General features: G+C 34.7%; 61 protein-coding genes, 2 tRNA genes and 2 pseudogenes (1 of these 65 running past the window's edge). 36 read left to right on the top strand and 29 right to left on the bottom strand.

The window, feature by feature from the left end; genetic code table 11:
• Nucleotides 1-439 carry the end of a phosphatidylglycerol lysyltransferase domain-containing protein gene (locus P6N22_RS07910; protein ID WP_280332033.1) on the top strand. Its footprint begins 542 nt before the window's first position, so 439 of the gene's 981 nt are visible here — the last part of the coding sequence; its start codon lies beyond the left edge, outside the window; its stop codon occupies nucleotides 437-439.
• Complete coding sequence (gene rimI / locus P6N22_RS07905; RefSeq protein WP_280331830.1) at nucleotides 436-876, top strand: ribosomal protein S18-alanine N-acetyltransferase; 441 nt, start codon at nucleotides 436-438, stop codon at nucleotides 874-876. The genes P6N22_RS07910 and rimI overlap by 4 nt, the downstream gene beginning before the upstream one ends.
• Here the strand turns inward: rimI and P6N22_RS07900 are convergent.
• The 6 genes and pseudogenes from P6N22_RS07900 to P6N22_RS07875 form a co-directional block, all read right to left on the bottom strand.
• Nucleotides 865-2664, bottom strand: coding sequence for a DNA polymerase III subunit gamma/tau (locus tag P6N22_RS07900; RefSeq protein WP_280331828.1), 1800 nt, complete (start codon nucleotides 2662-2664; stop codon nucleotides 865-867). The genes rimI and P6N22_RS07900 overlap by 12 nt on opposite strands.
• Nucleotides 2665-2731: 67 nt before the next feature.
• Nucleotides 2732-3931: a UDP-N-acetylmuramoyl-L-alanine--D-glutamate ligase gene (murD, locus tag P6N22_RS07895; protein WP_280331826.1), complete on the bottom strand. Its 1200-nt coding sequence runs from the start codon at nucleotides 3929-3931 to the stop codon at nucleotides 2732-2734.
• Nucleotides 3928-4671, bottom strand: a complete 744-nt coding sequence (gene murI / locus P6N22_RS07890; protein ID WP_280331824.1) for a glutamate racemase — start codon at nucleotides 4669-4671, stop codon at nucleotides 3928-3930. Before murI ends, murD begins: the two co-directional genes overlap by 4 nt.
• Nucleotides 4672-4685: 14 nt before the next feature.
• Nucleotides 4686-6038, bottom strand: coding sequence for a transcription termination factor Rho (rho, locus tag P6N22_RS07885; protein WP_280331823.1), 1353 nt, complete (start codon nucleotides 6036-6038; stop codon nucleotides 4686-4688).
• A 117-nt stretch (nucleotides 6039-6155) separates the two neighbouring features.
• A pseudogene (locus P6N22_RS07880) lies at nucleotides 6156-6401 on the bottom strand (methyl-accepting chemotaxis protein); the annotation flags it as partial.
• 866 nt (nucleotides 6402-7267) lie between these two features.
• A complete protein-coding gene (locus P6N22_RS07875) occupies nucleotides 7268-8044 on the bottom strand; it encodes a TOBE domain-containing protein (protein ID WP_280331821.1) in 777 nt (258 codons plus the stop codon).
• A gap of 62 nt (nucleotides 8045-8106) precedes the next feature.
• Between P6N22_RS07875 and surE the strand changes: the two genes are divergently transcribed.
• The 15 genes from surE to P6N22_RS07800 are packed head-to-tail and all read left to right on the top strand — an operon-like array spanning nucleotide 8107 to nucleotide 20930.
• Nucleotides 8107-8895: a 5'/3'-nucleotidase SurE gene (surE, locus tag P6N22_RS07870; protein ID WP_280331819.1), complete on the top strand. Its 789-nt coding sequence runs from the start codon at nucleotides 8107-8109 to the stop codon at nucleotides 8893-8895.
• Nucleotides 8888-9529 carry a tRNA threonylcarbamoyladenosine dehydratase gene (locus tag P6N22_RS07865; RefSeq protein WP_280331818.1) on the top strand — a complete coding sequence of 214 codons (642 nt, stop codon included), beginning with the start codon at nucleotides 8888-8890 and terminating at the stop codon, nucleotides 9527-9529. The genes surE and P6N22_RS07865 overlap by 8 nt, the downstream gene beginning before the upstream one ends.
• Nucleotides 9529-9909 carry a hypothetical protein gene (locus P6N22_RS07860; RefSeq protein ID WP_280331816.1) on the top strand — a complete coding sequence of 127 codons (381 nt, stop codon included), beginning with the start codon at nucleotides 9529-9531 and terminating at the stop codon, nucleotides 9907-9909. The genes P6N22_RS07865 and P6N22_RS07860 overlap by 1 nt, the downstream gene beginning before the upstream one ends.
• Complete coding sequence (locus P6N22_RS07855; protein WP_280331814.1) at nucleotides 9893-10141, top strand: thiamine biosynthesis protein ThiF; 249 nt, start codon at nucleotides 9893-9895, stop codon at nucleotides 10139-10141. The genes P6N22_RS07860 and P6N22_RS07855 overlap by 17 nt, the downstream gene beginning before the upstream one ends.
• Before the next feature lie 55 nt (nucleotides 10142-10196).
• Nucleotides 10197-10694: a transcription elongation factor GreA gene (gene greA / locus P6N22_RS07850; protein ID WP_280331813.1), complete on the top strand. Its 498-nt coding sequence runs from the start codon at nucleotides 10197-10199 to the stop codon at nucleotides 10692-10694.
• On the top strand, nucleotides 10681-11685 hold the full coding sequence (gene argC, locus P6N22_RS07845) for an N-acetyl-gamma-glutamyl-phosphate reductase (protein WP_280331811.1): 1005 nt from the start codon (nucleotides 10681-10683) through the stop codon (nucleotides 11683-11685). Before greA ends, argC begins: the two co-directional genes overlap by 14 nt.
• The gene (locus P6N22_RS07840; protein WP_280331809.1) at nucleotides 11675-12412 is read left to right on the top strand and encodes a UDP-2,3-diacylglucosamine diphosphatase; all 738 of its coding nucleotides are present in this window, start codon (nucleotides 11675-11677) and stop codon (nucleotides 12410-12412) included. Before argC ends, P6N22_RS07840 begins: the two co-directional genes overlap by 11 nt.
• Complete coding sequence (locus P6N22_RS07835; RefSeq protein WP_280332030.1) at nucleotides 12413-13354, top strand: chemotaxis protein; 942 nt, start codon at nucleotides 12413-12415, stop codon at nucleotides 13352-13354.
• Nucleotides 13355-13365: 11 nt separating this feature from the next.
• Nucleotides 13366-15777, top strand: coding sequence for a chemotaxis protein CheW (locus P6N22_RS07830; RefSeq protein WP_280331807.1), 2412 nt, complete (start codon nucleotides 13366-13368; stop codon nucleotides 15775-15777).
• Nucleotides 15770-16261 (top strand): chemotaxis protein CheW, encoded by a 492-nt coding sequence (locus tag P6N22_RS07825; protein WP_280331806.1) that lies wholly within the window; start codon nucleotides 15770-15772, stop codon nucleotides 16259-16261. Before P6N22_RS07830 ends, P6N22_RS07825 begins: the two co-directional genes overlap by 8 nt.
• 13 nt (nucleotides 16262-16274) lie before the next feature.
• Nucleotides 16275-17393 (top strand): ABC transporter permease, encoded by a 1119-nt coding sequence (locus P6N22_RS07820; protein ID WP_280331804.1) that lies wholly within the window; start codon nucleotides 16275-16277, stop codon nucleotides 17391-17393.
• Nucleotides 17393-18124: an ATP-binding cassette domain-containing protein gene (locus P6N22_RS07815; protein ID WP_280331802.1), complete on the top strand. Its 732-nt coding sequence runs from the start codon at nucleotides 17393-17395 to the stop codon at nucleotides 18122-18124. The genes P6N22_RS07820 and P6N22_RS07815 overlap by 1 nt, the downstream gene beginning before the upstream one ends.
• A complete protein-coding gene (locus tag P6N22_RS07810) occupies nucleotides 18121-19059 on the top strand; it encodes an MlaD family protein (RefSeq protein ID WP_280331801.1) in 939 nt (312 codons plus the stop codon). The genes P6N22_RS07815 and P6N22_RS07810 overlap by 4 nt, the downstream gene beginning before the upstream one ends.
• Before the next feature lie 3 nt (nucleotides 19060-19062).
• Nucleotides 19063-19653: an ABC-type transport auxiliary lipoprotein family protein gene (locus P6N22_RS07805; protein WP_280331799.1), complete on the top strand. Its 591-nt coding sequence runs from the start codon at nucleotides 19063-19065 to the stop codon at nucleotides 19651-19653.
• Nucleotides 19650-20930, top strand: coding sequence for an aminopeptidase P N-terminal domain-containing protein (locus tag P6N22_RS07800; protein ID WP_280331798.1), 1281 nt, complete (start codon nucleotides 19650-19652; stop codon nucleotides 20928-20930). Before P6N22_RS07805 ends, P6N22_RS07800 begins: the two co-directional genes overlap by 4 nt.
• On the opposite strand, the gene P6N22_RS07795 is transcribed toward P6N22_RS07800, so the two are convergent.
• A complete protein-coding gene (locus P6N22_RS07795) occupies nucleotides 20925-21359 on the bottom strand; it encodes a hypothetical protein (protein WP_280331796.1) in 435 nt (144 codons plus the stop codon). The genes P6N22_RS07800 and P6N22_RS07795 overlap by 6 nt on opposite strands.
• An 86-nt stretch (nucleotides 21360-21445) precedes the next feature.
• Between P6N22_RS07795 and P6N22_RS07790 the strand changes: the two genes are divergently transcribed.
• On the top strand, nucleotides 21446-22687 hold the full coding sequence (locus tag P6N22_RS07790) for a diguanylate cyclase (protein WP_280331794.1): 1242 nt from the start codon (nucleotides 21446-21448) through the stop codon (nucleotides 22685-22687).
• Between the two features lie 3 nt (nucleotides 22688-22690).
• Nucleotides 22691-24361 carry a Na/Pi symporter gene (locus P6N22_RS07785; RefSeq protein ID WP_280331792.1) on the top strand — a complete coding sequence of 557 codons (1671 nt, stop codon included), beginning with the start codon at nucleotides 22691-22693 and terminating at the stop codon, nucleotides 24359-24361.
• On the opposite strand, the gene P6N22_RS07780 is transcribed toward P6N22_RS07785, so the two are convergent.
• The 4 genes from P6N22_RS07780 to P6N22_RS07765 are packed head-to-tail and all read right to left on the bottom strand — an operon-like array spanning nucleotide 24358 to nucleotide 27323.
• On the bottom strand, nucleotides 24358-24699 hold the full coding sequence (locus P6N22_RS07780) for a translation initiation factor (protein ID WP_280331790.1): 342 nt from the start codon (nucleotides 24697-24699) through the stop codon (nucleotides 24358-24360). The genes P6N22_RS07785 and P6N22_RS07780 overlap by 4 nt on opposite strands.
• A complete protein-coding gene (locus P6N22_RS07775) occupies nucleotides 24699-25556 on the bottom strand; it encodes a DUF5718 family protein (RefSeq protein ID WP_280331789.1) in 858 nt (285 codons plus the stop codon). Before P6N22_RS07775 ends, P6N22_RS07780 begins: the two co-directional genes overlap by 1 nt.
• Entirely contained in the window at nucleotides 25556-27160 is a 1605-nt protein-coding gene (locus P6N22_RS07770; protein WP_280331787.1) for an ABC-F family ATP-binding cassette domain-containing protein, read from the bottom strand. The genes P6N22_RS07775 and P6N22_RS07770 overlap by 1 nt, the downstream gene beginning before the upstream one ends.
• Nucleotides 27161-27185: 25 nt before the next feature.
• Entirely contained in the window at nucleotides 27186-27323 is a 138-nt protein-coding gene (locus P6N22_RS07765) for a hypothetical protein (RefSeq protein ID WP_280331785.1), read from the bottom strand.
• A gap of 54 nt (nucleotides 27324-27377) precedes the next feature.
• Here P6N22_RS07765 and P6N22_RS07760 point away from each other — a divergent pair, with 54 nt between their 5' ends.
• Entirely contained in the window at nucleotides 27378-27794 is a 417-nt protein-coding gene (locus P6N22_RS07760) for a GNAT family N-acetyltransferase (protein ID WP_280331784.1), read from the top strand.
• Here P6N22_RS07760 and P6N22_RS07755 read toward each other — a convergent pair.
• Nucleotides 27787-28224 carry a YchJ family protein gene (locus P6N22_RS07755; protein ID WP_280331782.1) on the bottom strand — a complete coding sequence of 146 codons (438 nt, stop codon included), beginning with the start codon at nucleotides 28222-28224 and terminating at the stop codon, nucleotides 27787-27789. The genes P6N22_RS07760 and P6N22_RS07755 overlap by 8 nt on opposite strands.
• A gap of 77 nt (nucleotides 28225-28301) precedes the next feature.
• Here P6N22_RS07755 and pta point away from each other — a divergent pair, with 77 nt between their 5' ends.
• Together pta and P6N22_RS07745 are read left to right on the top strand one after the other, a co-directional pair.
• Nucleotides 28302-30398 carry a phosphate acetyltransferase gene (gene pta / locus P6N22_RS07750; protein ID WP_280331780.1) on the top strand — a complete coding sequence of 699 codons (2097 nt, stop codon included), beginning with the start codon at nucleotides 28302-28304 and terminating at the stop codon, nucleotides 30396-30398.
• A complete protein-coding gene (locus tag P6N22_RS07745; protein WP_280331778.1) occupies nucleotides 30379-31419 on the top strand; it encodes an acetate kinase in 1041 nt (346 codons plus the stop codon). Before pta ends, P6N22_RS07745 begins: the two co-directional genes overlap by 20 nt.
• A gap of 23 nt (nucleotides 31420-31442) precedes the next feature.
• Here the strand turns inward: P6N22_RS07745 and P6N22_RS07740 are convergent, their stop codons facing one another.
• Entirely contained in the window at nucleotides 31443-31661 is a 219-nt protein-coding gene (locus P6N22_RS07740; RefSeq protein WP_280331776.1) for a cold shock domain-containing protein, read from the bottom strand.
• Between the two features lie 279 nt (nucleotides 31662-31940).
• On the opposite strand from P6N22_RS07740, the gene P6N22_RS07735 reads away from it, so the two are divergent.
• The 7 genes from P6N22_RS07735 to P6N22_RS07705 are packed head-to-tail and all read left to right on the top strand — an operon-like array spanning nucleotide 31941 to nucleotide 38141.
• A complete protein-coding gene (locus tag P6N22_RS07735) occupies nucleotides 31941-33299 on the top strand; it encodes a phosphomannomutase/phosphoglucomutase (RefSeq protein WP_280331774.1) in 1359 nt (452 codons plus the stop codon).
• Nucleotides 33296-34303: a dihydroorotase gene (pyrC, locus tag P6N22_RS07730; protein WP_280331773.1), complete on the top strand. Its 1008-nt coding sequence runs from the start codon at nucleotides 33296-33298 to the stop codon at nucleotides 34301-34303. The genes P6N22_RS07735 and pyrC overlap by 4 nt, the downstream gene beginning before the upstream one ends.
• Nucleotides 34293-34949, top strand: coding sequence for a response regulator transcription factor (locus tag P6N22_RS07725; RefSeq protein WP_280331772.1), 657 nt, complete (start codon nucleotides 34293-34295; stop codon nucleotides 34947-34949). The genes pyrC and P6N22_RS07725 overlap by 11 nt, the downstream gene beginning before the upstream one ends.
• A gap of 49 nt (nucleotides 34950-34998) precedes the next feature.
• Complete coding sequence (locus P6N22_RS07720) at nucleotides 34999-35760, top strand: HAMP domain-containing sensor histidine kinase (RefSeq protein WP_280331770.1); 762 nt, start codon at nucleotides 34999-35001, stop codon at nucleotides 35758-35760.
• Between the two features lie 15 nt (nucleotides 35761-35775).
• Complete coding sequence (exbB, locus tag P6N22_RS07715) at nucleotides 35776-36228, top strand: TonB-system energizer ExbB (protein ID WP_280331768.1); 453 nt, start codon at nucleotides 35776-35778, stop codon at nucleotides 36226-36228.
• Between the two features lies 1 nt (nucleotide 36229).
• Nucleotides 36230-36625 (top strand): TonB system transport protein ExbD, encoded by a 396-nt coding sequence (gene exbD, locus P6N22_RS07710; protein ID WP_280331767.1) that lies wholly within the window; start codon nucleotides 36230-36232, stop codon nucleotides 36623-36625.
• 13 nt (nucleotides 36626-36638) lie between these two features.
• Nucleotides 36639-38141, top strand: coding sequence for a hypothetical protein (locus P6N22_RS07705; protein ID WP_280331765.1), 1503 nt, complete (start codon nucleotides 36639-36641; stop codon nucleotides 38139-38141).
• On the opposite strand, the gene P6N22_RS07700 is transcribed toward P6N22_RS07705, so the two are convergent.
• The 3 genes from P6N22_RS07700 to P6N22_RS07690 are packed head-to-tail and all read right to left on the bottom strand — an operon-like array spanning nucleotide 38116 to nucleotide 40674.
• Nucleotides 38116-38355 (bottom strand): hypothetical protein, encoded by a 240-nt coding sequence (locus P6N22_RS07700; RefSeq protein WP_280331763.1) that lies wholly within the window; start codon nucleotides 38353-38355, stop codon nucleotides 38116-38118. The genes P6N22_RS07705 and P6N22_RS07700 overlap by 26 nt on opposite strands.
• Nucleotides 38355-38903: a YceI family protein gene (locus tag P6N22_RS07695; protein ID WP_280331761.1), complete on the bottom strand. Its 549-nt coding sequence runs from the start codon at nucleotides 38901-38903 to the stop codon at nucleotides 38355-38357. The genes P6N22_RS07700 and P6N22_RS07695 overlap by 1 nt, the downstream gene beginning before the upstream one ends.
• A 46-nt stretch (nucleotides 38904-38949) precedes the next feature.
• A complete protein-coding gene (locus P6N22_RS07690) occupies nucleotides 38950-40674 on the bottom strand; it encodes a diguanylate cyclase (protein ID WP_280331760.1) in 1725 nt (574 codons plus the stop codon).
• 104 nt (nucleotides 40675-40778) lie between these two features.
• On the opposite strand from P6N22_RS07690, the gene P6N22_RS07685 reads away from it, so the two are divergent.
• Complete coding sequence (locus P6N22_RS07685; protein WP_280331758.1) at nucleotides 40779-42068, top strand: GGDEF domain-containing protein; 1290 nt, start codon at nucleotides 40779-40781, stop codon at nucleotides 42066-42068.
• A 29-nt stretch (nucleotides 42069-42097) separates the two neighbouring features.
• On the opposite strand, the gene groL is transcribed toward P6N22_RS07685, so the two are convergent.
• Together groL and groES are read right to left on the bottom strand one after the other, a co-directional pair.
• Nucleotides 42098-43738 carry a chaperonin GroEL gene (gene groL, locus P6N22_RS07680; protein ID WP_280331756.1) on the bottom strand — a complete coding sequence of 547 codons (1641 nt, stop codon included), beginning with the start codon at nucleotides 43736-43738 and terminating at the stop codon, nucleotides 42098-42100.
• A 37-nt stretch (nucleotides 43739-43775) separates the two neighbouring features.
• Nucleotides 43776-44036 carry a co-chaperone GroES gene (gene groES, locus P6N22_RS07675; RefSeq protein WP_280331754.1) on the bottom strand — a complete coding sequence of 87 codons (261 nt, stop codon included), beginning with the start codon at nucleotides 44034-44036 and terminating at the stop codon, nucleotides 43776-43778.
• A 161-nt stretch (nucleotides 44037-44197) separates the two neighbouring features.
• Here groES and P6N22_RS07670 point away from each other — a divergent pair.
• Nucleotides 44198-44274 (top strand) — tRNA-Met (locus P6N22_RS07670).
• 24 nt (nucleotides 44275-44298) lie between these two features.
• A tRNA-Asn gene (locus tag P6N22_RS07665) sits at nucleotides 44299-44373 on the top strand.
• A 145-nt stretch (nucleotides 44374-44518) separates the two neighbouring features.
• Here P6N22_RS07665 and P6N22_RS07660 read toward each other — a convergent pair.
• Entirely contained in the window at nucleotides 44519-44923 is a 405-nt protein-coding gene (locus tag P6N22_RS07660) for a hypothetical protein (RefSeq protein ID WP_280331752.1), read from the bottom strand.
• Between the two features lie 100 nt (nucleotides 44924-45023).
• Nucleotides 45024-45458, bottom strand: a complete 435-nt coding sequence (locus P6N22_RS07655) for a hypothetical protein (protein ID WP_280331750.1) — start codon at nucleotides 45456-45458, stop codon at nucleotides 45024-45026.
• A gap of 447 nt (nucleotides 45459-45905) precedes the next feature.
• On the opposite strand from P6N22_RS07655, the gene P6N22_RS07650 reads away from it, so the two are divergent.
• A complete protein-coding gene (locus P6N22_RS07650) occupies nucleotides 45906-46637 on the top strand; it encodes an EAL domain-containing protein (protein ID WP_280331748.1) in 732 nt (243 codons plus the stop codon).
• Here P6N22_RS07650 and P6N22_RS07645 read toward each other — a convergent pair.
• Entirely contained in the window at nucleotides 46619-47500 is an 882-nt protein-coding gene (locus tag P6N22_RS07645; RefSeq protein WP_280331746.1) for a rhodanese-like domain-containing protein, read from the bottom strand. The two genes, P6N22_RS07650 and P6N22_RS07645, sit on opposite strands and share 19 nt — an antisense overlap.
• A gap of 189 nt (nucleotides 47501-47689) precedes the next feature.
• On the opposite strand from P6N22_RS07645, the gene P6N22_RS07640 reads away from it, so the two are divergent.
• Nucleotides 47690-48238, top strand: coding sequence for a hypothetical protein (locus P6N22_RS07640; protein WP_280331744.1), 549 nt, complete (start codon nucleotides 47690-47692; stop codon nucleotides 48236-48238).
• 22 nt (nucleotides 48239-48260) lie between these two features.
• Nucleotides 48261-49136, top strand: coding sequence for a PDC sensor domain-containing protein (locus P6N22_RS07635; protein ID WP_280331742.1), 876 nt, complete (start codon nucleotides 48261-48263; stop codon nucleotides 49134-49136).
• On the opposite strand, the gene P6N22_RS07630 is transcribed toward P6N22_RS07635, so the two are convergent.
• From P6N22_RS07630 to gyrA, 8 genes are read right to left on the bottom strand one after another with little or no spacing between them, the layout of a single operon-like run.
• Nucleotides 49133-50113, bottom strand: coding sequence for a radical SAM protein (locus P6N22_RS07630; protein ID WP_280331741.1), 981 nt, complete (start codon nucleotides 50111-50113; stop codon nucleotides 49133-49135). The genes P6N22_RS07635 and P6N22_RS07630 overlap by 4 nt on opposite strands.
• The gene (gene hemE, locus P6N22_RS07625; protein ID WP_280331739.1) at nucleotides 50064-51098 is read right to left on the bottom strand and encodes a uroporphyrinogen decarboxylase; all 1035 of its coding nucleotides are present in this window, start codon (nucleotides 51096-51098) and stop codon (nucleotides 50064-50066) included. The genes P6N22_RS07630 and hemE overlap by 50 nt, the downstream gene beginning before the upstream one ends.
• Before the next feature lie 39 nt (nucleotides 51099-51137).
• Nucleotides 51138-51653: a YqhA family protein gene (locus tag P6N22_RS07620; RefSeq protein WP_280331737.1), complete on the bottom strand. Its 516-nt coding sequence runs from the start codon at nucleotides 51651-51653 to the stop codon at nucleotides 51138-51140.
• 2 nt (nucleotides 51654-51655) lie between these two features.
• The gene (locus P6N22_RS07615) at nucleotides 51656-52684 is read right to left on the bottom strand and encodes an aspartate-semialdehyde dehydrogenase (RefSeq protein WP_280331735.1); all 1029 of its coding nucleotides are present in this window, start codon (nucleotides 52682-52684) and stop codon (nucleotides 51656-51658) included.
• Between the two features lie 8 nt (nucleotides 52685-52692).
• Nucleotides 52693-53835, bottom strand: a complete 1143-nt coding sequence (locus P6N22_RS07610; protein WP_280331734.1) for a sigma-54 dependent transcriptional regulator — start codon at nucleotides 53833-53835, stop codon at nucleotides 52693-52695.
• A 23-nt stretch (nucleotides 53836-53858) separates the two neighbouring features.
• Nucleotides 53859-54269 carry a hypothetical protein gene (locus P6N22_RS07605; protein ID WP_280331732.1) on the bottom strand — a complete coding sequence of 137 codons (411 nt, stop codon included), beginning with the start codon at nucleotides 54267-54269 and terminating at the stop codon, nucleotides 53859-53861.
• Nucleotides 54218-54742, bottom strand: a complete 525-nt coding sequence (locus P6N22_RS07600) for an LPP20 family lipoprotein (protein ID WP_280331730.1) — start codon at nucleotides 54740-54742, stop codon at nucleotides 54218-54220. The genes P6N22_RS07605 and P6N22_RS07600 overlap by 52 nt, the downstream gene beginning before the upstream one ends.
• Before the next feature lie 57 nt (nucleotides 54743-54799).
• Nucleotides 54800-57280, bottom strand: coding sequence for a DNA gyrase subunit A (gene gyrA, locus P6N22_RS07595; protein WP_280331728.1), 2481 nt, complete (start codon nucleotides 57278-57280; stop codon nucleotides 54800-54802).
• Between the two features lie 202 nt (nucleotides 57281-57482).
• Between gyrA and P6N22_RS07590 the strand changes: the two are divergent.
• A pseudogene (locus tag P6N22_RS07590) lies at nucleotides 57483-57671 on the top strand (ammonium transporter); the annotation flags it as partial.

Raw genomic sequence — 57671 nt, 5'->3', positions numbered from 1 at the left:
GACAAAACACAAAGAGGGGATACTCAATTTATTTAACAAATGGGTCTCTGACAGGGTGAAGTATATGCCAAAAGAGGAAGCAGAAGTTTTCTTAGAAGGGATACATCAAGAGAGACACGCAATCAAACAGATGTTGAAACATTACGAGCAATTAGGATTGATAGGGCTGGTTATCTATATAGATGATGAGATCAAAGGTTTTACTGTCGGTGAGCAAATTAATGCAGATACGGCAACGGTCATCATTGAAAAAACAGATTTTGAAATACTTGGATGCGCTCAATACATCTTTAGAGAGTTTTCAAAGAACTTGCAAGAGCATTTCGGAATTAATTATATCAACGTAGGTGATGATATGGGCTTTGAAAATCTTCGTAAAGTTAAAATGTCGTACAGACCTTATAGACTTGTACCGAAATATACAATTTATCAAAAATGATTCTCAGATATGCGCAAAGTAACGATGCAAAAGAGTTGTTTCTTTTAGAAAACAGGCTCTTTAAAGAGGAAAACTATCCTCTTTCGCTAGCATCTTTTAGATATCATATAAGACATAATTTTCTATATGTCGCAGAGGTAGAAGAAAAAATAGTCGGATATGTTTTGGTACTTATCAAACGAAAAACTGCAAAACTTTATTCCATTGGGATTGATGAAGAATTTAGAGGAAAGGGTATCTCTACAAAACTTATCATAGCAGCTTTGGATAAAGTTGCTATGTTGGGATTTGAAAAAATAGTTTTAGAGGTGCGTATAGATAACAAGAGTGCTTTAGCACTCTATAAAAAATTTGGATTTCAAACGATAAAACAAGAGGTTCACTTTTACCGTGACGGGTGTGATGCTTACATTATGTCTTTAGATTTAAATCTTTGACTGGATAGTTACTTTTTTTGCTTCAAAAAGCTCAATTGCTTTTTGTACCATTGGTTCTTTTGTAATGTCTGTGCCGTTTATTTCATCTTGATGTGAAGGCTCATCACAGTTTGTCACACAACTTGCACTTCCACCCATCTCCATATCAGCTGTTGTTGAACCACTTTGCGGTGCTTCTTGCATCTGCGGAGGAGTTTGTACTGCCTCTGGTGTAGGTTGAGGCATCTCCTCTTTTACTTTCTGTTGTTGTACAGGTTCAGGGATAATTGGTTCTGTTTGTGGCTTTTCTATTGGTTTGCTACAGGCTATCCCCTTGATTTGAGTTTCAAAACCGAAGGTTTCGCGTACAAGCTGTTTAATTACAGAGTAACCATGCTTGAGCAGCTTTTTACAGTTATCGTCTGCACAACTCTCCCAAGTCAGTACATCATCTGCAAAAGAGACAAATGTGATGTTATGTTTGAAACATTCACCGAGTTCATAATTACGATCTGCAATTGCTGCAACAAGTGTGTTGAATTTTTCTAAATTCGGATCAACAATTTGAGGCTGTGGTGCTACAATTTCCTCTTGAACTTCTTCTTGTATTTGCATCTCTTGCGGTTGCACTTCTTGAGCTTGAGGTTCTGCTTGTACAGCTACAGCTTCTTGTTTTGGTGCTGCCATCTCAGGAGTCGTACTTTGGATCTTGATTCTCGCAGCGGCTAGTTGCTCACTCGGAATCTCTTTTTCAAACGATTCGATCATCTGATCGATCTCTTTGATTTTGAGTGCTTCGATCATCTTGAAAAAGATCATTGAAAGTACAAATGAACCATCAGCATTGATGCTGAAAAGGTATTTTGAATCACTTAATATTCTAAAGAATCTGTCTAATACCAGAGTTGAAAAGAGTGCATCGTGGTTGTACATCTTCTCTTTTAAGTAGGCGATGAGTTCATCAACAACCATCTCACTGTCATAATCTTCGAGTACTTTTGTAAGCTCTACAAGTTTTGCGTAATCTTTTGCAAATACGGCATTGAAAAGCTGAGCGATAAACTGAGGATCAACAAGTCCTAGCATATCTGTAACAGTCGGTACGTCAACGTGTCCTTTAGAGTAAATAATAGCTTGGTCTAAAAGTGTTAGAGTATCACGTAATGAGCCGCTTCCGCTGCGTGCTAAAATCTCTAAAGCATCATGTTCGTAAGCAATCCCTTCAAGGTTTAAAATGTGTGCTAAATGCTCTACGATTTTATGTGTAGCAATACTTTTAAATCTAAAGTGCTGCGTACGGCTGAGTATTGTTGCAGGCAGTTTTAACGGGTCTGTAGTAGCCAAGATAAACTTTACATATTCAGGGGGCTCTTCAAGAGTTTTCAGCAGGGCATTGAAAGCCTCTTTTGTAAGCATGTGAACTTCATCTATAATGAAGATTTTAAATCTTGCTACGGCAGGGCGGTATTTTGTTTGTTCTATTAAGTCACGGATATCATCGATCTTACGGCTTGAAGCACCATCCATTTCAATAATGTCCATATGACGGTTTTCAACTGACATAACACAGTTTTCACAGTTGCCACAAGGGTGGTGAGAAACCCCTTCTTCACAAATGAGTGCTTTAGCAAAGATACGTGCCGTTGATGTTTTCCCGCTTCCTCTAAGACCTGAAAAGAGGTAAGCGTGAGAGAGTCTTTGAGAGTCTAATGCAAGCGATAGTGTTTGGGCAATAGTCTCTTGCCCGATCAACTCATCGAAATTTTTTGGACGGTATTTTCTTGCTAATACTTCAGAGCTGTTTTTCACCTTTTGGACTCCCTATTGTAATTAGAGAGATTTTAGCATTTATAGAGTTAAAAGATTATTACGTGGCTTAGAGTTGTGCCACGCTTTCTTTAAAAAGGTTTCCTCTGTGAGCGTATGATTGGAACTCATCCAAACTTGCTGCAGCAGGGGAAAGTAGGGCAACTTCACTCTCTTTGAGCGAGTGATCTATAATGTTTACGGCATCTACAAGATCTTTACATTTATGTGCAGCAACACCGTAGTTTTGCGCCAGTGTCATCAGTCTCTCTTTATTTGAACCGATTGCATAAATTTTTAAATTTTTTCTTTGTAAAAATACAAACAGTTCATTCAAATCAACTCCTTTATCATCTCCGCCCAAAATAAGATGTATAAAATGATCTTCGTAGCGTTTTACAGCCGCAATAGTTGCATCTAAATTTGTTGCTTTTGTGTCATTTACCCAAAGGCGTTTTTGTGCATCGTAAAACTCTTCCTGACGGTGAGGATCTAATACAAAGGTGTTTATCTTTTCATATTCAATGCGATCAAAAACGATTTTATCTACAGACATTGCTAAAAGAGCATCCATTAAAAATGCCCCTTTGAAATTTACTTTTTCTATGTTGATACCGAATTGTTCTGCTAAGTCCGCTTCATCTTTGTATGTAATGATATTAGCAGCACTTGTAGCATCTTTGTACGCTTCGGGGATAATTGCAGTCGAGCCTTTTTTCATAAGCTTTAGAGGCTTGAGTTTAGCATCGATATATTCTTGCATTGATCCGTGCCAAGAGAGGTGATCAGGGCTAAGAGGTAAAAGTACATAGATATTCGGGCTAGCTTCATTTGTATAGTGGATCGTAAAAGAGCTTGTCTCTAAAATCCAGATCGGAGCTTTAGCATCAAGTGCAGCCAATGGTGTCCCTATATTACCGCCTGCAATACCGCCTTTGTCCGCCAGAAGGTGTTGTGTCATCTGTGTAGTAGTAGTCTTACCGTTTGTTCCACTGATCCATATTTTGAGATTCATTACATCTTTAAAATAGTCATATTCACTGATAAGGTGTTTCGCACTTTCTATGAGTTTATGGTGCGGGGGCATGCCCGGTGAAGGAATTTCCAAATCGGAAAAGTCAGGATTGAACTCTGATGAAGGACGGACAATGAAGTTGTTTTCATCAAAATATGGTTCTTTAACGTTATCGTCATAAAATACTGCATTTTTTAGTACGTGACCAAGTGCTTTAGTGGTTACACCGTAACCAAAAAGGGAGATTCGTTTCATAGTTCAAGCCATTTGTTTGCAATACTGCGGAGTGCTTCAGGATTCTCAGAAGCAAAAAATTTAAGTGTCGGTGTCGGGTACTTTTTAGAGAGGTCAAATTGCGTATGTAAATACTCAACGATTGCATCTCCTGAGTGAACCAGTTTTGTTTCACCGCCGAAATAGTTTTGTAATTCATCTGCTATAAGAGGGAAGTGTGTGCATCCTAATATCACGGCATCAGGCTTGGAAACATTTTTAAAATAGTGTTTCATCGTTTCGTCTAAAATAGTACTGTTGTTTAATTCCTCTTCAACGATAGGTACAAAAAGAGGAGTTGCAAGGGATTTGATATTTGTATATGAATGTTGAGTGAGTCCGTTTTCATACGCTTGTGAGTTAATAGTTGCTTTTGTCCCTAAAACAAGAACATTTGCATCTTTGTTGTCAAGCATATTTGCACAAGCAAGAACTCCTGCTTCCACAACACCGATAACAGGACACGATGCAGTTTCGTTCATCTCTTTTAATGCGTAGGCACTTACTGTATTACAAGCAACAACGATCATGTCTAGATCGAAATTTTTAAACATCTCAACCGCTTCGATACCGTAACGGATGATTGTGTTTTTGTCTTTTGAACCGTAAGGGACACGCGCTGTGTCTCCGTAGTAGACTATCTCTTCAAAAAGTTGGTGCTTTAGAAGTGACTTAACAACTGTTAAGCCTCCAATACCGCTGTCAAATACACCTATGCGCATAAGTTTAGTCCGCCTTACTTATCTGTATTCATACTCTCTAAGAACTCTTCGTTCGTTGCTTTTTTACCCATTGTATTGTAGATAAATTTAAGCGCTTCTACTTCATCGTCTTGTTTATGTAACATTTGACGTAAAATAAATACTTTTTGTAATGTTTCAGTACCGATAAGAAGATCATCTTTACGAGTACCAGATTTAAGGATATCGATCGCTGGGAAGATACGTCTGTCTGCAATTTTTCTATCAAGAACAACTTCAGAGTTACCAGTCCCTTTGAACTCTTCAAAGATAACTTCATCCATTCTGCTTCCAGTGTCAATCAGTGCAGTAGCAACGATTGTTAAACTTCCGCCGTTTTCAATGTTACGTGCAGCACCGAAGAATCTTTTTGGTTTATGTAAAGCATTTGCATCCACACCACCTGAAAGTACCTTACCGCTTGAAGGTGTTACAGTATTGTATGCACGAGCAAGACGAGTGATAGAGTCAAGTAAGATAACAACATCACGTCCAAGTTCTACACGACGTTTAGCTTTCTCAATTACCATTTCAGCTACTTTTACGTGGTTTTTCGCAGGCATATCGAAAGTTGAACTGTAAACTTCACCTTTAACGCTGCGCTCCATGTCAGTAACCTCTTCAGGTCTCTCATCTACTAGAAGTACCATTAAGTCAACTTCAGGATGGTTGTTTGTAATACCGTGAGCGATCTCTTTTAAAAGCTCTGTTTTACCGCTTCTTGGAGGTGCAACAATAAGACTTCTTTGCCCTTTACCAATAGGTGCAAAAAGGTCCATCATACGACCAGTAAAACCTTTTTCTTTATATTCAAGTTTTAATTGTTCTTGTGGATATAGAGGAGTTAAGTTATCAAATAGAGGACGTTTTTTAGACTCTTCAGGTGGAAGAGAGTTTACCGCTTCTATTTTGATAAGTGCGTAGTATCTTTCTTGATCTTTTGGAGGACGAACTTGTCCTGTTACAACGTCACCGTTTCTTAATGCGAAACGACGGATTTGCGTATTTGATACATATGCATCGTTGATTGATTCGTTAAATGATTTGTCGATTGAACGGATAAAACCGTAACCGTCTTGCATGATCTCTAAAATACCGCTGAATAGGATATACCCACCTTGAGCAGTTTGTGCTTTTAAGATCTCGAAGATAACGTCTTGACGTTTTAGTTCATTTGGTTGTTCAACACCTAATTCTGTTGCCAGTTCAACTAATTCGTCAATACTTTTTATACGTAACTCTTCAACACTAGAACCGCTTACAGGAGTATGAGTTCTTTTTGAATTGTTATTATTAGTTTTACTGTTCTTGTTGTTTTTACGGGGTTGTGATTGTGTAGTTTCACTCATAAAATGTCTACCTTAGATTTTTTTTGGATTGTTAGTATGAGAAAGATTTAAGATAAGAAGCGTATCTTTTGATACCGTAATTTTACACTATTAAAGTATCGAAAGTCAAGTTTTAAGATTTGCAATGCCATCAACAACTGCTGAAATCTCTACTTTTGCCTCACTTAACGTCTTTTGTGTACGCTCTGCCAATTTACGTACTTCATCGGCAACAACGGCAAAACCGCGACCATGTTCACCGGCACGTGCAGCTTCAATTGCTGCATTAAGAGCAAGTAAATTTGTTTGTTCTGCAATATCTGCGATTGTGTCTAAAATTGAATTAATATCTTGACTTTGATGTTGTACGTTATTTAATCTTTCTTCAAATTCAAAGTTATCTTGATCTTGTAATTGGAGTTGTTCTTTACAATTTTCAAGTTCATTTTGCAGGTTTTCACTATTTGTTTGCTGCATATGTAGTTGTTCTTGGAGCTCTTTGACTTGTTCCTGCAAGTTCTCTTTTTCTCGATCGAGCATTTGTTGTAACTCTGAGAGTTTCGTTTCATATGAAGAAGTTGTGTTTTTTAACTCTGAAGTTTGCAGTTCGAAATTTTTTGAATGTACATTGTTTTGCTCTTGAAGCATTGTAATTTGTTTTTGTAATTCTTTATTCTCTTCTTCGCTGTACTTTTGCGAAGGAGTTTGTATTACACTTTTTGAAATTGCATTTTTAGGGCGAAGAAACATAGCAAGTATAAACCCTACAAAAAAAGCTGCTATTCCTGCAATCATTGTATATACCCAGGAGTGCTGCTTGAGTACTTTTTCTTTATATACAATTTTATCTTTGTAGATAACAGTTGCTTCTTGAGGTTTTTGTTCAGCGATGAGCTCTTTTGCCTCACTGTTTATTTTTTTATAAAGCTCTTTGATCTCTTGAAGTTCTTTAGTGTCAATTTTTGTATTGAGTGCATCAAGCTGTGATAAGGTTTTTGTCTGAAGAGTATCAAGAGTTTGGACTTTTGTTTCATCAAGACTCAGAGCCGATGTTATTTTGTCATGGGTAGAAAGTATGAGATAGTATAGGGCGACTTTCTCTTCTGGCGTAAGAGTAGAGGAAATAGCATCAATTTTGGTATTGAGTTCTCTATAATCAGTTTCGATTTCTGAGGAAAATAATGTTGTAATAAATAAAAGAGATAATAGTATATTTTTCATGCCTTAAACTAGCAAGATTTATACCAATACTAAAGACCTATAATGACATTTGCATAATCAATAACGGCAAATGCTTTATCCCCTTGTTTGAGTTGTTGTAATTCTTTATTTGAAGTAGAAGAGGTGAGGGAAAATTTTTCATTGATCTGTAAAGTGATTTCACTGTCTGTTTCATTGCTGATAATCGATTCAACTACACCTTCAATAACATTTGTCTTGGCAGTATCTTGAGGTTTTTGTGTAGTGATCTGAATATCACTTGATTTGATGATGCCGTAAACTTCACTGCCAACACGTAGGTTCATGCTCTCGGCAGATTTTGCCGTGATTGAAGAATGCAGTGTACCGCCGCCTGCGATCTCCATAGAGATAACGGCATTGATTTTATTGATTGTGATTTGTGAAATGGTAGCAAGGAGTTGATTTCTTGCACTTGTTGTTAAAAAAAGACGGTTTAAAATTTGTGCAAGATGTTCAGGGTTGTCTCCCGCTTCACTAAATCTATTTATAAATTGACGGTGAAGTTCATCAAGTTTTTTATAGGTATTGATGAGTTCATAAGCATAATCTGTCAGCTTTGTACCGCCTCCGCCTTTGCCACCTATCGTTCTTAAAATAATAGGTTCATCCGCAAGTTCATTCATACTGTTTATGCGTTCCCAAGCAGCTTTATAGCTCATTTTCATCTCTTTGGCAGCTGCATTGATTGAACCGGTTTGTGCAATTTTTTCTAAGAGTTCGATTCTTCCGGATCCTAAAAAACTTTTATCATTTTTTGTCAGCCAGAATCTTCCATCAATTTTCATTTACACATACCCTTCGGATTAAAGTTAGGCAAATTTTACCATATTGTTTGTAAAATATGTTTATGGAAAAAAGATATACGATACTTGTAACGAACGATGATGGATATGAAGCCAAAGGATTATTGGCTTTAAAAAATATTTTACAAACTATAGTTGATGTAGAGGTGATAGTAGTTGCACCTGCAAATGAAAAGTCTGCCTGCGGACACTCTTTGACACTTGTACGACCTTTGCGTTTTATCTCTGTAGATGATGATTTTTATAAACTTGATGACGGGACACCGACAGATTGTATATATCTCTCTTTGAGTACTATGTTTGAAGAAACAAAGCCTGATCTTGTAATTAGTGGAATTAATCGCGGCTCAAACATGGGTGAGGACATAACATATTCCGGGACTGCTGCTGGGGCCATGGAAGGTGTGTTACACGGAATTCCTTCTATTGCAATCTCTCAGGTGATGGACTTTACGAATCCTGACGGTGATTTTTCACTGGCACAAAAAACTATCAAATCTTTGGTAGAGAAAATTAAAAGCGGGACTTTTCCTTTACCTGAGAGGGAGTTTTTAAATATTAATATCCCTCCTGATGTGGAGGAAGCCGAGATAAAAGTCACATATGCAGGATACAGACACTATGAAAACGATTCTCACGTACATAGAAATCCGAGAGGGGAAGAGTATCATTGGTTAGGTCTCCATCCGCTTTCATTTTCTCCGAGAAAAGGAGTGAGTACTATGAGTGACTTTGAAGCGATTGAACAGGGACATATCTCTATTACACCTATTATGCTTGATTTGAGTGCTTATAAAAGTATAAATCAACTGCAAGAGTGGATCGATGGCTAGATATACAAGAACGAGACTACTTTTTGGCAATGATTTCGATAGGCTGCAAAATGGAAAAATTATTTTACTCGGTGTAGGAGGGGTTGGAAGTTTTTGTCTTGATTGTTTGTACAGAAATGGAATTACAGACATTACTATTGTCGATTTTGACACATATGATCAAACGAACCAAAACCGTCAAATGTGGTCGGAACTGCACGAGCATGAAGTGAAAGTGGATGCCCTGCAACAGCACTATCCGGAGATAAAAATAATTCATCAAAGAATTGATGAGGAGTGGGTGAAAAACTTTGATTTTGATGAGTATGACTTGGTTCTTGATGCAATCGATGACACAAAAGCAAAACTTGCATTGGCTCAAAAGTGTTACAAAAAACTGATTTCATCTTTTGGAAGTGCAAAAAGGCTTGACCCTACACAGGTGCAAGTAGCAGATATCTGGAAAAGTTACGGGGATAAGTTCGGCTCAAAGATCCGTTATGAACTGAGAAAAAGAAAGTTTACCAAAAAGTATAAAGTGATCTTCTCTTCTGAAGAGGCACAAATTAAAGAAAAGGGCAGTTTTATGGGTGTGACTGCCACTTTTGGTTTGACGATGTGTGCAGAAGCAATTAAAATGTTAAGGAAAAAATAGTGTTTGATTTTTTTGATAGTGACTGGTTTAACATAGCACTGGAGATTTTTTTTGTAATATTAATAAGTTATGATGTCAAACGTTATATGGAGACAAAAAAAGGTGAATTCCTTGTCAATATAGTTATAACATTAGGGTTCGCAATCTGGACACTCTATCCATATTATAAATCTTATTTTGGCTGGGAAAATCCTCAAAAAGAAAAAATACTATCGGCTTGTGCAAACGATCAAAATCAAACCTTATGTACTTGTGTGAATGAGAAGCTTTTTAAAGAGTACACATATCAAGAGTATAAAGCGATTGATATAAACGGCACGGAGTATTTAGAATTTTTAAAAGATGCAAAAGAGGATTGCAGCGATGACGGATGGTTTTGACCTAAGCTCACCTCTTGTATGTGAGGGAATTATCGGTGATGGCTGTGGCGGTGGCAGAATCTTTTTTGTGGAAGATGAAAAACTGCAGGTATATGACCCTTTCACCAAGGAAGTAAAAGTGTTGTTAGCCGATATAAAAGATGTACAGCGTATTAGCAAATCAGGATGTATCATCTCGCTGCAAAAGTTAGATGATATAGAAGAGTTTGATATTTCAACTTTCAAACACTAATTTTGATATAATTATGTAAAGAAACAAAAAATTATTTATTTAGGAACAAAAAGAGATGAGTAACGTAGAGCCAATGACAATTTTCGGCTATGAAAAACTTCAAGCTGAAGTGAAAGATCTTAAAGAAGTAAAACGTCCAGGTGTTGTAAAAGCGATCGAAGAAGCACTTGAACACGGTGACTTAAAAGAAAATGCAGAATATCATGCTGCAAAAGAGATGCAAAAAAATATAGACAACCGTTTAGCGGAACTTCAAGAGATTATCGGTAATGCTCAAATTGTAGATCCTAGTGAACTTGAACATGCAAGAGTAAGTTTTGGCTCTACTGTTATTATGACAGACCTTGACAGTGATGAAGAAGTATCATACACAATTGTTGGCGGTGCAGAGAGTAATCCGGATATGGGGCTTATTTCTTTTAACTCTCCACTTGCAAAACAACTTCTTGGAAAAGAAGAAGGCGATGAGGTGAAAGTTCGTCTTCCAGGCGGTGAAAAAGAGTTTGAGATCGATGAAGTAAAATATCAGGAGATAGTTTTTGAAACACATTAATGTAGGTGTTATCGGAGCCAGTGGTTATACAGGGCTTGAACTAGTAAAAATATTAGTAAAACATCCAAACTTTAAACTTACATACCTGGCTAATTCAGAGGGTGGGATAAATGCAGACGAGTTGCATCCATCACTAAAAAACGTATGTAATTTAGAAGTGAAAAAAGCAAATATTTCTGAAGCAAGTATGGAGTGTGAACTTGTATTTTTAGCTTTACCTCATAAAACAGCTATGGCATATGTAAAACCTCTGATTGCAAACGGTGTCAAGGTTGTGGATCTCTCGGCAGATTATCGTCTACCCTTATATACGTATGAAGCGTTTTATACACAGCATACTGATATTGAAAATTTAGAACACAGTGTATATGGACTGCCTGAGCTTTTTCGTGAAGAATTAAAGAGTGCAAAGCTTGTAGCAAATCCTGGATGTTTTCCAACTTCAGCAATCTTGGGATTACTGCCGTTTATGCAGTACCGTGTGGCACATACTCCAATTATTGTTGATGCTAAAACAGGTGTAAGCGGTGCAGGGAAAAAACTAAGTGATACGACACACTTTGTAAATGTAAACGATAATCTTTTTGCATACAATCCTTTAATGCATCGTCATGCTCCGGAAATTGCAGATAAATTAAATGTAGATTTTGAAGAGGTTCACTTTGTACCACACTTAGTTCCTATAACACGTGGTATGTTAAGCTCTATCTATATCCAAGTAGAGGGTGATTTTGATGAACAAGCAGTTCTAGAAGAGTTCTATAAAAATGCACCGCATGTACGTATCTCAAATCAACCTACGACAATGAAAGATGTTGCTGGTACAAACTTCTGTGATATCTACGTAAAAAGAAAAGAGAATATGCTTTTTATTTCATCAGCAATTGACAACTTAATGCGTGGAGCTTCATCTCAAGCAGTTGTAAATGCAAACATTATGATGGGCCTAGACGAGGATGCTGGAATTCCAGATATAGCGTATGTCCCATAACATAGAGATCAAAGAGGGTGCATTTATTATTTCAGATGCACATTTTTCCTCAAAACGTCCGGAACTATTAGAGTTTATAAATGCGATTGAAGCCAAACAACTCCAACCGACACAACTACTTTTAATGGGTGATATTTTTGATGCACTCTTTGGAAGCATAGACTTTACATATACAGAAAATCAAAAAATTATTGAACTGATAGAAAAAATTGCACAAGAGATAGAAGTAATTTATTTCGAGGGTAATCATGATTTTAACCTTAAAGCGGTTTTTCAAAACATTAAAATTTATCCTATTTCACAACAACCCGTAGCTGCATCATTTCAGGATAAAAAGATTTATCTGGCTCACGGTGATTTTGACGGGAAACTAGGGTATAAACTATACACAGCACTTATAAGAAATCCAATCGTATTAAAGATACTCAAACCTATTGATAATCTGTTTAATCATTTTATTTTACGTTTTGTTGATCAACATCTGATGAAAAAGGATGATTGTAAAGAGCTTTCATGGTTTGAAGATTTTATACAAAATCGTTTTCATAAACGGTTTGATTGCGACTATTTTATTGAAGGACATTTTCACCAAAATAAAACGATAAAAATAGATAGTATGTACTACATTAACTTGGCTGCTTTTGCTTGTAATCAAAGATATTTTATTGTAAAATCGTTACAAGAGAATACAATATTGCAAGAGAAACAGTTCTCTAAAGGGATATAAATTATGGGTGATAACTCCTTAAAAATAGGCTCCAATGAGATGGAGCTTGTCGACTTTCGTATCTTTAAAGAAGAAAACGGAGAAGTGTATGAGGGTATTTACGGCATTAATGTTGCCAAAGTAAGAGAGATTATTAAAGTACCTTTTTTAACGGAACTTCCCGGAACTCCTGACTTCATTGAAGGGATATTTGACCTTCGCGAAGTTGTAATACCGGTTGTAAACCTAGCTAAATGGATGGGTATTAACGAACCGGAAAATGTACAGCAAAATTCCAGAGTTATAATTACCGAATTCAATAACGTTTTAATCGGTTTCATTGTACATGATGCCAAGAGAATCAGAAGAATCTCTTGGAGTGACATTGAACCGGCTACGTTTATAAGTGCAAGCAGTACATTGGACGGTAGCAAAATCACGGGTGTAACAAAAATAGAAGATGAAAATGTTCTTTTAATTCTTGACTTGGAGAGTGTTGTTCAAGAACTTGGTCTTTATGAACCGGACACTGATATGCAGGTAAAAGAGCTAGAGCATTTTACTGGAATAGCTATGGTTCTCGATGACAGTGCTACGGCAAGAAAAATCGTAACGGACGCATTGGAAAAAATGGGCTTTAGCGTTATTGGTGCAGTTGACGGTGAAGAGGGCTTACAAAAACTGGAAGACCTCTACAATAATTACGGTGAAGAGATAGTAGAACGCTTAAAAATTATTATCTCTGATGTTGAGATGCCGAAAATGGATGGATTCCATTTCGCAGCACAAATGAAAGATGATCCGAGATTTAATAAAATACCTATTGTGTTCAACTCGTCAATTAGTGACCACTTTAGTGAAGATCGCGGTTTAGAAGCCGGAGGTGAAGCTTACTTAGTTAAGTTCCAAGCCGGAGAATTTTATGATCAAGTAGCACGCATTGTGCATGCACATATGAAATAGGAGTATAAAATATGGATGAATTTCAAGAGATACTGCAGGATTTTTTAGTTGAATCGTTTGAACTCGTTGAAAAATTAGATGAGGACTTGGTTGAACTAGAATCAAATCCAGAAGATTTAGACCTTTTAAATGGAATTTTCCGTGTAGCACATACTGTTAAAGGTGCATCTTCGTTTTTAAATTTTGATATATTAACTCACTTGACACACCATATGGAAGATGTTTTAAACAAAGCAAGACATGGTGAACTGGTTATTACTCCTGATATTATGGATGTTATTTTAGAATCAGTTGACTTAATGAAACAACTTCTAGAACAGATTCGTGATACGAGCAATGACGGTGGTATTGACGTATCTGAATGTGTTTCAAGACTTGATAAAGTGAGTGGTGGAACAGGTGAGGTTGAAACCCCTGTAGCGGAAGCTCCTGTTGAAGAAGAAGTAGTTGAAGAGGTTGTTGAGACTGCTGAAGCGCAAGAAGATGAGCCTGACTATGAAAATATGTCTCCAGAAGAGGTTGAAGCTGAGATTGAAAGACTTCTCAATCAACGTCAAGAGGAAGATAAACAAAAACGTGCAGCTAAAATAGCAGCAGGTGAAAAAGTACCTTCATTAGAGCCTGACGTGGCTCCTGAAGAAGAGGCAGAAGAAGAACCAAAAGCGGCAACTCCTCCTCCACCGCCACCTCCAGCAGCTCCAAAAGCACCTCGTGCTAGCAGTGCAGGTGACGATTCAGAACCAAAAGCGGGAGCTCCTGCTAAAAAATCTCAAGCGGCAGTGGAACAAACTATCCGTGTTGACGTAAAAAGACTTGATCACTTAATGAACTTAATCGGTGAGCTTGTACTTGCTAAAAACAGACTTATCAAGATTAATGATGATGTTGAAGAGCGTTATGAGGGTGAAGAGTTCTTAGAGGAATTAAATCAAGTAGTTTCTATCGTGTCTCTTGTAACTACTGATTTGCAAATCGCAGTTATGAAAACACGTATGCTTCCTGTTGGAAAAGTATTTAACAAGTTTCCAAGAATGATTCGTGACCTTTCTCGTGAACTTAATAAAAAGATTGAACTTATCATCTCCGGTGAAGATACAGAACTTGATAAATCAATCGTAGAAGAGATAGGGGATCCGTTAGTACACATTATCCGTAACTCTTGTGACCATGGTATAGAAGCTCCTGAAGATCGTGTTGCTAAAGGAAAAGAGGAATTAGGAACAATTGTTCTTAAAGCATACAATGAAGGGAATCAAATCGTTATTCAGATCGATGATGACGGTAAAGGTTTAGATCCTGATATGCTGAAAAACAAATCACTCGAAAAAGGTATCATCACTGAAAAAGAAGCTGATATGATGAGTGATAAAGAGGCTTATGGGCTTATCTTTAAACCTGGTTTCTCAACTGCAGCACAAGTTACGAACGTTTCAGGTCGTGGTGTAGGAATGGATGTTGTAAAAACAAACATTGAAAAACTAAACGGTATTATTGATATTGATAGTGAGATAGGAAAAGGAACTTCTATGAAGTTAAAGATTCCTCTTACTCTTGCTATTATTCAAGCACTGTTAGTTGGTGTTCAGGAAGAACATTACGCTATCCCTCTTGCTTCAGTACTTGAGACTGTAAGAATCTCTACGGATGAGATCTATACGGTTGAGGGTAAAAGTGTTATGAGACTTCGTGATGATGTCCTTTCACTTGTACATATCGGTGATATTTTTGAAGTTGAACGTATACTTGATGCAAGTGAACACGCGTATGTGGTTGTACTTGGTCTGGGTACAAGCAAACTTGGACTTATCGTTGATACTCTTGTAGGGCAAGAAGAGATTGTTATTAAATCACTAGGTGAATACCTCAAAGGAATTGACGGAATTGCTGGAGCAACTATCAGAGGTGACGGTGGAGTAACACTTATTGTAGATGTTGTAGCTCTTATGGAAATGGCAAAAAATGTAAAGGCAACAGCATTAACACAGGCAGCACAAGGTGGAAGTGCTCTTAATGAGAAAAACTCTGCAAGTGATTATGTTGTAATGGTCGTTGATGATTCTAAAACAGATAGAACTGTTATGAGAAAAGCTTTAGAGCCGATGGGAATTACAATTATTGAAGCAGCTGACGGTCAAGAAGCACTTAATATCTTAAAAGCGGGTGAGCATAATTTTGATGCAATGCTGGTTGATATAGAGATGCCGAGAATGGACGGATACTCATTAGCAACTGAGATTAAAAAATATAACAGATATAAAAATCTGCCTCTGATTGCAGTAACTTCACGTACAGGAAAATCTGACCGTATGCGCGGTGTTGAATCAGGTATGGTTGAATATATTACAAAACCTTACTCTTCTGATTATTTAGCAAGCGTAGTACAGAGAAATATAAACTTTAAATCGGAGTTCTTAAATGGCTGATAAATTAAAAGAGATTATAAATAAACAATCAAAACAGCAAGATGTCGGCGGACAGCTTGACGATGTAGTTCAATTAGTCGGTTTCATGATAGGGGATGAAGAGTACGCAGTGCCTATTCTCTCTATTCAAGAGATTATTAAGCCGTTTACTTGGACAAGGGTACCGCAAGTACCAAAATATGTTCTTGGTGTTTTTAATCTCCGTGGAGCAGTTATTCCACTTATCGATTTACGTACAAAATTCGGTTTAGAGTCTAAAAAACACGGTGAAGATACACGTTTTATTGTGATGCGTCACGGTGATGATGTTGCAGGTTTTGTAATTGACAGACTGACAATGGCGATTAGAATTAAAAAAGAAAATATTGGACCGGCACCAGATACGATTAATGATGAAGAGACTATTATTGACGGCGTAGGAAAACAAGAAGATAAAATTATTACTCTTTTAAAAGTAAACAAACTACTAGAGAGAGATTTTTAAAGATACTCTTACAATGGATAATTTACTCCAAATAGAACTTTATGACGGTGGAATTCTTCTAAAGATAAAAGGAGAATTTACCGTATATAAACTTCCTCAAATTGAAAAGAAAATTCAAACATTGGATTTTACCCAATTTAAAGACATTGAATTTGACCTGAGAGAAATTACATTTTTAGATAGCGGTGCAGCCCTTTTTTTAGATACAATCTTTCAAAAGCTGGAAAAACAATCTCTTGCATATGAAGTAAATATTCAAAACGACACATTCCAATCTACACTCAACTTAGTTAAATCAAAACGCTCCGGAATAAAGAAGCCAAAAGTCCAAATCCAACCGAAACTTTATGAAAAAATAGGCAAAACAGCCTATAACTATTATCAATCATCTTTACGTTTTATGCATTTTTTGGGAAAAGTTTTTGTTGCTTTTTTAATTTATTTCAAAGCACCCCATAAAATTCGTTATAAAGAGATCTTTTTTGAGATAAATGAAAGTGCATTAAAGGCAATCGGAATTATTGCCCTGACAAGTTTTCTTGTAGGACTTGTTGTTGCGTATCAATCAGCGTATCAATTAAAAATATATGGGGCAAATATATTTATAGTTGATATGCTGGGACTCTCGATTTTAAGAGAACTTGCTCCTATGATGACGGCAATAGTAATAGCGGGGCGCAGCGGTTCTGCATATACGGCACAAATTGGTGCCATGAAAATCACCCAAGAGATAGATGCGATGAAAACAATGGGCTTTGAGCCTTTTGCATTTTTAGTACTGCCGCGCATCATTGCACTCAGCATTACAATGCCTTTACTTATTTTTGTCGCTGATATGACAGGGATGTTTGGCGGGATACTTATTGCAAACCTCGATCTTAAAATTACAACTGAATTGTTTATAGAACGTTTTCACGAAGTGATTGCTGCTAAGCATTTTTTTGTAGGGATAGTTAAAGGACCGTTTTTCGCATTTTTGATTGCAACTATAGCTATTTATAGAGGTTTAGTTGTAAAAGACGACACACAAAGTATAGGTTTTAACACGACGAAAAGTGTTGTTGAATCTATCTTTGCGGTTATTGTGTGTGATGCTCTTTTCTCAATAGCTTTTACAAAGTTGGGGATATAATGAAAGTTATTGAAGTAAAAAATCTCACAACTGCTTTTGGTGATAAAGTTGTCCATGATGATATAAGCCTGAGTATAAATGAAGGTGAAATTTACGGGATTTTAGGTCCAAGTGGATGTGGGAAAACAACTTTGCTGCGTGAGATAGTTATGCTTCAAGAGTTTCATGACGGTTCTATAAAAGTTTTAGGCAAACAGATTGAACACCTTTCAACAAAAGAGATACTTTCACTAAAACGTAAATGGGGTGTATTATTTCAATTCGGTGCTTTATTCTCATCGTTAACAATTGCGGAAAATATTGCACTTCCGTTAGTAGAATATACAGAATTATCTAAAACAATGATTGATGAGATAGTAGAATTCAAAATAAAATTGGTAGGACTTAAAGCTGAAGACGGCAAATTATACCCTTCACAAATAAGCGGAGGGATGAGAAAAAAAGCAGGGTTAGCACGTGCACTTGCATTAGATCCTAAACTATTATTTTTAGATGAACCGACAAGTGGACTTGACCCTATATCTGCACGGGAATTTGACCGTCTTATTTTAGATCTCCGTAAAATGTTAAATTTAACAATAATAATGGTTTCTCACGATTTGCGTTCAATTTATGATACTTTGGATAGAATAGCTATATTAGACAACAAAAAAGTAGCCTATGAAGGTTCTCTTGACGAAATACCGCTTGAGAATCAATTTGTAAAAACATTTTTTAAAGAGAAGTTATGAATAATAAAGTAAATTATACACTGGTTGGGTTTATTGTATTATTGGGCTTGATGGCCGTTTTAGTGTTTTCGTATTGGATGTTAAAGCCCACACAAGAGGAAGAAGTACAACACTATGTAATTTACTTTGATGAATCTGTATTTGGTTTGAACCTTGATGCACCTGTCAAATTTCGCGGTATCAGTGTCGGAAAGGTTTCAAATCTTAGAATCAATCCAAATAATTCCGAACAAGTTGAAGTACAGGTAACTATTAAAAAAAGTACTCCTATAAAGGATAACATAGTTGCTGTTTTAACGGCTCAGGGAATTACAGGTTTAACATATGTCAATTTGACAGTCGGCGATAATCATATTCAAGAGGTTGTAAAGATAGCTGGGAAAGATTATTACGTTATCGCTACAGCACCTTCTATATTTCAAAATGTCCAAAAATCTTTTGGAGATGTTTCAGACAGGCTAACAGAAACACTTTACCAGACAGAGAAACTTTTAAGTGATGAGAACCAAGAAGAGTTCATGAAACTTATTAGTGCAACAAGTAGTGTAGTTGGAAAACTTGACAAAGCGTTGGATGCTAAAACAATCAAACATTTTCAAAATACGATGGCAAATTTAGATATCGCAACTGATAAAGTAAGTTATTTGGTAGATAAAACGGCAAAGTGGGAAGATAATGTTTCAGCTTCTTTACGTTCTATTAAACAAAGTTATTTAAAAATTGATTCTACCATGACAGAATTTAAAACAGCTATGAAAGACGGTCAATTTAATTTTAAAGAGATCTCTTCTGAAGTTATTCCTAGTTTTAACAGTACACTTCTAGAACTTCAAGAGTCACTTTTAAAATTTGACAATGCCATAAAAGAGTATGAAAGAAGTCCTTCTGATTTCTTATTTAAGCGTGAAGCAACTAAAAAAGCACCGGGAGAATAAAAGATGAAAACTATTTTAATTGTACTTGTTTTTATATTAAGCGGTTGTAGTGTTACGACACCTACGGTAACAGATTATAGAATAGATCCCGATGTTACAATCTCAAACAAGAGCACGAACTCTCAAAAACGTTCAATCAAGGTTATGCCGATTTTTGTAAACACTTCTTTGGCAACAAACAATATGCGTTATAGAATCGGAGAATATAAAGAGTATGCATTTACACAATCGGCATGGTCAGAGAGTCCAAATAGAGCGATAGCAAATAAGCTGGTAAATATTTTAGAAGCTTCGAATTTATTTCATGGTGTATATGGCTATAAATCTTCTAAAAAAGGTGACCTTGTTTTAGAGTTTAGCCTTAATGAATTTATTCAGTCATTTAACGAATTACAAAATAGCTCATCCGTGACATTGAATATTTCATATAACTTGATAGAGAGAAAGACAAGAAAACTGATAGCATCAAAGATTATTACAAAAACAATGCAGACAGACAGCCTGGATGCTCAAGGGGGTGTTAAAGCCCTAAATAGTATACTTGCACAAACTTTAGAAGAAACTGTAGATTGGTTAGGTGAAAATTCTCAATGATTAAAGAAAAAGAGTATAAAGGACGAAGAGAAAAGTTTGCAAAAAAACTGCAAAGTGATTCAGTAGCAATATTTTGTGCAGCTGAACAAAAAGTACGTTCAAACGATACGGAATATCCTTATAGACAAGATAGCAATTTTTATTATTTAACAGGATTTAAAGAGGATAATTCCACATTAGTATTTGTTAAGAAAAACACAACATATAAAATATATCTTTTTGTAGAGAAAAAAGATCCTGTTAAGGAACTTTGGACAGGTAAAAGACTCGGTGCAGAAAAAGCAAAAGAACTCTTTGATGTAGATGATGTATTTGAGATCGAACATTTTGCTCCAAAACTGCAAGAGTTCTTAGAAGAAAAAAATAAGCTCTATTATGATTTCAAAGTAAAAAATAAATTATTAGATCAAGTAAAGCTACTTGCAAAAAATATACTTTATTATAAAGATGCTGCAAAAACTGTTGAAACTATGCGTTTAATTAAGTCGACAAACGAAATAAAGTTAATTCAAAAAGCACTTGAAATTACAAAAGAAGCACATCACAAAGCGATTCAAATGAGTCAAAAACTCTCATTTGAATATGAACTGCAAGCCGAGATAGAGTACATTTTCAAGAAAAATGGTGCATACAGTGATGCATATACTTCAATTGTAGCTTCCGGAGACAATGCGAATACACTTCATTATATTGATAATAATATGGCTTTAAATAAGGGTGATTTGATACTAATTGATGCAGGCTGTGAATATGAATATTACTCCAGTGATATTACCAGAACGATTCCTGTCAGCGGTAAATTTACGAAAGCACAAAAAGAGCTCTATCAAATGGTGCTTGATGTGGAGAAAAAAATCATTTCAATGATGAAGCCCAACATACTTAGAAGCGAATTGCAAAATGAAGCTGAAAAGATGTTGTGTGAGGGGATGGTTAAACTAGGTATTTTAAAAGGGAGTGTCAAAAAACTTCTAAAAGATAAAGTACATAAAAAATATTTTCCGCATGGAATAGGACACTATATGGGCTTAGACGTACATGATCAAAACCCGTATAAAAATCAGAAAAATAAAGAGATTCCTCTTAAAGCAGGTATGATTTTAACGATTGAACCGGGTATTTATCTTCCGGAAGACGATAAGAAAATTCCTAAAAAATATAGAGGTATCGGGATAAGAATTGAGGATGATATTTTGGTTACTAAAGAGGGATATGAAAACCTATCCAAAGAGATTCTCAAAGAGATAAAAGATATAGAATCTTACAGCTCTTTATGAGTTGTAAGAGTAGCTCCAGCCCGTTAGATTTTTTACTTTCGCTTCGTAAAATTCATCAGAATCTGCTAAAAAATCAATAACATGCATTGGTGCATGAGGCACACTTGCTCTATCTTGTTGTTTAAATAATGGCATTGGCATCGGTGTGTCTTGCGCATTTGAGACAGCAAACCCTACAGCTGTTAACTGGCTTAATACCTCTGTTGGATTTTTGATCTTATAATCAGTGCAAAACTTATCTAATACAGGTTGTTTCACCTCTTCAGGCAAAGCTTCTGGTGTATTTAAAAAGATTGTAAAATGAATAGGTGTAGCTCTATATTTCTCAGGGGCAGGTGTCGCCATTATGATGTATTCTACATTTTTTAAATGTTCTTGAATCTCAAAAGTATCTAAATATTTATCTGCTCTAATTGATTTTGCTTCCATGGTCCAAACTTTTTCTTTTTTAGAAAAATTATACCATTTAGTGGTACAAAAGATGCTTAATAGATTTTAGAGAATAAGGAGTGATTTTGAGATTTATTGAAGCTTTAAAACTCAGAAGTAAACTGTTTTTCCTATTTGTTTTGATTACATTGGGGCTCGTATTTGTCGGTATCGTCGGAGCAAGCTACATTAATGCAATGAAAAAAAATATGGATTCCTTATATTTTGGTTCATTAGTGCCTGTAACGGAACTCAATGAAATTCTGCAAACTTATCATAGCGGGATCTCCGATCCTATCTATAAGGCAAGCAGACAAGAGATATCTACACTGCAAACTACACAAAAAATAGAAAAATCTTTACAATATATCAACAAAAAATGGGAAAGCTATATCTCACATTACAAGAATGAAGAGGAAGTAGCATATGTTGAGTATGTAGATATGGAGCTTACATCTACAAATAAAGCCTTTAATAAAATAATAGGGTTTTTAAAAAGCGGCGGTAATCCTAAAAACATTGCTCTTAATAGAGTAGAAGATAAAATTTTCAAGATGCATGGTGTACTAAAAAAACTTATCAATTATGAAGTCAATGTAGCACAGTATGAAAGAAAAAAGTTTTTGAATAAATATGATGATATAGCCCTAAATGTTGGCTTGACACTTATTTTTGTTATTATTGCCGTCTTGGTAATTTCCATGTATGTCTTTAAAAGTATTCAACAAGACCACACTAAACTTCACGATATAGCAAAAAAGCTTCGTAAAGCGAATAAAAAACTTGAGAATGCTTCATATACAGACAGTTTAACAGGATTATATAACAGAAGATATTTTAATCATATATATGAGAGAGAACTTAAGCGTGCCAAAAGGAATAAGACATATATAACATTCATGATGTTGGATATTGACTACTTTAAACAGTATAATGATACTTATGGACACGTTGAGGGAGACTTTGCTCTTAAAAGCGTAGCAAAAGTCTTAAAAGATACACTTAAACGTCCAAGTGATTATGTATTTCGCCTTGGAGGTGAAGAGTTTGGAGTCTTGCTAAGTGAAACAAATGAAACAGACAGTGCAAACTTGGCAAGAACACTATGTCAATCTGTTAAAGATAGAGAGTTGAAACATGAGAAATCAAAAGCAAATGAATTTGTCACGGTTTCTGTCGGTGTAGTATGTTGTATTGCCGATGATGCTTTAGATGATGAGATTATGATCTCTCGGGCAGACGAGATGCTCTATAAAGCAAAAGAGGGCGGACGTGATAGATATCAAATTACAACAAATGTAACTCTTGCAAAAACTATAAGCGCATAAAACATGTACAATATCATAATAGCACTTAGCGGGCTTGGTATGTTCCTATTTGGAATGGGATATATGGAGCTGGCACTTAAGGAATTCGCTGGAATAAAGTTTAAAAGATGGTTAAAACAATCAACCCAGACAAACATGAAAGCGATTGTAACAGGTGGATTGGCCACGGCATTATTGCAAAGTTCTTCAGTTGTAACGTTAATGACTCTTTCTTTTGTAAGTGCTTCGTTGATCACTTTAAACGGTGCGATAGGAATTATTTTCGGTGCGAATATCGGAACTACTGCAACAGCCTGGTTGGTAGCAATACTTGGATTTAAAGTAAAAATTGAAGTATTTGCATTGCCTATGATAGGTCTAGGCGGTATTGTTCTTATGTTTGTAAAAAACAGAAAACTGAGTGCTACAGCAAAGATATTTGTCGGTTTTGGCCTATTGTTTATGGGATTAGATATTCTCAAGACAGCTATTGAAGGGTTTGCTCTGGGAATAGATCTGGCTTCTTATAAAAACTTCCCGCTTTTTATTTTTCTACTTTTAGGGCTTATAATTACTGCCTTGATTCAATCAAGTTCGGCGGCAACAGCAATCATCTTAAGTGCTCTAAGTAGTCATATTCTTACTTTCGATATGGCTGCAGCTATGGCCATTGGGACAAATATTGGTACAACTGCAACAGCTATACTTGGAGCAATTGGCGGGGTGTCATATAAGAAAAGAGTGGCTGCAGCTCACCTGCTTTTTAATATATTCACAGCAGCAATAGCATTTATTTTTCTTTCGCAGCTTACTTATTTTATTCTAGAGTTCCTTCATTTTAAAAATGACTCTGTTACTGCATTGGCACTTTTTCATACCATGTTTAATATTTTGGGAGTTATTCTTTTAAGTCCATTTATTAATAAAATAGCAGCATTTTTAAATAAATTGTTTATCGTAAAAAAAGAAGTGGCAACTAAATATATCCATATGGTTGAACCAACAGTTGCAGAGAGTGCATTAATAGCCATTAGAAATGAGATTTCCCATCTATTTATAAATACGATTAAATTTAGTTGTATGATTGTAAATATCAAACCAAGTGAAGTTTTGAAGATGGAAAAACTGCCTTATCAAATCGTTCATGATGCTACAAAAGAGTATGATTTTGATTACAATAAAAGATATGATACATTAAAAAGTGTAGAATTTGAGACAATCAAATACCTCAATAAAATTAGTGAACTTCCATTAACAGAAGAACAATCACAAGCCTTAGATACTTTGTATACAGCTTCCAGAGAGTCTGTTTATACTGCAAGAATATTAAAAGATATCAAAAATAATGTGGATGAGTTTTTTCAAAGTGATGATGAGAAGATGCAATACTACTTTAATTTAATCCGTGAAAATCTTGTAAAAGCTATGCAAAATGCTCTTTTATACGGAGATAAAAAAACTTCGGCAGAGGTAATCCATAAAAATCATGAGGAGATTCTCAAAGAGAATAAAAGTTTTGTAAACAAGCTGACAAGAAATTTTGAGAAGGACTCACTAGATGAAAAGGCTGTTGTTGCCTTTTTAAATTCTAACCGTTCTGTACTTTTGGCTATAAGTTCGTTTGTTGATGCTGCTAGAGTCTTAGAAATTGTATTTGAAATGGAAGAACAAGTTGAAGAGGAAAAAGAACTTTAGTGCTTGGCTTTGAAGTTAAAACCTTCATCAACTAAGAGAGGCCGAAGTTTTTCTTTGAGTTCCCCTTGGAATTCCATAAAGCCATCTTTAAAACTTCCACCGCAGCCAAGCTTTTTTTTGAGTTTTTTGAGAAGTTCCTCGGCATTGTTTTTTTCAAGTTGAAACTCTCCTACAAGCGTTACAACTTTGCCTCTACGCTTCTCTTTTGAGAAAAAAAGTTGATGTTTATTCAGACTTAAGACAGTTTTTTTAGAAGTGTTTTTTTTCTCTTCTATTTCATTCCAGCCATCTTCAATATTTGCACCTATAAACAGATCTAACTTTTTTCCTCTGGACATTATTTTTCTACTTTTTGAGAGAGAACACTCATTATAGTTGAATCATATGTACTGTTTTTCACTGCATCTACAACTTTAGAAGATGATATTTTTGTATTGTCATAAACTACAACAATAACTTCATCATTTTCTTGTAAAAATGTTGTTTCGCCATAGTTTGTATAACGTGTAGCACCGATGCTGATTAATGCTTTTGTCGGTTTTCCACATGCATTGATATACTCAGAAATCGGCTCTAATGGTCCGAACTCTTTTTGAGTATTGATTTGGTTTTTAATCCACTCAGTCAGTTTTTCATAAAAATAGCTGTAACCGTTTAATGTAACATCTTCACCATAAGCATGTACTTCATCATTACGGCGTAAAAAACTTGCAATGCTGAAGTTGTCCATGACTCCACCATCACTAAATTTATCAATTTTAAAAAGTTTTTTACTTACACCCTTAGAGTTGATCCCCCAGTTTTTTTTGTCACTGATTTTTGAAGCTCCTGCAACACGAATCGAGCAATCGTTATATGCACCAAAATGTGTCGGTATTATGTTCGTGATTTGAGTACCTTCATATTCAATTTCACAAACAAGACCAACTTCAGGTTCAGCCTGAACATTTACATCCTCTTTTGGTAGCGTAATAGTATTACTTGAAAGAGGATATGTAAAAAGCATATCTTTAGGTTTATATTCTAATGAAGATGCAACAGACTTTTCACAAGGAAGATAAAAAGGAAACATCCCTTTAGGAGCTGCTTCATCTTCTGTGATTACGTCTTTAAAATCTTCTAGTTCACCTGCTTGTGCTAAGTGAAGTGCAAAGTTTCCGGCAATACCAAGCCCTAAAAACTCTTTATACTCCATTATTTTTGCGCCTCTTTCATCTCTGCAAATTCTTCGTAAGAGCCTTCGAAGTCTATGTATGAACCATCATCATGAAGCTCAATAATACGAGTAGCAAATGCATCAAGTAACTCACGGTCATGAGATACACAGATCACGTTGCCGTTAAATTCATGTAATGCTTCACCAAGTGCTACAATCGCTTCAAGGTCAAGGTGGTTGGTAGGTTCATCTAAAAGTAAGAAGTTTCCACCCTCTAGCATCATTTTTGAAAGCATCATACGGTGTTTTTCCCCACCTGAGATAGATGAAACAGATTTCTCTTGTTGTTCACCTGAGAAAAGCATACGCCCTAGACAGTTTCTGATCTCTGCGATTTCACGTTTTGGATCAAATGCACGTAACCAGTCGTAAAGTGTACCGTCACTTTTGATGATATCTGCAGTGTCTTGAGGGAAATAAGAGTTCTCAATTGTAGCACCCCATTGAATTTCACCGCTCGTACTTGGTTTCATCTCTTCCATAAGGATTTTCATTAGTGTTGTTTTACCAACACCGTTTCCACCGATAAGTGCTATCTTTTCACCCGGATTTACTTTAAAAGATACGTTTCTTAGAACTTCGTTATCTCCGTAAGAGTGTGAAACATCAATAACATTTAATGCTTCGTCACCCATTACACGTTTTGCTTTGAAAACGATAGAAGGATCACGGCGAGACGATGGTTTGATGTCGTCAATTTGAAGTTTTTCAAGTTGCTTTTGTCTTGAAGTTGCTTGTTTTGCTTTTGATGCATTTGCAGAGAAACGGCGAACGAATGCTTCTAATTGCTCTTTTTCTTTAAGTTTTTTAGCGTTATCTAGCTCTTGTTGTTTTGCTAAAACATTTGCAGCAATATACCAGTCATCGTAATTACCAGTAAATTCACGAATTTTTTGGTAGTCAACGTCTAAAATATTTGTTACAACTGCATTTAGGAAGTGTCTATCGTGAGAGATAACTACCATTGTCCCTTCGTGGCGTTGTAATTCATGCTCTAACCAGCTGATAGTCTCAATGTCAAGGTTATTCGTAGGCTCATCGAGGAAAAGAACATCAGGTTTCGGATAAAGAACTTGCGCAAGAAGAACTTTGAATTTGTCAGCACTATCAAGTGTAGACATTAGTTCATTATGTTGATCCGCAGGGATACCCACATTTTCTAAGATCTTTGAAATGTTTACATCGTACTCATACGTAGGGTCTTCCTCTACACAGATAGTCTCCAGTTCTGCAAGACGATTATTTACCGCATCGTCTTCAAAATCACCAGTCATATAGATCTCTTCTTTTTCTTTGATCGCATCATAAAGTCTTTTGTTTCCGTATAAAACAGCATCCATAATCGTATAATCTTCAAATGCATACTGGTTTTGTCCAAGTACACCGACTTTATTTGCTTTAGGGATGATCACTTCCCCTTCATACTCTTTGATTTGTCCAGATAAAATTTTTAAAAAAGTAGTTTTTCCGGCACCGTTTGCACCAATAAGACCGTAACGTTTATTGCGGTCAAGTTTTAAGTTAATGTCTTGAAACAGAACTCTGTTTCCATATCTCATTGTTAAGTTTTGTACAGTTACCATGATTTAATTGCCTATTCGTTGAAGTTTAGTTTGAATTGTCTTTCGAACTATTAAAAGCATTGCTAATATCATTTGTAATGCTATCAACACCCTCATTAAACTCTTTTGCAGAACATCCGTTTAAAATAAGTAGTGTGAAAATTGCTAGAATGATAGGTTTCATTAGTATGCCTTCAAATTTTTCGCAATTATACCAAAATAGTGTTAAAATACCCCAATGCAAATAAGAGAACTTACTTTAAAAGAACTGGATATTGCGTGGGATGTAGTCAAAGAACTAAGATCTGCACTCACTTATAATGAATTTGAAGATCTGATCTATGAGATGCGCGATATTAACTACACCATGATTGGAATTTTTGAAAAGGATAAGCTGATAACCTATGCAGGTGTCGCCGTAAGTACAAACCTTTATCATAAACGCCATCTTTTTGTATATGAACTAGTGACACAAAACAGCTTTCAAAGTCAGGGATACGGGAAGATGATGATTGAATATCTGCACGATTATGCAAAGATGGCAGCATGTGAGAACCTTGTACTCTCTTCAGGATTTGCGAGAGAAAATGCACACAGGTTTTATGAAAATAACGGATTTGAGAAAAAAAGCTTTGTGTTTGTAAAAGCTATTTAGCGCAGCATTTTTTATATTTTTTTCCACTTCCGCAAGGACAGCTTTCATTCCTCTCTATTTTTGTATTGTAGAGTTCACCGTCTTTATATTTCCAAACACCGTCTTCTTGAACAAAATTACTTTTTTCATGCAGTACTTGGATACCATCTTTATCACGATAATAGGCTTTAAACTCTACCGTATTTGGCGTTACTTCCAATACATCAAGTTTTAACCATTCTACAGAGTTTGAGAACTCTTCGATTAAAGCTATATCTTCTTGGTACTGGTTCTCTTTGACTGCCGAATATACTAAATATTCACCGTTTGCCTGAACATAGGCAGAATAGCGGCTACGCATTAATTCTTCGGCACTTTTAGGAAGTGTTTCTTTACTTATAATAGGTCCGCAACACTCGTTAAAATCTTTTTCGTTACCACATATACACATAATGTTTCCGTTTTTAGATAGAATTATACAATAAGCGGCAAAACTCTGTTTTAAAATTCGACGAGGGATAAAAAGGTATGCAAATAAAATCACTCTATATAGCTTCAAATGAAAAAAATGTAGGTTCCCTTTTTATCTCTATGGGAATGATGGAAGTTTTAAAAAGGCGTTTGCATAAAGTCGCATTTTTTCGACCGGTGATTTATGATAGTCCTAAAATGGACTACAATATAGAATTTATATTAGACAGATATAAACTAGATATAGATTATCATGAATGTGTAGGGTTTGACGTCTCTTATGTAGAGCAGATGTTATCGCAAAAAAAAGAAACAGAGTTATTAAATCAACTCATAGAAAAGTTTAAACATTTAGAAAAACATTATGACTTTATTTTGTGTGAAGGGATTAATAAAGATGCCTTAAGCTCAACAATATCGTATGATTTAAATTTAGAGATTGCAAAAAATTTTGGTTCGGGTTACATCAATATTATGGGAGCCAAGGAAAAAGAACCAAAAGATATTTATGAAGATATACTTATTGAAAATGAGAATATCACTTCAAAAGCATCAAATCATTTTGCAACTTTCATAAACAGAGTCAAAAAAGAGGACTTTGAAGAGCTTTTAAAATTAACACAGCAGAGTCCTTATACTACTTTTTTGGTTCAAGAGAATAAAGAGTTAGGGCTTTCAACAATACAAGACTTAATAGAGGGACTCAATGCCAAAGAGGTATTTGTAAATGAACATGATTACTCAAGAACTTTCAAAGAAGTTCGCGTAGCAGCACTTTCACTTGATAATTTTTTAGAACATATACAAGAAGATGATTTGGTAATTGTACCTGCAGACAGATCGGAGATTATTTTAGGACTACTAGGAGCATTGCATTCATCTGCTTATCCAAATATCAGCGGAATAGTTTTTCCTTTTGATATGTCAATTCATCCAAATATCGAAAAATTGATTGACGGGTTGCAAAGTTTTAAAATTCCTATTCTCTCTGTTGCAACAGATACCTACAATACGGCAAAAAATATTTTACATATTCATCCGAGATTTCGTGTCTCGTCTGAAAGAAAGATAGCTTTAGCACTTGGTGAGTTTTATAAAAGTGTCGATCTTAATTTAATTGAAGAGAAAATTGCACAAAACTTTAGTGAACTGATGACACCTCAGATGTTTGAGTATAAACTCTTCGCAATGGCAAGTGCAGATAAAAAAAGAATTGTTTTGCCTGAGAGTGAGGATGAAAGGATTTTAAGAGCGGCAGAGATTATTTTACGCCGTAATGTTGCAGAGGTTATTTTACTGGGCAATGAAAAAGAGGTTCAGGAGCATTACTTAAGACTTGGACTTGACCTTTCTAAAGCTACTGTTATAGATCATATGAATTCTGAATTAATGACAGGTTTTATTCAGAAATTTTATGAAATGAGGAAAGAAAAAGGGTTAACGTTTGGTGCTGCTGAAGATGCAATGACGCATAAAAATTATTTTGCAACAATGATGGTTGAGTGCGGACATGCGGATGGTATGGTCAGCGGTGCAGTTCACGCTACGGCAGATACTATGCGCCCGGCACTTCAAATTATTAAAACGCCTGAAAATATTTCAGTAGTCTCTTCGGTATTTTTGATGTGTTTTGACACAAAAGTATTAGTATATGGAGATTGTGCAATCAATCAAGAACCGGATGCTGAAACACTTGCAGATATTGCCATAGCTTCGGCACAAACTGCAAAATTGTTTGACATAGAACCGAAAATTGCAATGCTTTCGTATTCAACGGGTGAAAGCGGCAGGGGTACCGAGGTAGAAAAAGTAAAAGCGGCGACAACGATTGTACAACAAAAAGCACCTGAACTACTTATTGAAGGACCTATCCAATATGATGCTGCCATTAATAAAGAGGTCGCACAAAAAAAATTGCCTAATTCAAAAGTTGCAGGCGAAGCAACTATCTTTATATTCCCCGATTTAAATACGGGAAACAATACTTACAAAGCAGTACAAAGAAGTAGTGGGGTAATCGCCATTGGACCTATTATTCAGGGACTGAAAAAGCCTGTAAATGATTTGAGTAGAGGTTGTTTAGTAGCAGATATAGTCAATACAATCGCAATTACAGCGATACAGGCAGGACAAAATGAATATACTAATTGTTAATGCGGGAAGTTCATCTCTAAAAGTAAAAGTGATAGAGTTACCAAGCGGTAAAGTTTTATATGTAAAGCATATAGAACATATTGGAGAAAAAAACTCAGTTATTCAAGCTCATAGTCAGGCATTTTATTTTTTAGATCTTAATTTTAATGCTATAGATGCAGTAGGGCATAGGGTTGTGCACGGAGGTGAAAAATTTTCGGAAGGGGTGCTGATTAATGATGAGGTTGTACAAACTATAAAGAAGCTAATCCCTTTGGCACCATTGCATAACCCTGCGAATTTGGAAGGGATTAAACTGATGCAAACAATTGTGCCACATATCCCTCAAGTAGCAATATTTGATACTGCATTTCATACATCTTTGGAGAAAAAAGCATATCTTTACGCACTCCCATACGACCTTTATGAAACACATCATATAAGACGTTATGGATTTCATGGAACATCCCATAAATACCTTCTGAATGAAGCCGCAAAATTCTTGGAAAAAAATATAGAAGATATAAATATAATAACACTTCATTTAGGTAATGGAGAGAGTATCTGTGCAATTAAAAACGGTAAAAGTATTGATATCTCTATGGGGTTCACTCCATTAGAAGGTTTGATTATGGGGTCACGCAGTGGAGATATTGATGCGGAGATAGTTCTTTATATGCAAAAGACACTTGGGCTCAGTATTGATGAAGTAGATACGATCTTAAACAAGAAGTCAGGACTTCTCGGTATCTGCGGTGACAATGACTTGCGAGATATTTTAAACAGAGATGATCCTCGTGCAAAACTTGCAGTTGATATGATGGTACGAAGAATTCAAAAGTATATAGGTTCTTATCTCGTACTGCTAGAAGGAAAAGTTGATGCCATAGTATTTAGCGGTGGTATAGGGGAACATGCCGATATTATCAGAAAGAAAATTTTGGATAATGACTTAATTGGTCGATATGAAAGCTTTGTTATTCATACGGATGAAGAGTTGGAAATTGCGAATGAGTCTTGGAATGTTTTAAAAGATATATAGGCATAAAGCCTATATATGAAGAATTATAGTGGTGTTACGTTCTCAGCTTGAGGACCTTTTTGTCCCTCACCGATTTCGAAAGTAACTTTTTGTCCTTCTTGAAGAGAAACTCTTCCACCTTGTGGATTGTTTACTTGACGGAAGTGTACAAATAAATCTTTGTCTCCATTATCTTGTTGGATAAAACCATAACCTTTTTCATCATTGAACCATTTTACCGATCCGTTTAACAGTTGTGCCATATAGCAGCCTTATTTTTGAAATTTTGTAAAATAATGGAGATTCTTTAGAGAAGTTAACACACAAAGAGAAAATTACACTAAAGATGATATACCCTCATCTTTCACTTATGGACAAGATTATATCTAAAAAATCTATAGTATGTAGTTAATTTTTGAACTCAAATAAACTTTCTTATCTTTTTTAGGCTTTCTTAACACATATCAATGGGATTTTAATCAAGATAAAATCTTTTTCATAGTATTATTATCTTTAATTTATTTGAGTATTTGGAGAGTATTGTGAGCATATATAGAGAGTACGATATACGTGGTATTTATGAGAAAGAATTAAATAAAGAGAGTGTAACGAAAATAGGTTATGCTCTTTCATCAAAAATTAGCGGTGAATATGTAGCAGTTGGTTATGATGCTAGAAGTCATTCACCAATCCTTTTTGAATACCTTGTAAGTGGACTCAATGCAGGTGGAAAGAAAGTTTTAAATATGGGGCTTGTACCAACACCGGTGAACTATTTTACAAACTACCAAGATTGGAATGGTATTACTCCTTCAGCTTCTGTAATGATTACAGGTTCACACAATCCAAGTGAATATAACGGGTTTAAAATTACTATCGATAAAGCACCATTTTTCGGAGAAGATATTTATGCACTCGGGCGTGAATGTGAAGCAATGCAGAGTGTTTCAGAAGTTGAACGTCAAGTGACTGAGATAGATGCAAAAAGCAGATATATAGACTTTATGGTTGAACAATTTGCACATCTCAAAGGCATGAAAGAACGTATTGTTTACGATTGCGGTAATGGAGTTGCAGGTATTGTCCTTCCAGAAATCTTTGAAAAACTGGAATTAAATACAACAGGCTTATATGTTGATCCTGATGGAACATTCCCAAATCATCACCCTGATCCTTCGGTTGAAAAAAACTTAAACGATGTGAAAGAACTTTTAGCAAAAGAGGGTGATATTGCTTTTGCATACGACGGTGATGCGGATAGAATAGCCGTACTTACACATAAAAACAATATAAAAGGAGACATGATGGCTCTTTTATATTCTATGAAGATGGATAAACCGACGGTTGTCGGTGAAGTGAAATGTTCACAAGTAATGTATGATGAACTTGAACGCCGTGGCGGGAAAACAGTAATGTATAAAACAGGACACTCAAACTTAAAAGTAAAAATGAAAGAGGTAAATGCTGACCTTGCATGTGAAGTAAGCGGACATGTCTTTTTCAAAAATCGATATTTCGGTTATGACGATGCTATTTATGCAACTTTTAGAATGTTGGAACTTGTACAAGACGGCATTGATTTAGATGCTGAACTTGCACGTCTTCCACAAGTGTTTTCTACAGAAGAGATAAAAGTAGAAACTACAGAAGCACAAAAATTTCAAATTATGGACAAAGTTAAAGAGCTTTTACAAAACCCTCCGGCATCTTTTCCAAAAATTAAAAATATTATTGATGTTGACGGTGTACGCATCAACTTTGAAAATGGTTGGGGTTTAGTACGTGCATCAAATACTACACCTGTACTTGTTACTCGTTTTGAATCAACTTCTAAAGAGGATGCTGCTCTTTATGAATCAGCAGTAAATCAACTTATACAAACAGCAAAGGACAGCCTATGAAAACACATACTCTTTTAATGCCTTTAGATATGCATTTACACCTTCGTGACGGTGTAATGCTTGAAAATATTGCTCCTCTTTCAGCATACAGTTTTAGTGGTGCTATTGTTATGCCAAATCTTGTACCTCCAGTAACTACCTTAGAAGGTGTTCGTGCATATAAAGAACGTATTATGGCTTCCGTACCGAATGATTTTTTTGAACCATATATGACACTTTTTTATCAAAACTATACAAGAGACTTTTTAGAAGAGGTTATGGATGAAATTACTGCAATCAAGCTCTATCCTGCAGGGATCACTACAAATTCTGAAGGAGGAGTTAGCTCTTTTGATATAGAGGAGATGAGAGAAACACTTGAAGCTATGAGTGATTTGGATATCCCTTTATGTGTTCATGGTGAAACTGACGGATTTGTTATGGACCGTGAAGCTGAATTTATGTCAATATATGAGCTTTTAGCGCAAAATTTCCCTGATCTAAAAATTATTATGGAGCATATTACGACAAAAGCTGCAGTTGAGATGCTTGATAAGTATCCAAATCTTTATGCAACTATTACGGTTCACCATCTTTTAATAACGTTAGACGATGTTGTGGGTGGAATGATGAAACCACATCTTTTCTGTAAACCAATTGCAAAACGTCCAGAAGATTTAGATGCACTTTTAAATGTAGCGCTTGAAGCACATCCAAAAGTAATGTTTGGAAGTGACTCTGCTCCTCATCCACAGAATAAAAAAGAGTCATGTGGCTGTGCAGCAGGTGTATTTACAGCTCCTATTGCATTGCAACTTTTATGCGAAGTTTTCGATCAATACGGAAAACTAGATAACTTACAAGCATTTGTCAGTGATAATGCACAAAGTATTTACGGAATATGCCCTGAATTCAAAGAAGTGACACTTGAAAATCGTCCTTTTGTAGTCCCTGAAAACTATTCTGGTGTAGTACCTATGTATGCTGGTGAGACTATCAGCTGGGCAATTGAGAATGTTGAATAAAATACTGCTTCTGGAAGATGATCCTCTTTTTGGGGAGACTCTTGTAGATATGCTTGAAGATGAAGAGTTCAATGTTACTTTATGTCCAAACGGACAAGCTGCTTTAGATGCAACATTCAATCAACATTTCGATCTTTATCTTTTAGATATTAATGTCCCTTTAATAGATGGCGTAACACTTTTAAAAGAGCTTCGTGAAGCGGAAGATGAAACACCGGCTATTTTTGTAACATCTCATAAAGAGAAAGAGAAGATGCAAGAGGGATTTATCAGTGGTGGAGATGATTACATCGTAAAACCATTTGATAACGATGAATTATTATTGCGTATTAATGCACTGCTCAGACGTTTTAAGAAAAAAGAGGAGCTGTGCAGATGCGGTTTGTGTATAGACCAAGCACGAAAGGTTATTACTTATCAATCGCAAGAGTTAGAACTCTCAAAAAGAGAATTTGAGGTCTTGTCACTACTCATAAAAAATGCAAATAGCATTGTTTCAAAAGAGATGATTATCGATGAACTCTATAATTTAAGTGAAGGTGGAAGTGAAGGAGCTATACGGGTATATATAAATCGTATCAAGCAACTTTTACCTGAGTTAAATGTAGAAAATATCAGAGGGATAGGGTATAAACTTGTTTGTTAATTTAAGAATTAGCATCTTTATTTTTTATTTTCTTACAGTTATTGCTTTTTTGGTAATTTCATACTACTTTTTAGATGTATTGGGAGTTTCACAGCTCTTTATTTTCGGTGTTATTTTACTTTGTATCATAATTTTATCAGGTGTTTTTATTTCAAAACTTGCAATTGATCCATTAGCCGAGTATGTAACAAATCTTCAAAACCTTTCAAAAGAAACACTGCATGAACTCAATCTTCCAATAAGTACAATTACAACCAATACACAGATGCTCAAAAAGAAGCTAGAAGATGAAAAAGCATTAAAGCGCATTGAGAGGATCGAATCAGCCTGTGAGATGTTAAAGCAAAGATATAACGAGCTTGATTATCTTATTAAAATGCAGTCTAAACAAAATATTAAAGAGTTAAGTGATCTTAAAAAACTGCTTGAAGATAGAATCGTCTTTTTACAAAGAATATATCCACATATAAATTTTAATTTACAACTTGAAACATTCTCTTTGGAAATAGATAAAGTAGGTCTTGCCAAAGTAATTGACAATTTAATTGATAATGGTGTAAAATATTCGCCAAATTCACAAGATATCGATATAAAACTACATAATAAAATACTCACTATTCAAGATTACGGTATTGGTATGGATGAGGTAGAACTGCTTCATATTTATGATAATTTTTATCAAACAAATAAACATATGCAGGGCTTTGGAATAGGGCTTTCAATGGTAAAGCGGTTTTGTGATGAAAACAAGATAGAACTGAGTGTTACATCTGAAGTCAATGAAGGTACAAAAGTATCTTTAAAATTTTAATAATTTAGGATAATAATGGAATTAACAGGTTTAATGGCATATGCCGAACAAGCAATAGATTATGGGGTAATGGGGACTCTTATCCTTATGAGTATCGTGACAGTATGGTTATTCATAGAAAGAATGATGTTTTATAAAACTGTCAGAATGGAAGATTATAGTCACAGAGATGAATTAGAATTAGAACTTACAAATAACATTAACGTAATTAGTGCAATTGGGGCAAATGCTCCTTATGTCGGTCTATTAGGAACAGTTTTTGGAATTATGCTGACATTTTATACACTGGGTGATGTAGGTGCTGTAGATGCAAAAAAAATCATGACAGGACTTGCTCTTGCACTTAAAGCGACAGCAATGGGACTTATAGTAGCTATTCCTGCTATTATTGCCTATACGATCACATTAAGAAAAGTGGAAAAAATATTAACAAAATATGACATTTTCACTGATAAGCAAAAGTCGTAAAATGTCAAAGTGTAGAAAAACACAAAAAAGATTTGACCAGATAAACGTTATTCCGTTTATCGATATTATGCTTGTGTTGTTAGTGATGGTTCTCACGACGGCCACATTCATCAAACAAGGTGTGATCCCTGTTAATCTTCCAAAAGCCTCTGCTTCAGATAACAAAGAGGAAAAAAAGGAAGTTACCGTATATGTCAATGCAAAAGGGGAGCTTTTTTTTGAAAAAGAAAAAGTTGACCTTGCTGCTCTAGAAGCAAAACTTGCAGAAGTTTCTCAAAAACAAACAGTTATTCTCAGAAGCGATAAAGAGTCTCGTTTTCAAGACTTTGTAAGTGTCATGGATATTTTGAAAAAACTAGGGCATGAACAGCTTTATATAGTAACAAAGAACGATTGACAAAGGGATAATTTTGAAATTATGTTATCTATACAATCAACACATCTCTTTAAATTATTACGATGAAATTGTTAATAGTTTTGAAAATGTTTGTATAGATCTCTCTACGCAGAGTATCCCTCATTCTGAAGTTTATATAATTGACCTGCCAGAACTGACAAAAGAACTTTCACTCCGCTTAAAAGAGACTCTCGAACACAAAAAGAGTCTTATCTACTTTTATGTACCGCAAAAGCATACAATGATGCATGTACAGCTTGCAGTACTGCTGCAGTCAAAGTCTATACTTACACAAAAACAAGATGTCAACAAAGTAATTCGCAAAATTGATGAAGAGTATCAGGAATTTTTAGATCAACAAACAAAACAGGTGCAAAAAGAGAGTGTAAAGATTATAGAAACACGTCTTGGATTTCTTGAAATGTTAAAAGATAAATTACTCAATCAAGAAAAAAATCTGGCTTTAATCACAATAGCATTTAAAAATCTGGATCTTCGAAATCTCAAAGAGACTCTTCAAGTGGTGAAAAAAAGTTTAGACACGAGTTTACAGTTGGCACAATACAATGGGGAGTTTTATATAGCTTTGTATGAAAACCAATCATTTGAGCTCATTAAGGAACAAGCTAAAAAACTCAATGAACAACTGAATCAATATTCTATAAGCAATGAAACGGTACTGCTATCACAAGTCTATGCTGTTGATTTGGCAGAGATGGAATTTGAAGATATATTGGAGATGTTGTACGGTATAGAAAAGAATAAGGTCTCAGATGATCTCATAATAAACGATCAAATTTGTTTTATTGAAAATATGGAACAAAACAAGAGCGATGAATATATATTGCAACAGATGCTCAATACTCTGAAGTTTAATCAGGTAGAGTTAAAGCTTTTAAATATTTACAAAGGACTTGTAATCAATTCTAAAGCATCGGTTGTAAAAATAGATGAGAAGTTTATACAGCTGGAGCTGAAAAATCTACAAACGGAAGTAGTGGCTTTAGAGAAAAAGACAATCTTAGAGATACCAGGGTATACACAAACGATAGAGCTTATTTTAAAACATATAAATATTCAAAAAGGTATAGCGACTTTTGAAAAACCGACACTGATTAAAGCGAGTATTAATGCACGTAAACACGGTCGTGTAACATGTGAACGGGATACAAATATTGCAATATCGGCAGAGGGCACTAGTGTTAAAGGAAGTATTATAGATATCTCTTTAGTTTCAATTGCCGTAAAACTTCCTTATAGTAAGGTTCTAGATAAACTTGAAGGAAAAGATGTTTTACTTAATTTTGAGCTGAGTCTTATTAAAAATCATGTAATAAACAGTGTTATCCGTAAAGCAAAAGTACAAAAAGTATTTGTCAACGAAGAGAAAAAAATTGCGAAGATTGTTTGTGATTTTTATGAAAGCCATGATAGCGAATATATACTCATGGAGTATATATTCGAAAGGCAAAAAAGTATTATTAGGGAGATTAAAAAGGCTGCTCTAAAAGCTTAAAACGAGGTTTGAACTCCTCTTTTTCTTTAGAATCTTGTGTTTTTACTTCTGAAGTTTTTTCCTGTACTTCAAAAACTTTTTTTTCGATCTCTTTTGGTTCTATAAAAAGCTCACCTGCTATAAAAAACAAAATCATAATGACAACTACACTTACATAAAGTAAAATGTAGTTTTTTATATGTCCGCTTTCAAAAGGATTGTTTTTAAATTCCATTACTTACAGCTAGTTGTTATATTAAACTCTAGTGCAACATCTTGCCAAGTTTTTCCCTGGTGAAGTTCATAACATGCTTTTGTGATTGCATTTAATGATGGAAGCATTTTAAAGTCAGCAAGATCAATTTCACCTTGTAGCTTAATAGTATTTTTAGTAGTAATTAGATTCATCGTAATTATTTTTTTAATGTTATTCATAGCTATTTCAATATCTGCGGAAGTTTTGTCTACTTTAATTACTTTTGCCTTAATTGTTCTTATCCCTTGTACCATAAAGAAACTGTTTACAAGTTTCGCATCACGCCCTTGATTATTTGAGTTTACATTCGCAGTTACGATATTTATACTACTTGATTTTAAAAGTGCTTCTTTAGAATCTGATATTTTAAAGTCAAGTTTTACATTGTCAAAAGTCCCTTTTACTCCAACTTTTGCAGGTGTTTTAAAAGCAGTCCATTGCAGTGAACTAGAATCAACAGTATAGTTACATGTAGCAGCAAAAAGAGAAGTTGATAATCCTAGTGCAAACAGAATATTTTTTTTCATAATATGGCTCCTAATTTTTGGTGTATTGTAGCATAACAATTATATTTTAATATGAAACTTGATTTTTACCGTTTTGTTTTGATTTGTAGAGTAGGCTATCTGTACGTTTATAGATTGAGTCTTCATTGTCACCTTCTACAACTTCCGTTAATCCCATACTTACAGTTATCTGTCGACCTTTGATTAATTTGAGTCTAATTCCGATTAGTTCCACTATATGTTGAGCCAATTTTTTTGCTTTTTCTAATGATGTGTTTTCAAGTAATAATGCGAATTCTTCCCCACCGATTCTAAAAAAATAATCGTTTATACGAGTATGGCGCGAAACAAGTTCTGTAATTTCCATAAGAACAATATCACCCATTTGATGTCCGTAAGTATCGTTTATAGTTTTAAAGTCATCAATATCAAAAATAATCATACAAAAAGGGTGATGATGTCTGTTGTATTTAGAAAGAAGTTCCTCAATTTTTTCTTTATAGGCTCTACGGTTTTTAATTTTCGTCAGATTATCAGTACCTACTAAATTTTCTAGTGCTTTTTTTGCACCTTCTAATTCTTCAGTTCTCTCTTCAACAGCAAGTTTCAACTCTTCTTCATTTTTATTTTTTTCTTTCAGGAGTTCATCTTGGATTGAAAGCTTTTCCAAGGTAATTGTTCTGTACTTATTTGCCAAAATCAAAGTAAAGAAGATGATCTCTATAAAGGCACCTAAAACAAATAGGTGGCGATTTACAAGTGTATAGTCTATGAGAGCATTAAATGTAAGGATCATAATACCCATCGTAGCCGAATAGATCACAAGCGCTATAAGGTAATATTTTGCACCGATGTATCCGTGTATATAGGCCTTGATACTTGCATAAAACAGCATGGCAAAGAAGATGATTGAATAAATATTAAAGAGTAAACTTGTATAAGGTATGTTGTTAAATATCAGTATTGCAAAAACTAAAAATACTCCTATAGAGACTTGAAAAAATTTATGAGCAAACTTTAGATGCTCTTCAAGATGTAAAAAAGTGTCTGAAAATAGTATCAATGTTATAAGCACAAATGTACCTACTACATGTAAGCCTTCATTCCATCCTTCGAATCCAAAAAAAAGATAAAAACCACTCTGCATAGCACTAAAGATAATAAATGTAAATGTATATAACACATAATAAAGATACACTTTTTCATCTGTTAAAAAATAGCTGTAGAGATTGAGAATTAAAATACTAAATAAACTAAAGGCAAAGATCATATATAAGTCAACTATCTCAAATCTTGATTCACTAAAATAAGATTCTTGCGTACATATTAAGAATTGTCCTATCTGTCCAGCAAGAGTATTTCCTTGAATATAAACAGTTTTACTTGTATGAGACGGAACATGTAACTTAAATGTTGGATAGATGGACTTAACATCTCTTTGATTAAGCGGTACATCTAGTCCGTTATATTGAATATCCCATTGATGATCTTTTAACTGATAAAAATTAAATGTCTTCCAAAGTGTTTCATAAAAGCTTATGATAAAGTTTTCTTCAGAGGAATTATTATCGATTGTGATTTTAAACCATGTAGTTCCCCGTAAATAACCAAATGTAAAATTATTGCTTGTGGACACAAAGGTTTTTGTTTGAATATCTTCTATTGAAAGTGTATTGGTATCGTCGTAATAATATTCTATTGAGAAGTTTTTAGCACATTCTTCATTGTGACTGACAACGATATTCGCAGATAGGGGAAGTAAAAAGATTAGTAGTAAAAATAATATTCTCATAGTGTTAGTATTATAACAAAAAATAATTCAAATCAATACGGATAATATTTTCTTAATAAAAATTTGGATAAATTGTAATAAAAGGGTAACCAAAAAGGAGAAGTTTGAAAAGATTTACAGAACTAAAACAATTAGTGCCATTTATAGATAATGCGTTTGAATCATTTTATGAGACAATGTTACACGATCGCAGATTGGCAATCTTCTTTGAGAGTGATGAACAGATTCAAATGTTGATTCAAAAACAAAAAGTACACTTTGTTTCATCATTAGGATTAGATATAGAATCTATTAAAGATGTATATATAAAGATGGGAGAGTTTCATTATGACAGGCTTATTCCTTATATAGACTTTATTAAAGGTACCGATATTTTAGAAGAGCACTTTCTGCTTAATTCGCAACAGTGTCAAAATACTCAAAAACTGATGGATGAAATTTTTGAATATTTTAAAATCATGAAAGCATTTACAGCAAAAGGGTATTTAAACAGAATGCTGAGTGAAGACAAGAAAGATATCGAAAATTTCTTTGAACATATCGTCCTTGATCAAACACATTCTTTGCCGCGAGCAATAATTTTACAAAAAATAAAATGGCTAAAAGAGTTGTTAAACTGTATTGAAAATAACGGTGATTTCGAAGAGGAAAATGCAAAACGTTTTTTAATTGAAGAGTGGTTAGAAGAGTTAAACTTTTTAACAACAGAAAAAAGAGTTTTCTTTGAAGAACTGGAAAAAAGGATATTGCTAAATACTCAGAATCTGTTTTACTTTTTAAAACGGGAAGAATATTTAGAGATACTTCCTTTATATACCTCTTTACTAAATATATATAAATTAACATTGATGATGAACAACGCAGTAACTATAGAGTTTGCTAATAAAGTTATTGAAGACATGAAAATAGATACATTAACACAGTTGTTTAGAAAAGATCTTTTTGAAGAAATTTTACAAAAAGAGATAGCACTAATTCAAAGAAATCATGATTACACTATGAGTGTTGTCTATATTGACTTGGATAATTTCAAACATGTAAACGATAACTTTGGGCATTACAGCGGTGATAAAGTGATTGAAAAAGTGGGTGAGATCATTAAAACCAATATTCGACTTTCAGATTTCGGCTTTAGAATAGGGGGAGACGAATTTGCTGTTATTTTAAAAGATGCAACAAAAGAACAGGCAAAAATGGTAAGTGAAAAAATTAAAGTAGGATTTACTTCTTATCAATTTGTGTTTAACGATGAGGTTACATTTAGTGTTGGCATGAGTATTGGTGTAGAAGAGGTAAGATACAAAGAAAACCTTGAAATGAAAACAATTTTAGAAAATGTAGACTGGAAACTTTACGAAGCAAAAAAAAGAGGTAAAAATCAAATTTGTCTATAGATAAAACGGGAAGTTCCCGTTTTATTTTCTTACATCATGCCTGGCATACCCATTTGCGGAGGCATTCCTGCATTTACGTCAGGACCTGCTAATTCCTCTTTAGGAACTTCAAAAATAGCTGCTTCAGTTGTAAGAAGTAATGAAGCTGCTGAAGTTGCATTTGTTAAAGCAACTCTTTCAACTTTTAGAGGATCGATGATACCAGCTTCAAACATATCTACATACTCACCAGTTGCAGCATTGAAACCTAAGTTTTCATTATCCGCATTCTCAATAGTGTTTACAACAACACCTGCATCGTATCCAGCATTGATAGAGATCTGTTTTACAGGAGCTTTTACAGCTCTTAAGATGATCTCAGCACCGATTTTTTGATCACCTTCAAGATCAAGAGAAACTTTTGCAGCTGCACGAACAAGAGCTGCACCACCACCGATAACGATACCTTCTTCAACAGCAGCTTTAGTTGCTGAAAGAGCATCATCAACTCTGTCTTTTTTCTCTTTCATTTCAGTTTCAGTTGCAGCACCAACTTTGATAACTGCTACACCGCCTGCTAGTTTTGCAAGACGCTCTTGAAGTTTTTCTTTATCGTATTCACTTGTTGTGTTACCGATAAGTGTTCTAATTTCAGTAATTCTAGCTTGAACTGCCTCTTGGCTTCCTGCACCGTTTACGATTACCGTATTGTCTTTGTCGATTACTACACGAGAAGCTTGACCAAGCATTTGGATGTTTGCACCTTCAAGTGTATGACCAGTCTCTTCAGAGATTACAGTTCCCGCTGTAAGGATAGCGATATCTTGAAGCATCGCTTTTCTTCTGTCACCGAATCCCGGAGCTTTTACTGCAGAGATGTTAAGTACACCGCGAAGTTTGTTTACAACTAATGTTGAAAGTGCTTCACCCTCTACATCTTCAGCAATAATAAGAAGTGGACGGGAAGTTTTTTGAACTTGCTCTAGTACCGGTAAAAGATCTTTTAGTGATGTGATTTTTGTATCTACTAATAAGATCCAAGGATTTTCGATCTCAGCAGTCATTTTTTCTGTATTTGTAATGAAGTAAGGTGAAAGGTAACCACGATCAAATTGCATACCTTCAACAACGTCTAACTCATCTACTATACCTTTAGCTTCTTCAACAGTGATAACACCGTCTTGTCCAACTTTTTCCATAGCTTCAGCAATCATATCACCGATCTCTTTGTCAGAGTTAGCAGAAATAGTAGCAACTTGAGCGATCTCATTTTTGTCTTTAATAGTTTTTGAACTCTCTTTGAGTTTTTCTAAGATAGCTGCACACGCTTTGTCCATACCGCGTTTGATCTCAACAGGATTTGCACCTGCAGTTACGTTTCTTAGACCCTCTCTAAAGATAGAGTTTGCTAAAACAGTTGCCGTAGTTGTACCGTCACCAGCCTCGTCAGCAGTATTGCTTGCTACTTCTTTAACAAGTTGAGCACCCATATCTTCTAGTTTGTCTTTTAATTCAACTTCACGCGCAACAGATACACCGTCTTTTGTGATCACAGGGCTTCCGTAAGACTTTTGAATAAGTACGTTACGACCGCGTGGTCCCATAGTTACTTTTACTGCATCTGTTAGTTTCTCAACACCGCGAGCTAAAGCGTTACGTGCATTATCTGAAAAAATTATCTCTTTTGACATTATTGCTCCTTTTTAAATATATATTGTAGTTTGAAAATTATGAAATTACACCAAGAACATCTGCGATTTCTAAAACGATGTATTCTTGACCTTCTAAAGCTAGACCAGTACCTGAGTATTTTCCAAATACTACTGTATCTCCAGCTTTAACATTTTTTACTTCATCACCAATCGCGATAACTTCTGCGCGATTTGGTTTTTCTTTTGCGTTATCAGGGATAATGATACCGCTAGCTGTAGTGTTAGACTCTTCTACACTTTTTACAAGAATTCTTTCACCTAGTGGTTTAAAATTCATTAGAAACTCCTTAATAATTTTTTTTTAATAGTTATGGGCGAAAGTTTACAAGAACTTCGCTTACAAAACTCTAATGTTTTTGTAACAAATTGAAAAAAAATATATGTACTTTAGAAAACTCTAAGATAAAATTTCATATAATTCCAGCCTCTTAAAGGTAAGTCAAGGTAGCTCAGCTGGTTAGAGCACTGGTCTCATAAGCCGGGGGTCGGGGGTTCAAGTCCCCCCTTTGACACCATCTAAAAACTTCAAAAACAAACATTCCGGATTAGCTCAGCGGTAGAGTAGGTGACTGTTAATCACTTGGCCACTGGTTCGAATCCAGTATCCGGAGCCACTTCAAACCCCTTATTTTAAGCACTTTCAAACTACTTTGAACACCTAAAAAAATATTAATTTTTGACGCAAATTTGTCTCAGTTTAAATTTGAATTGGAGTCTTCTTTTGTTTGAGTATTTTACACTCCGTTTGTTAGAATATTCTCAAATACTTGAAAAAAGAAAATGATAGATCCACGAGCCAGCAAATAAAATTAAAATCAGGCTTACAAGAGATATTATTACAGCTTTTATATTGCCATCCGAATCGTGTATTTCATTTTTAATCTTCTCATTTGTGTATTCTACTTTTTCAAGCTTACTTTCTATTGTTTCTAGTGACTCGATTATTAGTCCAATAATTCCTCCACTTACCAACAAACTACCTTCTACTATTAAAAACGTTAGTAAGTCTATTAACTCAAAGCCATGACCTAAAGCAAATGCAAACACAAGTAATGAATATAACCCCCATATAAAAACAAATATCATACCGAACAATACTATAACAGCTATAAAACTTAAAAAATTTCTCAATATAGAAAAAAATTCAATGATATACTCTCTCATTTTTAACCTTCACATCGGAACTTATTAGTTAACACCTATAGAATAATACTACAAAGAGTTGATTTCATTATAATAAACAATTTTTTTGTATTTAAAATTTTTATCTTTTGTCCGAGTCATACCAATCTTGTTTATCTTGTTGTTGAAATTCTGTAGATTTAATACAATCATAGGTATTAATAAATAATTCACCATTGAACTTAGAAATCATTGAATAGAGCCCTTGATTTTTGTACTTATACATAGTAAAAGTATGTGTATATTTTCTATCTAAAGTTTCAAACCTAGTGTAATATTTTTCAAAATGACTATTACTTTTATCAATGTTGTCTGTGAATTCTTCAAGCTCTCTCCATTTAAAATACTTAGGAGTTATTGTAAGTTTAAATATATCCCAATGTTTGTCTTGAGTGATGTCGACAACTTTATCATTTTTTAAAGTAATACCATCAATATGAGTACAAGTAAATATATCATACATATATCCGGGTACATTTTCTTTTTTAGGATTAGATACATCATTAGCGAATGACATAGTTAATACTATCATCATTAATGCTATGATTTTAGTTACTTGTTTAATTTTTTTCATATTCTTCTACAAATTTCAACTATTTTATAAGATATTATTTTAACAAAATTTTAAAAAAATATTAGTTCGTAACAATATTTTGATTGTATAGTGTCCAAATTGTGCCCAAAAATGAATAATTTTAAAGAAAGGAAAGAAATTAGATAAAGTTGCAAAGTCCTTGTTTTCAGTCTTGTGCAGTTACTGTTAGTAATTTCTAGCCCCTTCAGTATCCGGAGCCACACTTAATAAATTTCAGAAAAACTAATTTTCCAATAACAAACTTTTTACCTAAAAACACATAGTCGTTTGCTTTAATGTAAATATAAATATGATACTGATTATCAATATAATAAAAATGTAAGTTTCAAATGATATCATTTTGATATTTGTTATCAAAATGGAGTTTTTATGAAATTGAATTTAAGTGTACCGCTTTCAATCATAGTGGATGAAACATACGGTGCTTGTTATGAGCCTATAGTAGAGCTTCAAACGATGAAAGTGTACGGGTATGAAGCTTTAAGCAGATTTCGTCATGAAGATAAATATATACCTCCTAATGAGTTTTTTAATGCTATTCATGACAACAGTGAGACATTTTTTCATTTTGAGTCTATCTTAAAACGTTTTCAACTCGATAACAGACCAAAAGGACACAGACTGTTTCTAAATTTAGATCCCCATGTCGTTTTAGAAAATGACCATGTAGAGTATTGGATGAGACTATTTACGACACATAAAAATATAGAGATCGAAATCATTGAGAATTCACATAATGAAAATCTTTACTTGATCGAAGAGTTTATGGATTGGATGGATGAACATGATATTACATACGCATATGATGATTTTCTAAAGCCAGATACACTGTTTTTTACCTCTTTGTTTCATAGGGCAAATACAATAAAGCTCGATATGGACGTAATTCAAAAAATTAGAACAAATCCGGCATATATAGAGGTGGCAAAAGGGATTGTAAAGTTTTTAAAAGCCTCTAAACGTTTATGTCTATTAGAGGGAATCGAGGATGCTTCTGATCTTGAGATCGCAAAAGAGTTGGGTGTAGATTTTGTACAGGGGTATTATTTTAAAGCCCACTTTATAGAAAAGTGGAACTTAGATTATTCAAAAGTTTCGTAGCGGTATTTGTTCATAGGGGTATTATCTAAATTACCCCATTGTTTCATAGAAGCATCGTAAAGTCTTACTTGCTTATAACCCAACACGCCTGAGAGGACAAAGTAGTTGAACGATGTTTCAAGTCCACCTGTACAATAGACTAGTAACTCTTTATTTTTGTTTAGTTTATATCCGTTTTTAAATAGTGCATTGAGCTCTTTTTTTGACTTAAGTATATAGTCTGTTGTAACCGAATAGTTCCAAGAGTAACTCATGGCTCCTGCTATGTGACCATCCCTTTTAACAGTTGCCGTTGGAGTGATTCCAAGGTATTTATCACTCGGTCTTGCGTCAAGCATCGGAATTTTTCCTAAATGACTTTTAACATAATCTAGATTGGCAATTTTGGAACTGTCTATATTCGCATGAAAGTCGGTTTTTTGAACACTGTTTGTTTCTTGTGTCGTAGGAAAACCTTGAGAAATCCAATTGTTTAAACCGCCGTCAAGTACAGAAACTTTTGTTACACCAAAATAGTTCAGTGCCCAGTATATATAGGTAGCTTTTAGATAGTCTTTGGGAGTGATTATCGGAGCATAGAGAACTACGTGTTTATCTGCGTCTATACCGAGTTTACGGATCTCTTCTTCAATCTCTTTTGTAGAGCGTATTGTGAGATATGTACCGTTCTTTATTCTCCATTGAGAGATCGAAGTATGCACGGCACCTTTAATATGTTGCAGTTCAAAGTTTTGCTCATCAGATACTTCAACAATACGGATGTTATTATTGTGAAGATTATTAGCCAGCCACTGTGGAGAGACTAAAGCATCATGTGCAAATATGCTGAGCGTGAAAATAAGAAAAAGTAGAAAATGTTTCATCAGAATATCCTTGAATTTTTATAGATTTTATCAGCTTATTAAAGAGAGAGTATTGAGAAAAATAATTAGTAAAAAGAATTTATAGAATATTTATTTATTTGAAAAATTAGTGATTAAAAAATAACCACTCAAAAGAACAAAAAGAAATTATTTCGATCTATAATTCAAAAACATATTGAAGGATTTTCCGTGAATACCAAAGAAAAAAATATGTATAGACTTTATAGAGCACGTACAGCTCATTTAAAATGGCTCAACAATATAAAACTTCTGGTTTCAGGCTTAAATGTCGATAAAAAACAACTTACTCCTATTGTTCAGGACACAGAACTTGGACAGTGGTTCTACAATGAAGCAAAACAGTTCGCACAGTTTAACAGTAAAAATGTTTTAGAAGAGATGGAAGAACTTTTAGAAAATATGTATAATATTTTTGCAAAGATTTATTCGATCTATTTTGGTGAAGCAAAAAGCTCTTTAAAAACTTTTTTGGGTTTTAAAAATAGTGCTAGTAAATATGAAATAGAACTAGCAACACGTTGCTATGAAGACATTGTAGTCTTGTCTGATCAGTTTAAAAACAAATTTGGCGTGTTAGAGAGACAATTGTTCGCACTCAGTGATGTTAAGCACGAGATGGTAAGAGTTTTTGAATATGAAGAGGAAGAAGCTCAAAAACGCACGGTCATGGAAAATGAAAGCGGAGATGATTATCATCATGGTCCGCGATCGCATTAGTTAAAAGAAAGGTAAAAGGATTATGATGCAAGAGTTTATGGAGACATACAATAGTCATGTCGATGAGATAGAAAAATTTTTATCGGAAACCATATATAACTTAGGAGAACTCTCACGTAGAGAAGACAATGGCTTTGACTCTCTTTTCAGAGTTTTTCCTTCATTAGAGTTAGTATATGTTTGCGACAAAAATACTTTGGCACAAATCTCTGATAATATTTACAGGGATAAAACAAGTTCCTTGCCAAGGGGAAGAGATAGAAGCTATTTATTGAAAAAAATCAAGTTTAACAACAGCAATATATCGATCTCAAAACCTTACATTAGCAGTGCAACGGGAAAAACTTGTGTGACTGTTGTAAAAGAGGAAGACGATAGAGTGTATTTTATGGACTTTACTGTAAGTGCACTGCTAGAGAGACTGGGGCTTATCGAATTACATAAAGAGTTTAACTTTGTAAGCAAGGCTTTTTATTTTGTAACGGCAAATCTGATGATTGTACTAGCAGTTTTTACACTTGGATACAGTATTTACGAATTAGGTCATTCACTATTATTTAAAGATGGCGGAATCTCTATAGAAGCGATTTTTAAACCGATAATTGCTTTAACGTTGGGACTTGCGATCTTCGATCTTTCAAAAACAATTTTAGAACAAGAAGTTGTCTTTAAGAGTTATTCGAAAAACTCTAAATTAGAGTACAAAGTATTTACGAAGTTCTCTATTACGATTATTATTGCTCTGCTAATTGAAGCGTTAATGGTTGTATTTAAAATCGCCCTGCATGATTATTCTCAAATGATTTATGCGGTGTATCTCATCGGCGGTGTATCAATACTTATTTTTGCACTGGGTGGGTTTATATTTTTTACAAAAAGAGTAAACTCTAAAGATTAGTGCTTACTCTTTTTTCTGTGATCATTTACACTAGGTATATAGAATTCTAAATTATCTAGTTTTTTGATCATAATCTGTTTATTTTCTACAAGATTTAGAAGTCTTTTTTTACTCTCTTCATCAAATAAAAGTTCAATATCCTGTGGTGTCAGAGGACGTTTATCTAAAGTATTTATGATCTCTTCATCACTGTACGAGGCATTGTTTGCTTCTGCATGCACACGCGAAGCTATATGTATTGGAAGAGAAGAGTCAAAAAGCTGTGAAAGTTCATAAAGCTCTTTGTAGCTTATGCCACTTACAGGATAAGCAGGTGGTCTGTCAATAGTTCCAAGATCGATTCTCGCTGTATTTACTGAGAGAAGTACGTCATTTAGTTTTTCAACTTCCTCTTTTGTATCGTTTAAACCCAGTACGAATAAGATCTCAATAAAGAGTTTCCCTTTATAGTCTTTAGAAAATTGTTGTACTTTTGAAACAATATCTTCTACATTGATATCATGATGCGGTCTGTCTATCTTTTTAAAGATTGCAGGTGTGACAGCATCCAAAGAGAGTTTTACTTGATCGAGCTTCAGGAGTGAGTTATATACTTTCTCATTTGTAAGCATTGCACTATTTGTCAAAATAAGAGTCTGCGTAGACCCTTTGATTTTGTTTATCTCATCAATTAAACTATCAAGGTGAGGGTAGAGTGTTGGTTCCCCGTTAGCAGTTAAAGTAATAACATCTATTTTATCATGTAAATGTTTTTTGAGCTCAGAGATAATCTCTTGTACAGGTGTTACAGTAGTTTGTTTATCTACAGTAGCTGCAGGAGCTAGTTCACAATAAAGACAGTCAAAATTACATTGTTTTGTTGCAGGGGAGAGGTCGATGCCCAAACTCATACCGAAACGGCGTGAGTTTATAGGACCGAAGATGATATTATTTTTTTCCGCTGACACGGTGACATTCACTGATAAAGTGTTTTGCATTTTCAACAGGAACATCAGGAAGAATACCATGTCCTAAATTGAAAATGTGACGTTTACCTTGCATAGTCTCTTGAATAACTTCTACACATTTAGTTGTAGCTTCTTTTGAATAAAGACGGCATGGCTCCATATTTCCTTGAAGAACATATTTATCACCAAGTCTTGCTTTAGCAAATGCCATAGGTGTTGACCAGTCAACACCGAATACATCAAAGTTTCCATATACTTTGTCTAGAAAAGCTGGAATTCCTTTAGGGAAAAGGATAACAGGGATATGTGGATATTTTTCTTTTAAGTATTCAGAGATTTCAACCATATATTTCCAAGAGAATTCATCGTACATTCCCGGTTCAATTGCAGCTGCCCAGCTGTCAAATACTTGAACAACATCTACACCTGCTTCAATTTGTTTTTCCATATAGATTTTTACAACATCTGTAACTTTTCTAAGGATTTTATGTAAAAGATCAGGATTTGAGTACATCATTTTTTTACAAATGTTGTATGTTTTAGTCCCTTGACCTTCGATCATATATGTAGCCAGTGTCCATGGTGCACCTGTAAAGCCGATAAGCGCTTTATCATCGGAAAGTTTTTGTTTAATAAGTTCAATAGTTTCATAAACATAAGTAAGTTTAGATGCTGCTTCTTCACCACCGATTAGTCTGTCTAAATCAGCTTCTGTTTTAATTGGATCAGAAAACTTAGGACCTTCGCCTTTTACAAAAGATAAGTCCATTCCCATTTCATCAGGAATAACTAAAATGTCGCTAAATAAAATAGCTGCATCAACATCTAAGATATCTACAGGCTGAAGTGTAACTTCACATGCCATCTCCGGATTGTGACATAGATTTAAGAAGTTTCCTGCTTTTGCTCTCACTTCCATATATTCTGGTAGATAACGACCAGCTTGTCTCATCATCCAAACCGGAGTGTATGGTGTTTCTTTTCCAAAACATGCATCTACAAATATCTTACTCATTTTTTTCCTTATTTATAAAATTACTTCTTATTAGTAATACTAATGTTTGTGTCCAACTTTACTTAAAAAGTATAAACCAACAGCAACAGCAGTGATAGATAGTGCTAAATATAACAGTTCAAGTGGTGAAGTGTAACTTGTAAGCCCAACTTTTTGGAAGAATCCAACAACAAGAACCATTACGATAACTTTAGAAATTTTATCTTTTAGCTGATCTAGAGAGTGAATAGAAAGAATTTTATTCTCTTCATCTTCCTCACGAGCTACATCGATATCTGAAATAAACAGTTCATATAAACCAAAAGAAAATAACAGCATTACAACACCTATCAGGTAAAGGTCAACTGCACCGATGATTCCACCTACAACAAGTTCATGGAAATGTTCAGGATGATGATGATTTACATATGTATCAATTACTAGTTTTACAGTTTCGTAAATATCAAATGATGCTACGGCAAATAAAACTACAGCACCTAACAGACCGAAGATTACAGCAAGTAATACTATAAATCTTGAACCCCAAAGCCCGTTTTCAAATATTTTTTCAAACATTTTTACGCCTCTTGCATTTCAATAAATTTTTGAGCAATTCTAACTGCATTTGTTGCAGCACCTACTCTTAAGTTGTCAGCAACAACAAACATATGAAGCATGTTGTTAGAATATACGTCTTCTCTGATACGTCCGACAAAAGTTTCATTTCTGTCTACACAATCTTTAGGCATAGGGTATACAGAAGCTTCTGGATCGTCTAAAATAACGATATTTGGAGCTTTAGAAAGGATCTCTCTAGCTTCTTGTGCATTTACTTCAGAGTCAAATGTCATAGTGACAGTTTCCGAATGTCCACGAAGTACAGGTACACGAACACAAGTAGCACTAAGAGCTATCTCTTTGTGCATGATTTTTGTTGTTTCGTTCACCATTTTCATCTCTTCTTTTGTGTAACCATTGTCCAAAAATTTATCAATTTGAGGGATTACGTTTAAAGCGATTTGATGTGTAAATGCTTTGTGCTCACTCTCGTCAAGTTTGAAAGCAAAGAAATCTTGCATCTGTTTTACAAGCTCTTCCATAGCAGATTTACCTGCACCGCTTGTTGCTTGGTAAGTTGATACATCAACACGTACAAGATCATATGCTTCATCAAGTGGTTTAAGTGCTTGAACCATTTGAATAGTTGAACAGTTAGGGTTAGCAATGATTCCTGTTTTTTCCCATTTAGCAATATCTTCAGGATTTACTTCCGGAACTACTAATGGAACATTTGGATCCATTCTAAAATGAGAAGTATTATCGATTACAACAGCTCCAGCTTTTACAGCTGCAGGAGCGAATGCTTCACTTACACTTCCACCCGCACTGAAAATTGCGATTTCAATTTCTTCTTGTTCAAATATTTCATTTGTTAATTCTTTGATTACTAGATCTTGACCATTAAATTCAACAGTTTTACCAGCACTTCTGCTACTTGCTAAAGGAACTAGTTTATTTAATGGAAAATCAATTTCCTCTAAGATTCTTAAAACTTCTTCACCAACGGCACCGTTTGCGCCAACTACCGCTAAATTGTATTTTTTCATAAAGTCTCCTACTTTCTTGTATCTAAATATAAGTCTTCTTTTTGTATTTCGTTTGTTTCACTTAAAATAACCGCTCTCTCAATTACAGAAATAAGCTCACGAATATTACCAGGCCAGTTATATTCTAACAACTCATTCTTTGCTTCTTGCGAAAATACTTTGTTTTCAAAACCGTATTTTTTACAGTTTGATTCACAGGTTATCTCTGCAATTGAGAGTATTTCATCTTTTCTTTCTCTAAGCGGCGGAATATTTAAAGGGATTGTATTGAGTCTGTAATACAGATCATCTCTAAACTCTCCCGCTTTGATTTTCTGATCTAAATTTGCATTTGTAGCAGAAACTACACGAATATCTATTTTTATGGGTTTCGATGAACCTAGGCGGCGTACTTCCTGCTCCTGAAGGGCACGTAAAAGTTTAGCTTGTACACCGTAAGGCATCTCACCAATCTCGTCTAAAAACAGCGTTCCGCCGTTTGCTAGTTCAAACTGTCCTGCTTTTGCTTCGATTGCATCAGTAAAAGCACCTTTTTCAAAGCCAAACAGTTCACTCTCTATAAGGTTGTCCGGAATAGCAGCCATATTGATTGCTACAAAAGGTTTTTTCGCTCTAGGAGAATTTTTATGAACATAAGAAGCAAATACTTCTTTTCCGACACCGCTTTCACCTAAAAGTAAAATACTTGCATCTGTTTTACTTGCTTTATCAGCAAGTTTCAGGATGCTTGTGAGTGCTTCAGATTCTCCCAGAAAGTCACTTGTGTCACTTTTTTGTTTTTTTGCAACGGTTTTTTTAGCCGTTTGTACTTTCTCTTCTCTTTTGATAGCTTCAACCAGAGTATCTATATCAAAAGGTTTGAGTAAGAAATCTTTTACACCGAGTTGAATAGACTCTATGGCACGAGATAAAGTTGCATTGCCGGTCATAATGATAACTTCAAATTTACCGCCAAGCTCTTTAATAAACTCTATGCCGTCGATACCAGGCATATTGATATCTGTTATAACGAGATCAAAGCTGTCGTCTAAACCTTTAAGAGCATCTTTTGCATTTTTAAAAGTTTTGATTTCAAACTCTTTGTAATCGCCCATAGCAATCTCTAACGATTTTCTCATATTGATATCATCTTCAACTATTGCTATCTTCATAAAAGTTTCCTGCTGTTTAAGAGCTATTTTAAAGGGGTGATTTTAACAAAAGTATCATTAAAATCGACTTTGAAACAAGTTGTTTTCAGTGTAAGTACCGTTGTAGAGGAGTTTTGAAGGTTAGTTGTTTTTGATCTGTGTTTCACCTGTAGACCTAGTTTATGCAAAAAATTTATGAACTCTTCTTTATTTGTATCTATAACACTAGTGAGATCATCTGTATTGTGAGGATCTAAAAAAAGGCTTTTTTGAGGATTACCTGTACATCTTTGCATGGCAGGAGATATGTCGAGATGTTCATTATACAAAATGGCATCTTTTACAACATATCTATATGAAATTAGATATTCACTTGCATCTAAAGCAAGTGAACAGAAAAGAATTATTGCGCAAATTGTGCGTAAGATAGAGTAAGCTCCATCTCTACTTCGCATAATCCCTCTTTAAAGTTAGTTTCAACGATATTTGCATTTCTTACCATAGCTTGTACTGATGTTCTCACAGTTGAACGTTTTACCATCATGTTTTTGATTAAGTCTTGACCATCAACACGAACACCTTTTACTTTCTCAGCAATAAGTCTGTATGCATCTGCTACAGCTGCACGTTTTGCAAGTGCATACGCCTGTGCAGGAGAAGCAGTATTCATTGGTGCCACACCTTGACCTACAACGCTAATAATCATGTTCTTATTAGCTTCTAATACAGGCTCATCTTCTGCTTCTGCAGTGTCTTCAGATTTTGTAACTTCTTGCACAGGTGCTGCAGACTGTTGTTCAACAGTAGGGTAGTTGACATTAATTGTCATCTCACTAGGTGTTGTTACAACTTTAACAGGTTTTTGTGCTTCATCAGAAGAAAAAGCATTTAAGCTTAGTAATGCTAGTAATACTAAAGAGTATTTCATAAAAATATCCTTGTCGGAGAAGAATTCTCCAGAGTTATTGTTGAGTTTAAGCAAGAACTATTCCAAGTCTAGTGTTGCTTCTTCCTCACCATCATCTTCCTCATCCTCTTCTTTTTTAGGACAACGAGAGATACTTGCCACATCATCACCTTTAACAATGTATACACCTGATGTGTTACGGCTTGATTTCGAGATTGTCTGCATATCAACGCGGATCATTTTTCCGGCTTTTGTAAGTGCCATCATATCCATACTCTCATCAACCATAAGTATACCAACTACATGTTTACCTGTTTTTGGTGTCATTTTCATAGCAATTACACCTGAACCACCACGGTTTGTCAGACGGTATTCTCCAGCTTCTGTACGTTTACCAATACCTTTTTCTGAAACAACCAAGATCTCTTGTTCATCATCTCTGATGATATTTGCATCAACAACTTCATCACCATCATGTTTGAACTTGATACCTCTAACACCACGTGTGCTTCTACCTTGTTCACGAGTTTTTTCAATCTCGAATTTAATACATTGAGCAAGTTTTGTAACAATGAAAAGGTACTTAGTTTCAGGTTCTGCAATTTTTGCAGTAATTAAAGAATCATCATCATCAAGAACAATAGCTCTTACACCGTTACTTCTGATATTACTGTATTCACTTAAGTTTGTACGTTTAACAATACCGTTTTGTGTAAAGAACACTAAAGATTTGTCTTCACTGAAGTCTGTTGTAGGAATAATTGATTGAATTTGCTCATCTTGAACAAGTTGTAGCAAGTTAACAACCGCTTTACCTTTTGCAGTTCTTGAACCTTCAGGAATTTTGTACACTTTTAACCAGTGAAGCTGACCGCGGTCAGTTACGAATAATAATGTATCGTGTGTGTTACAAGTGAAGAATCTTTCAATAAAGTCATCTTCATAAATTGTTACGGCAGTTTTTCCTTTACCACCACGTTTTTGTTTTTCATAGTTTGCTAACGGTACACGTTTAATGTAACCTCTGTGTGTAATAGTAACAACCATTGGCTCATTAGGGATTAAGTCTTCAATATCGATGTCATCATAGTCATCTTCAATATCAGTTTTTCTTTTCACAGTGTATGTTTCTAAAATTTCATCAAACTCTTCATCAATAATACCGTGAAGAACATCTTCACTTTTTAGAATAGACTCTAGATATTCGATTAACTTCATTAACTCTTGAAGTTCATTTTCGATTTTTTCAATCTCTAAACCAGTTAAACGACCAAGTCTCATTGCAACGATACTAGCCGCTTGAATTTCAGAAAATTCAAATTCATTTACAAGATTATCTTTTGCTTCATCTTCAGTTTTTGAAGCACGGATTACACGGATAACATCGTCAATGATATCGATAGCTTTTTTCAAACCTTCTAAGATGTGTGCACGAGCTTTTGCTTTTTCTAGATCGAAAATTGTACGACGGATAATAATTGTTTTACGGTGATTGATAAAGTGTTTTAAAATGTCAATTAAACCAAAGATACGAGGTTCTTGGTTTAATATAGATAGCATGATGATACCAAATGTTTGCTGCATAGCTGTTTGCTTGAAAAGATTGTTAAGAACGATCTCGCTCATTGCATCTTTTTTAAGCTCGATTACAACACGCATACCATCACGGTCAGATTCATCACGGATTTCACTGATACCTTCTATCAGTTTATCTTTTACAAGTCCTGCAACGTTTTCAATCAAACGTGCTTTATTTACTTGGTAAGGAAGCTCATCGATAATAATGATCTCTTTTTTAGCTTTTTGCTCAATATGTGTCTTTGCACGAATTTTGATACGCCCGCGTCCTGTTTCATATGCTTCTACAATACCTTTCTTACCGAAGATAATACCTCCGGTAGGAAAGTCTGGTGCAGGAATATATTCCATTAATTCAGGTAATGAAATACTTGGATTTGCCAACACAGCTTTAAGTGCTTGCATCACCTCTGATGGATTATGAGGTGGAATGTTTGTTGCCATACCAACAGCAATACCGCTTGAACCATTAATTAAAAGATTAGGTACACGTGTCGGCATTACGTCCGGTTCTTTTGTAGTAGCATCGTAGTTATCGATCATATTTACAGTGTTTTTATCAAGATCTTTTAAAAGTTCTCCTGCATATTTTGTCATACGTGCTTCTGTATAACGCATTGCCGCTGCAGAGTCGCCGTCAACTGAACCGAAGTTTCCTTGACCGTCTACTAATTCCATTCTCATTGAGAAGTCTTGTGCCATACGAACAAGTGCATCATATACTGCAGTATCACCATGCGGGTGGTACTGACCGATAACATCACCGACGATACGCGCAGATTTTTTATATTTCGCACCAAAAGAGAGGTTAAGTTTGTCCATTGCATATAGGATACGTCTATGAACTGGTTTTAAACCGTCTCTAACATCTGGCAGAGCACGACCGACGATAACACTCATTGAATAGTCAAGATAACTATTTTGAAGTGTTTCTTCTATATTTATAGTTTGAATTTCTTCGTTATTTAGCAAATCACCCATAAAACACCTTAATTGTAAAATTAAAATTTGGTAGATGATACCTAAAAATCTCTTAAGACAATGTTTAAACTATAAAAAAAAGTTAAATTAAATAGATATGATGAGATAAATAAGAATTGGTTAAATTTTAATCAATTTATGGAAAGTTGAAGAAAAAGTTTATATTATAATTGTGTCAGAAATATTCGATAAAAGGATTAACATGAAGAGATGGCTAGTAGCGATGTTACTCGCATTACCGACTTTAGCATTAGCTGAAGACAAGTTAGATACAGGTGATACAGCGTGGATGATGGTATCAGCTGCATTAGTATTACTTATGACACCAGCAGGTCTTGCACTTTTTTATGCAGGGATGACAAGAAGCAAGAATGTGCTTAATACTTATGCA

It is taken from the genome of Sulfurimonas sp. C5 (genome assembly GCF_029872055.1).
GTDB lineage: Bacteria > Campylobacterota > Campylobacteria > Campylobacterales > Sulfurimonadaceae > Sulfurimonas.
The sequence above is the reverse complement of the archived record's forward strand: the minus strand, read 5'-3'. Positions and strand labels throughout refer to the sequence as shown.

Bases quoted from the DNA above. Each gene is read 5' to 3' on its own strand.
- gyrA (WP_280331728.1), bottom strand. From the start codon at position 57,280: ATGGGTGATTTGCTAAATAACGAAGAAATTCAAACTATAAATATAGAA.
- greA (WP_280331813.1), top strand. From the start codon at position 10,197: ATGAGTAACGTAGAGCCAATGACAATTTTCGGCTATGAAAAACTTCAA.
- P6N22_RS07760 (WP_280331784.1), top strand. From the start codon at position 27,378: ATGCAAATAAGAGAACTTACTTTAAAAGAACTGGATATTGCGTGGGAT.
- P6N22_RS07700 (WP_280331763.1), bottom strand. From the start codon at position 38,355: ATGGAATTTAAAAACAATCCTTTTGAAAGCGGACATATAAAAAACTAC.
- P6N22_RS07645 (WP_280331746.1), bottom strand. From the start codon at position 47,500: ATGAAACATTTTCTACTTTTTCTTATTTTCACGCTCAGCATATTTGCA.
- pta (WP_280331780.1), top strand. From the start codon at position 28,302: ATGCAAATAAAATCACTCTATATAGCTTCAAATGAAAAAAATGTAGGT.
- P6N22_RS07865 (WP_280331818.1), top strand. From the start codon at position 8,888: ATGGCTAGATATACAAGAACGAGACTACTTTTTGGCAATGATTTCGAT.
- P6N22_RS07630 (WP_280331741.1), bottom strand. From the start codon at position 50,113: ATGCAAAACACTTTATCAGTGAATGTCACCGTGTCAGCGGAAAAAAAT.
- exbD (WP_280331767.1), top strand. From the start codon at position 36,230: ATGTCAAAGTGTAGAAAAACACAAAAAAGATTTGACCAGATAAACGTT.
- P6N22_RS07855 (WP_280331814.1), top strand. From the start codon at position 9,893: ATGACGGATGGTTTTGACCTAAGCTCACCTCTTGTATGTGAGGGAATT.
- P6N22_RS07635 (WP_280331742.1), top strand. From the start codon at position 48,261: ATGATGCAAGAGTTTATGGAGACATACAATAGTCATGTCGATGAGATA.
- murI (WP_280331824.1), bottom strand. From the start codon at position 4,671: ATGCGCATAGGTGTATTTGACAGCGGTATTGGAGGCTTAACAGTTGTT.
- pyrC (WP_280331773.1), top strand. From the start codon at position 33,296: ATGAAAACACATACTCTTTTAATGCCTTTAGATATGCATTTACACCTT.
- P6N22_RS07620 (WP_280331737.1), bottom strand. From the start codon at position 51,653: ATGTTTGAAAAAATATTTGAAAACGGGCTTTGGGGTTCAAGATTTATA.
- P6N22_RS07795 (WP_280331796.1), bottom strand. From the start codon at position 21,359: ATGGAAGCAAAATCAATTAGAGCAGATAAATATTTAGATACTTTTGAG.
- P6N22_RS07815 (WP_280331802.1), top strand. From the start codon at position 17,393: ATGAAAGTTATTGAAGTAAAAAATCTCACAACTGCTTTTGGTGATAAA.
- P6N22_RS07600 (WP_280331730.1), bottom strand. From the start codon at position 54,742: ATGAAATACTCTTTAGTATTACTAGCATTACTAAGCTTAAATGCTTTT.
- P6N22_RS07615 (WP_280331735.1), bottom strand. From the start codon at position 52,684: ATGAAAAAATACAATTTAGCGGTAGTTGGCGCAAACGGTGCCGTTGGT.
- P6N22_RS07830 (WP_280331807.1), top strand. From the start codon at position 13,366: ATGGATGAATTTCAAGAGATACTGCAGGATTTTTTAGTTGAATCGTTT.
- groL (WP_280331756.1), bottom strand. From the start codon at position 43,738: ATGTCAAAAGAGATAATTTTTTCAGATAATGCACGTAACGCTTTAGCT.
- P6N22_RS07765 (WP_280331785.1), bottom strand. From the start codon at position 27,323: ATGAAACCTATCATTCTAGCAATTTTCACACTACTTATTTTAAACGGA.
- P6N22_RS07820 (WP_280331804.1), top strand. From the start codon at position 16,275: ATGGATAATTTACTCCAAATAGAACTTTATGACGGTGGAATTCTTCTA.
- P6N22_RS07660 (WP_280331752.1), bottom strand. From the start codon at position 44,923: ATGAGAGAGTATATCATTGAATTTTTTTCTATATTGAGAAATTTTTTA.
- hemE (WP_280331739.1), bottom strand. From the start codon at position 51,098: ATGAGTAAGATATTTGTAGATGCATGTTTTGGAAAAGAAACACCATAC.
- P6N22_RS07825 (WP_280331806.1), top strand. From the start codon at position 15,770: ATGGCTGATAAATTAAAAGAGATTATAAATAAACAATCAAAACAGCAA.
- P6N22_RS07695 (WP_280331761.1), bottom strand. From the start codon at position 38,903: ATGAAAAAAAATATTCTGTTTGCACTAGGATTATCAACTTCTCTTTTT.
- P6N22_RS07875 (WP_280331821.1), bottom strand. From the start codon at position 8,044: ATGAAAATTGATGGAAGATTCTGGCTGACAAAAAATGATAAAAGTTTT.
- P6N22_RS07745 (WP_280331778.1), top strand. From the start codon at position 30,379: ATGAATATACTAATTGTTAATGCGGGAAGTTCATCTCTAAAAGTAAAA.
- P6N22_RS07770 (WP_280331787.1), bottom strand. From the start codon at position 27,160: ATGGTAACTGTACAAAACTTAACAATGAGATATGGAAACAGAGTTCTG.
- P6N22_RS07780 (WP_280331790.1), bottom strand. From the start codon at position 24,699: ATGTCCAGAGGAAAAAAGTTAGATCTGTTTATAGGTGCAAATATTGAA.
- P6N22_RS07740 (WP_280331776.1), bottom strand. From the start codon at position 31,661: ATGGCACAACTGTTAAACGGATCGGTAAAATGGTTCAATGATGAAAAA.
- rho (WP_280331823.1), bottom strand. From the start codon at position 6,038: ATGAGTGAAACTACACAATCACAACCCCGTAAAAACAACAAGAACAGT.
- murD (WP_280331826.1), bottom strand. From the start codon at position 3,931: ATGAAACGAATCTCCCTTTTTGGTTACGGTGTAACCACTAAAGCACTT.
- groES (WP_280331754.1), bottom strand. From the start codon at position 44,036: ATGAATTTTAAACCACTAGGTGAAAGAATTCTTGTAAAAAGTGTAGAA.
- rimI (WP_280331830.1), top strand. From the start codon at position 436: ATGATTCTCAGATATGCGCAAAGTAACGATGCAAAAGAGTTGTTTCTT.
- P6N22_RS07755 (WP_280331782.1), bottom strand. From the start codon at position 28,224: ATGTGTATATGTGGTAACGAAAAAGATTTTAACGAGTGTTGCGGACCT.
- P6N22_RS07725 (WP_280331772.1), top strand. From the start codon at position 34,293: ATGTTGAATAAAATACTGCTTCTGGAAGATGATCCTCTTTTTGGGGAG.
- P6N22_RS07690 (WP_280331760.1), bottom strand. From the start codon at position 40,674: ATGAGAATATTATTTTTACTACTAATCTTTTTACTTCCCCTATCTGCG.
- P6N22_RS07650 (WP_280331748.1), top strand. From the start codon at position 45,906: ATGAAATTGAATTTAAGTGTACCGCTTTCAATCATAGTGGATGAAACA.
- P6N22_RS07785 (WP_280331792.1), top strand. From the start codon at position 22,691: ATGTACAATATCATAATAGCACTTAGCGGGCTTGGTATGTTCCTATTT.
- surE (WP_280331819.1), top strand. From the start codon at position 8,107: ATGGAAAAAAGATATACGATACTTGTAACGAACGATGATGGATATGAA.
- P6N22_RS07775 (WP_280331789.1), bottom strand. From the start codon at position 25,556: ATGGAGTATAAAGAGTTTTTAGGGCTTGGTATTGCCGGAAACTTTGCA.
- P6N22_RS07610 (WP_280331734.1), bottom strand. From the start codon at position 53,835: ATGAAGATAGCAATAGTTGAAGATGATATCAATATGAGAAAATCGTTA.
- exbB (WP_280331768.1), top strand. From the start codon at position 35,776: ATGGAATTAACAGGTTTAATGGCATATGCCGAACAAGCAATAGATTAT.
- P6N22_RS07655 (WP_280331750.1), bottom strand. From the start codon at position 45,458: ATGTCATTCGCTAATGATGTATCTAATCCTAAAAAAGAAAATGTACCC.
- P6N22_RS07800 (WP_280331798.1), top strand. From the start codon at position 19,650: ATGATTAAAGAAAAAGAGTATAAAGGACGAAGAGAAAAGTTTGCAAAA.
- P6N22_RS07605 (WP_280331732.1), bottom strand. From the start codon at position 54,269: ATGCGAAGTAGAGATGGAGCTTACTCTATCTTACGCACAATTTGCGCA.
- P6N22_RS07840 (WP_280331809.1), top strand. From the start codon at position 11,675: ATGTCCCATAACATAGAGATCAAAGAGGGTGCATTTATTATTTCAGAT.
- P6N22_RS07810 (WP_280331801.1), top strand. From the start codon at position 18,121: ATGAATAATAAAGTAAATTATACACTGGTTGGGTTTATTGTATTATTG.
- P6N22_RS07805 (WP_280331799.1), top strand. From the start codon at position 19,063: ATGAAAACTATTTTAATTGTACTTGTTTTTATATTAAGCGGTTGTAGT.